Here is a 56724-nt window from a genome sequence, read left to right as displayed (position 1 = left end):
CTCCAGGCGCCTTTTACGGCCCCGCCGCCGAGCAGCACGTGCGGATCGCGCTCACCGCCACCGACGAAAGAGTGGCGGCGGCCGTAGCCCGTTTGATCTAGACCCTTAGTGATCATGCCGTCGCTCACGGCGTTGACAGGTCGACAGCGGTCAGTACCCTCGGTGCGTTGCGAGACGACGTAGCTACGGGGAGGCGGTCGTGAGTGACGGCATTCGCGTCGAGACCGACGGCTTGAACAAGTTCTCGACCCAGGTGCAGGACGATACGTCCCGCACCCTCGGACCGGGCTATTCGGACGCCCGGGTCACGCTCGGAACCGGCGTACGGTTCGGGCAGAACAACGCCAGCGGCAGCGTGCACGCGGCGAAGGATCGCTATGCGGCCAGTGTGGAGGCCTCGACGGCCAACGTCGAGGAATACATGGCCGCGGCCCGGGTCCTGGCCGACGCGGCGGCCAAGGTCGCCGCGGCCCTGGACGCATCCGACGACCGCTCGGCCCAGCGCACCGACTGGATCACCGGCGCGCTGGCCGCCGCCGCGAGCGAGGCCCAGGCCCGCCGCGTCGCCGCCGAGCAGCGCACCGCACCCGCAACGGCGCGTGCGATATGACCGAGCCGGTGCTCACCAGCAAATACTGCACGGCGTGGGACGCGTTCAACACGCCCCGCATCTGGTCGATGGTGATGAACGAGGACGACGCGCTCGCCCGCGAACAGGTGCTCGGCTGGCGGCGGCTGGCGTCGTCGATCCGCAGCCAGCATCAGGCCCTGTCGACCGCCAAGGCCGACCTCATGGCCGCGTGGCCGCCCGACCAGAACGCCTCGGCCGAGGCGTTCCTCAACGAGCTCGACCGGCTGATGGTGCGGCTCGAAGCGGCCTCGGCCGACGCCGACACCACGGCCACCGGGCTCGACCGAATCCTGAACGCGCTCGACGGGGCCAAGAAGGCGGTCGAGCCGCTCTGGGAGAAGTACAAGGACAAAAGTGACGACCTGGTGCCACGCTGGTTCGACAGCGCCGAGGACGAGATCGACGCCGAGGCCCGCAACCACATGATCGCGATGGAGCGGGCGGTCTCGGACGCGGTGGCCGACCTCCGGGTGCCCGACCCGTTCGAGTTCAGCGTCGGTGGAACCCACGAGTGGCCGCCGCCCCCGGGACCAGGGGAAGGCGGCAGGCCGGGCTCGGGGTCAGGGCGGCTGGGCTCCGGGGGGATCGGCACCAGCGTGCCGCACGACCCGGTGCCGCCGCTGCCCGGCCTCGACCCGATCGCCCCTGATCCGGCCGGTCCTTCCGGGGCCGATTCAGGGATCAGCGGGCCGGGTCCGGGCGGGATCGGTTCCGGGGTACGCCCGGGTGGTCCCGACCTGGCCGGAGTGATCAATCCGCCGGCGACACTGCCGGGTCTGGGTGAGCCCGTGGGCACCGGGCCGGTACCTGGTGGTGGCCCGGTGGCGCCTCCGCCGTTGACCGGAGTGCCTGGCGTTCTGCCCGGTGGCGGGCCGGTGGTTGGTGGTGGCGGCGCGGCGCGTCCGCCGATCGGCGGGCCCGGTCGTGGTCCGCTGCCCGGCCGGACGCTGCCCGCGGGCGCCGTGATCGGCGGCCCGGGCTCGCTCGGCGGCCCCGGCATCGGCGGCCGTGGTGTGGGTAGCCCGGGCGCGGCTGGCGGCCGTGGTGTGGTTGGACCCGGCGTTGGCGGTCTGGGCTCGGGCGGTGTCGGTAGCCCGGGTGCGGCGGGTGGTCGCGGCGGGGGCCGTGGCGGCATTCGTCCTGGCGCGGGCTCCCTCGAAGGTGAGCCGGGCCGTGGTGGCGTCGGACGAGGTGCCGGTGGGCCGCAGCTGAACGGGGTCGGCGGCCCCGGAGCGGGTCTCGTCCGAGGCGCTGGTGGTGGCCTGCGGGGACCGGGAGCAGCGCGGGGACGAGCCGGCGGGCGGCGCGGATCTGCCGACGACCGCGACGACATCCGGTCCGGCGGTGCGTCGGCCGAGGGCTTCTCGGGCGGAGCTGGGGCCGGCGGTTTCGGCGGGCCTGTGGGTGGCCCGGCCGGCGGCGGTCGACGCGGCGGTGAGTTTGCCGGCGGTCGAGGTGCCGGTGCGGCCGGCGGGGGCCGGGGTGCCGCGCGTGCGCCGCGTCCGGCTTGGCTGCCCGACGATCCGGTCGGTCCCGATCGGCATCTCGCCCCGTCGGGCGCGGGCGGTCGTGGTCAGACCCGATCGCGAAGCGGTGACGAGCCGACCGGCTTCGACCCGGACAACCTGTGGCAGGTCGCCGAGGGAGTCACCCCGGTGATCAGCCCCGGCGTCGACGACGACTGGCACGACCCCGGCCCGAATGTGATCGGCCGCCGCGGGTGATCCGCTCAACTCGGCGCGGCGGTTCGGCAGCGGCCGCCACGCAGCCTTCGTCCGCTGCTCCGAGTTGTGGGCAGGCTGAAGTAGTGGGTGCAAGCGCTGCGCGGGCGGCAACGCGTTCGGAGGGTGCTACCCAGCCGGCAACGCGTTTGGTGGGCGCTGCCCGGCCGTCCGCGCGGTGGGCGACTGCTCGGCGGGTGGTGGCTGGGCTGGGGGTCGCTGTGCTTGTTGTGCTGCTCACCGGCGTACCGGCTCAGGCTGACACGTGGCGGGACCGGCAGTGGTATTTCGGGCCGATGCGGCTGGCTGAGGCTCAGGAGTTGGGCCGGGGCGGCGCCGGCGTGACCGTTGCCGTGATCGACACCGGTGTGGATTCCGGGCATCGCGATCTGCGGGGGGCCACCGTGCCGGGCTGGGTCGTCACGCGGGAGGAGCCGACCGACAATGTGGACACCGGGCCACACGGCACCGGCATGGCCGCGCTGATCGCGGGCCGGGGCCACGGGGACGGGGCCGGGCTGGTCGGGGTCGCGCCGCGCAGCAAGGTGATGCCGATCCGGCCGGTCAACGACGACCTGCTGATCGCCAACGGCATCCGGTGGGCGGTCGAGCACGGCGCCAAAGTGATCAACATGTCCTTCGACGTGCCGTCCGACCAGGTGCTCGAGGACGCGATCGCCGAGGCCTACGCGAACGACGTCGTGCTGGTCGGCGCGGCCGGCAACGGGGGCGGCGGGGTGATCGAACCGGCGGTGTTCCCGCACGTCGTGGCGGTCGGCTCGGTCGGTCGCAACAACCGGGTGGCCTCGTTCTCGAACCGGGGCCCCGAAGTGGACCTGGTGACGTACGGCGTCGGCATCCCGGTGGCCCGGCCCGGCAACAAGTACGCCGTCACGAACGGCACGAGCGTCTCGTCGGCCCTGGTCGCGGGCGCGGTGGCGCTGATCCGGGCCCGCTACCCCGACATGCGCGCGCCCGAGGTCGTCGACCGGCTGATGGAGACGGCGATCGACCGGGGCGCCAAGGGCCGTGACAACCGGTACGGCGCCGGCCAGCTCGACCTGATGGCCGCCCTGACCGCGCCGCGGGCCGCACCGAAGACCAGTTCCGCTCCGGCCCGGATTCCGGTGCAGGCCCCGGCCGCGGCATCGTCCACACCCGACCCGGGGCCGTCGCCGATAGTGATCGTGGCGGTCGGCGTACTGCTGCTGATCGTCGGTCTTTCGGTCTTCATGGTGGTTCGGGCACGACGTAGTTCCTGATCAGCGCGGTTTCACCCGGTCTGTTATGGCACTCGCCCGGCCCGCCCGGTGCGCTACTCTCGGTCGTACCGGAGATCGGGGGAGCACCGGTGACTTCATATCGTCCAAATCGGATAACAGGATCGGATCGCACCGGCACGGCCTACGCCGTTGTCGATCCGGTCGGTCGTTTTGTCGACATAGGCCTGCGACCCGGCTGGTGGCGGGCGCTGGGTCCGGCCCGGGTCGCCGCGGGTCTGCTCGAGGCATTGGAATCGGCGCGGATGAGCGCGGCCCTGGCCCCGCTGGTCGAGCGGGGCGAGATCGTGGACGCGGCCCGTGGTCGCATCACCGAGGCCTACCGGCTGATCGACGAGGGCCGCGAGCAGCCGGCCCTGCGGGTGATCATCGGTCCGCGTGGCCTGTTCCGCCTGCACGTGCGGGGCGGTCGCATCGAGAGCGCCGAGACCGGGCCGCTGACCCCGGCCGACACCGACCGGCTGGGGGCCGACGCCCGCGACTGCCTGACCGAGCTGGCCCGTCCCGCGGCCGGCGCGGAATGTGCACCGGCCGGGTAGCGTCGGGGCATGGTGGATCAACCCACGATCGTGGTCCGCGGCGAGGCGTTCCGCGAGGTGCCGCCCGAGCAGGCCGTTCTCTCCGTCACGCTGTCCGCGCGCGACCGTGACCGCGAGACCGTGGTGTCGCGGCTGCTCGAGCGTTCGACCGAGTTGCACGCCCTGCTGGCCGAGGCGGGCGACGCGATCGAGCGGCGCGAGACCGGTGGCGTGCGCGTGTTTCCCGAGCTCAAGCGGGGGAGCGAGCGCGTCGTGGCGTACACGGGAAATGTCGCCACGACCGTGACCGTGACCGACTTCGAGCCGCTCGGTCAGCTCTTGCTGCGGCTGGCCGCGCTCGAGCACGCGGCGGTGGCCGGGCCCTGGTGGCAGCTGCGCACGGGCAGCCGGGCCGGGGCCGACGTGCGCCGCGAGGCGATCGCCGACGCATTGTCCCGCGCCCGTGAGTACGCGGCGGCCGTCGGCGCCCGGATCGACCAGCTGGTCGAGATCGCCGACGACGGCACGGGTGGCGGCGGCGGTCCGATGATGCGGGCGATGGCCTTCGACGCCGGCACGCCCGAGTCGGCCAGCTTCGAGATCGACCCCCAGCCCCAGACGGTCCAGGCCTCGGTGACCGTGCGCGTGACGATCACCCCGCCCGAACTCGCCCCCTGACGCCGACCGCCCTCGGACGATCGGCGGAGGCCGCTCTGTCCGGATAATGCCGTTTCGGGCGCGGCGGGCGGCATGATCAGCAAGACTCGGCTGCATGCCGAAGGGCCGCCGAGACGTGCTGCTGCGGGTGGCGAACGTCAACCCGGCCAGCGTGACCACCCACACCGACCGGGTGCTGTACTCCGCCATCGGCGTCTTCATCCTCTTGTACTTCGTCTACGCCACGCTCGGTGGCGCCGCGTTCATCGACGCCGGCGCCAACTACGAGCACCCCTGGTACCGCTGGCTGGTCGGTCCGCTGGTCGCGGCCGGGGTCGTCGCCTATGACCGGGCGGTGGTCGGGCGGGTCGCCATCAGCTACGAACAGGTCGACTCCACCGATCCGAAACACCTGCTGAAAAAACCGACCATCGGCCTGTACGCCGGCCGGCTCGGACTGGCCCTGCTGTTCGCCGTGCTCATCACCGAACCGCTGATGCTGGCCCGCTACCAGGGCGAGATCGACGCGCGCCTCAACGAGGTGCACAACCAGCAGCTCAGCCGCATCGACCGGGACGGCGTGGTCGGCACCTGGACCGCCCGGCTGGCCCAGCTCGACCGGGAGACGGCCGGGGACGACGCCGCCGTGCGCGCCCTCAACGACCGGGCCGCCCAGAAGCGCGAGGACGCCCGCACGCTCTATCAGCAGGCGGTCGACGACTCGGCCGGCGACGGGGTGACCCGGGCCGCCGGCTGCCCGGCCGGCGGCTCCTGCGACCAGCTCGTGAAACGGTCCCGGGGGCTGGACGACGAGGCGACCGCGCTCGACGTGCGGGCCGGCCGGTTGCTCGACACCCAGCGGGCCGCCCGCGAGGCCCGGGCCGACGAGAAGTCCGCCCTGACCCGGCAGATCGGCGAGCAGCGCGAGGCCAACGAGACGGCGGTCGAGGCCGACTCCGGCTTCGGGGCCCGCACGGCGGCCATGTGGCACCTGGTGACCAGCGACTTCTGGGGCGTCGGGGTCTTCTATCTGGGGATCACGCTGCTGCTCGTGGCGCTCGACTGCGCGGCCGTGGGGCTCAAGTTCGCCTCCCGCGGCAACGGCTACGAACGCAACGAGGCCCGATTGGCCCGCCGCCGCGAGCACGAGGCGACCCTGATCCACGAGCGCGAGATCCAGGACGCCCGGGTGTACGGGGCGGCGATGGCCCGGGTCGTCTCCGAAGGCATCGAGACGGCCAGCCACGACGAGGACGTGGTGCGGGACTCGGCCGAGCGGGCCAGCGCGGTGCTGCGGACCTCGGTGGTCGTGCCGCCGGAGATCCGCGAACTCACCGCCCACCCCGGCCGGCACCACCGCCCGTTCGCGGCTGACCTGCTCGGGCCTCGGGCGCGGCACCAGCGCCCGACCGCGGCCGAGACGGAGTAGCGCGGGTCAGAGTTCCCGGCGTACGCCGGAGACCCGCACCGGAACAGTGAAGGTGGCCCCCTGGCAGGCTTTGGGGGAGTCGGAGCGCATGGTGAGGGCGCCGGGCACGTTGAAGGCGCCGATCGAGTTGTTGCCGACCTCCCACAGCACCGAGTACTTGGACCGGCTCAGCTTGACACCAGTGGCCCGGCAGCCGGCCTTCTCATGCTCGGGGTCGGCCACGACTGTCCCGTTCGCGGTCACCGAGGTGATCTTGATCGGGAACGAGTTGTCGTTGGTGACCGTGACGACCAGGTTGCCGGTGGCGCCCGCCCGCAGTGCCACGTTCAGGTCGGAGCGTGCCCGCAACGACAGCTCGACCGGCGCGCCGTCGGTTGCCTGCGCGACCTCCGAGCCCGTGATCTGCCAGTACGACCAGGCCGCGCCCGCGTTGACGACGATCGCGAGCGCCGCGGCGATGCCGAGGATGATCCGCGTACGCCGGTCCAGGCCCCTCTTGCGAGCCGGCGCTGACGGGTGCCGGACCTCCCACGTCGGCTCCTCGTGGTCGGCCGGATCCAGTTCGATGTGCATGTCGGTGATCCTGTTGCCGTCGGGTCCGCGGTCGTTCAAGCCGCCACCCTCCCGAAGCCGGGTCAATAGATCACGCCGCATTACACGTGCCTCGGTCTTGCTCATGCGGCGCGTTCCTCCTTCAGCGACGGACGGGGACTTCATGTCTAATAACGGTCGCCGACGACGCGTGGTCGTGTGATCGGGATTCCGTCCCCGGTTCTGCGCGCATAAATCGCACAGTTGAGGCTGTCCGGCTTACCCCCAAAGGGGGATCGGTTCGGCAAATCGCCGTCAATGCATCGTCCATCGAACTCGCCCCTGACCAGGGGGTAGATTGCCGTCAGGGCGGCTCCGGCCCGGCCATATTCATCCCCGTGAGGGTCAAGGAAAGGCTTTCCCGGCGTACGGACGTCAGGCCGAGCCCGAAGCCGTTTCTCCCCGGTCCGGCCAGGCGGGCATCCGCCGAATGTCGGCCAGAATTCGAATATTCCGCCTAACCCGTCCGGGTACACAAAATCGATCGAGCCCGCGGCGTGGGACCCCGCCGCGGGCTCGATCATTACCCCACCTATTTCGGAATGCCTTCGCCGGCCGAACCGCTGGCGGACGGTTCCGGCGCCGCGCTCGCAGGCTCCCGCACCGCGGGCGAGGACGCGGCCGGGGGTGCAGTTTCGTCTTCGGTCTTCTCCGGCTCCGGCGCCGGCGCCGTAGTGACGGGCTCGGCGGCCGGTTTCTTGGTGGCTTCGGTCGTCGGCGCCACGGTCGTCGGTGGCGTGGTGGGCGCGACCACCTTGGCGGCCGGCGGCGGCTCCGCGACCTTGGCCGCGGCCGGGGCAGCCGGAGCGGCGGGGAAGGTGAGGGCCTTGCTCAGGCCGCCCTCGGCCCCGGACCACTTGGCGTAGTGCGGGATGACGGCCCACTTCCACTTGCTACCGGCAACTGCGGAAGCGGCGAAGGTGACCGACTCACTGGCACCGCCGGATGCCTCGACCTCGCGGACGAGCGCCTCTTTGGCCGGGTTGTCCTGGCTGTGCGCGGTGACGGTGTAGCGATCCATCTTGACGCCCGGCACGAGTTCCTGAGCGCTCCAGCTCACGACCGCCGCTTTGGACTGCTTCGCGACACTCGGCTTGGTGCCCTTGGGCATCTTCGCGGACCGAGTCGTGACCTTGGCGCTGCCGCCGATCACCCACGCGGCGTTGGCGGTCAAGGTTCCAGCCGCGACAACCGCAGCGGCAGTCGCACTGATCAGGACGTATGTCGTGCGCTTCCTCATCGGCCGGCCTTTCTGCCGGTTCCGGCGAGGGAGATCAGCAACTTGGTGTTCGCGCACTTCGGGGTGGCATTGCGGGGCATTGTCACCGGGATCGAGCCGGCCAGGGTGGTGCGGCCGTAGGGCTTGATCGTGACGGGAAGCCGGCCGCTGTAGGCGGCGACCCGCAAGGTCGCGCCGGTGGCGGGGCAGGCACGGCGGTCTGTGCCGACCAGACGGCCATCCAGTGTTTGCAGCGAGAGCGGGAAGTCGAACGGGTTGATCACGGTGATCTTGATCTGCCGGGTTGCCCCGGGGTAGAGGCCGGTCACCGGCCGCCCGCTGAGGGTGAACCGCACATTGCCGTAAGAGTCGCGGCCGCCGTGGGTCAGCACCATGTCCTGCCTGTCGGGCTCCCCCTGCTGGCTGCCGGCAACGATGAACGCCGTGGCCAGCGTCGCCGCTGCGGTGACGGCCGATCGCCATGCCTTCACAGGTGCCTCGTTCGCTGAGAAGTGATCAGGACCTGATGATGGGAAGTGGGCGCGTGACCGCCCACTTCCCTCAACGTCATGCCGCGACTTCGCCCTTGAGCGTGGCCTTGACGACGATGCCGGGCTTGTTCGCGCAGAGCTCGCTGGCGTTCTCCGACATCTTGAGGTCGCCCAGATCGACCGATGCCGTCGTGCCGGGGTCGAAGACAGTGGACGTGTTCAGCTCGGGGAAGCTGAATCCGGCCAGCGACTGGGTGCAGTCACCCCCACCCTCGACGGTGATCACGTCAACCGCGGTGATCTTGACCTTGTAGTCGTTCGGGTTGTTGAGGGAGACGCCCTGCAGTTGCACGATCTTGCCCGGGAAGAACTTGTTGGTGGCCCCACCGGCGCGGAGGTCGATGGTCGCGGTGACGTTTCCGATCGTGGAGGTCGCCACGGTGGTGTTGCTGCTGCCCTGGAACCAGCCGCTTGCGTAGGCGAACGCCGCGGTTCCGCCGGCGACGGCGAGAACGGAGCCGGTGAGGATGGCCGCGGAACGCTTGGTGAACTGACGCATGGGGAAGTTCCTCCTGGAACGTTTGGGTAATTCGTTAGGTGCTCGAAATTGGTGTGGCCGGGGCTCGAAGCGTTCCGGCGCTGCGACAAAGATGGCCGATGGAGACGGCCTAAGCGATAGTGCTTTTGCCCGTCCTATCCAGAACGCGGAGTCAGCCGACTATCGATGATCGGATTAACCCGTAGGGCTGACCGCAGCGCGAGACATCGAGCGCGCACCCCGCGCTGGCGATCACCAATAAGCGCTGGTGGCTGCATCAGGCAGCACAAACGGTGACGTATCAGCAGAGCGCCGGCTTCTCAAGCCTTCGAAAGATCCATTGTGGGCCGTAACCCCGAAAACGCGAGCGAAGACGAGCATTAATCGCGATGCTTGCCGTGCTGCAAGGGCAGCTTTCCTCTAATGGGGTAAGCGAATTTGGCGCCCCGCTCACCTGAAAGAGGCTTACCGGCGATGCTTCTGTCGGCCGCCGGGGCGAGCCGGGCTTAACCGGCCGGGAGGACCGCCGTCGCCTCGACCTCGACGCGGAAGTCCGGGTTGACCAGTCCGGCCACCTGCACCAGTGTGCTGGCCGGGGGCGCGGCCAGGTTGATGAACTCGTCGCGGGCCGTACGGAAATCGGCCAGATCCGCGAGGTTGGTCAGGAAGATCGTCAGTTTGACCACGTCGGACATTCCGGCGCCGGCCGCGGCCAGGGCCGTCTCGATGTTGCGGAACACCTGGCGGGTCTGTGCCAGCGCGTCGTCCTCGCCGACCAGCCGGCCCTCGGCGTCGAGCGGCACCTGTCCGGACACCACTACCGTCGGGCCCGTGTAGGAGACCGCGTGGCTGTAGTTGTTCGTGGGCGGCGACCCCGCCGGCCGGACATGGTGCTGCATGGATCGAGACTAACCGCTACGGTCGGGCCCATGGCGCAGGTCTTCGGCGAGGTGGCCGCCCTGTACGACGAGGTCCGGCCCGGTTATCCCGAGGGCGTGCGCGACGCGATCCTCGAATACGGCGGGCCGCCCGACGGCATCGTCGAGCTGGGGGCCGGCACCGGCAAGGGCACCGAGCTGCTGGTCGGGTTCGACACCTGGCTCACCGCCCTGGAACCCGACCCACGGATGGCGGCTGTCCTGCGTACCAAATTTCCGCAGGTCGCAGTGATCACGACGACGTTCGAGGAGTGGTCGCCGGGCGGGTCGCGGCCCGGGCTGGTGGCCTGCGCGATGGCCTGGCACTGGATGGCGGCCGCGACGCGCAACCGGCGGGCCTTCGACCTGCTCGCCCCGGGCGGCACCCTCGCGGTGTTCGGCCACAAGTACGCCTACGCCGACCCGGGGCAGGAACGGGCGATCGGCGACGTGCTGCGTTCGGTCGATCCGACGGTGGCCGACCGGGCCGACCACTGGGTGCGCGACGACGTGCTCGCCTCGGGAGTGTGGCCGACCGTGGTCGAGCGCCGCTTCACCACGTACCCGGTGCTGGCCAAGCCGCGGTATCTCGAGCTGATGCAGACGTTCTCGCCGTTCCGCCGGCACACGCCCGACCAGCAGCGACGGGCCCTGGACGGGCTGGACGCGGCGATCGACGGGCCGGTGCGCCTGGAACTGCGGACCAGTCTGGTGCTGGCCCGGAAGCCCTAGACGCGGGCCAGCTTCTCGGCGTAGAGGGTCGCTCGGGCGATCTCGCCCACCGTCCGGCTCGCGCGGGCGGCCACGGAACCGTCCGGCGCCCAGATGCCCGAGCGGCCCGCGGTCTCGGGGTACTCGGGACCGGACGCGCCCGCGCACGAGGCGACGGCCACCCAGACCCCGTACTCCTGGCTGATCTTGCGAGCCCGCTCGGCCAGCACCACGTCGTCGGCCGGGTGGTCGACCACCCCGGCGATGTAGGCGTCCATGCCCAGCGCCGCCGTGGTCGCCGCGTGCTGCTCGACGCCGGTGTCGCGGCAGATGCCCAGGCCCAGGCGCCAGCCGTCGACCTCGATGACCTCGGGACCGGGGCCGGCGGCGAAGCGCGACTCGGTGTGGTGCGGGTTGACCTTGCGGTAGACGACCCGGGCCCCCTCGCCGTCGATCATCAGCGTCGCGATGTGCGGGCCGGCGACGGGCGCGCCGGCCAGCGCGATCGTGTCGGTGGCGGCGCAAGCGTCGATCAGCGGGCGCAGCCGCGGGTCGTCCGCCGAGACGAGGGGCGCCGTCAGGTCGTACCCGGTGAGGGAAAGTTCGGGAAAGACGACCAGCCTTGCGGCGGACGCGCGGACCGCGGCCGCGTGCCGGGTCGCGTTGGCGGCGATGTCGAGCGCGTGGACGGGCGGTTGGGCGACGGCGATGACCAACGAGCGCATGGGCCGATCTTTCTGCGGGGGGATTGGGTCAGGGACGGACGGCTTCGACCAGGAAACGGTGGGCGGTGACGGTGAAACCGCCGTGCAGGCGGATGTAGGTGTCGAGGCGGTCCAGCGCCTGCTGGTAGTGCCTCGGGCTGAAGTCGCGGATCTGCCAGGGCAGGTCCCGCAGCTGGCGGACCACGGCGCCGACGTCGTGGAAGGTCATCGGCGGGCGTTCCTCGCGCACGTCGATGACCTCGAGACCGGCCGCGGTCAGCGCCGAGACCGCGACATCGGCGTTCCAGGGCTGGCGGTGAGCCGGTGGCGCCCCCAGCGCCACGTTCAGCTCGGCCAGGTCGTCGCTGCCGACCTGCTGGGTCAGCACGGTGCCGTCGCGGCGCAGCAGCCGCACGATGTCGGTCGCGGGCAGCCGGCCGTGACGGCTGAGCACGACGTCGAACTCGTCCTCGCCGCCGGGGAGCTCGGTCAGCACCTCGACGGCGAGCGGGGCCAGCCGGTCGCGAGCCACGGGGATGTTCCTCGTCCAGCTCTCGACGGCGACGGTGTGCGGTGGCAGCGGAGCCAGCTCGGCCAGCAACTCGCCACTGCCGGTGTCGAGGTCGAGGGCCGAACAGGCGCGGCGCAGCAGGGTGCGGGCCAGGGCCGGGTACGACCATGACGGCTCGGAGCCGACGTCGCGCCCGTCCAGCCAGGCGAACTCCCAGCCGGTGGCGCGCTCGCCGGCGGACTCCTCGAACTGCTGGCCGATGCGCACCCGACGACGGTAGCCACTGCCCCTGTGGGCGAAGCACCCGGTGTGACGTGACTCAAGCCCGAACCTGTCACGCGGAAGTAAATTGTTACGCCGCCGCGACCTCTACGGCCGGACCGGCATCAGGATCGAGAACCGGGAGTCGTCGCCCGGGACCCGGACGGCCAACGGCTTGATCGGCCCGTCGAGTTCCAGCACGAGCTGCCCGGTGCCACCCGCGTCCAGGGCCTGCAGCAGGAACTCGCGGTTGACGGCCAGGTGCACCTCACCTTCCGGGACGACATTCACATCGCCGTCCCGAAAACCCAGAAGCGCCATTTCGTACGTGGTCCCGTCGTGCTCCTTCATGACGACGGGCGCGGCGCTGACCTGATCACGTAGCGCCGCCGAGTCGACCGTGACCCGGGTCGTGGGTGCGCCGAGCGCGTCGAGCAGGCGGCGGTGATCCGGGTAGTCGATGTCGAGGGGCTCAACCTCGAGCGAGGCCGCTTCTTCCCGTACGCGATCCGCCCCCAGATCCAGCACGGCCGAGCCCTCGCCGAGCGTGGCCCGCAGACCGTCGACAAACTCGAGCGGCAGCACCGAGCGGATCGGTGGCCCCTCGACCTCGGCCGGCGCCGCCGCCACGGCCATCCGGAAACGGTCGGTCGCGACGAGCGTGAGCACGCCACCGGTCACATCGAGCAGCACGCACTGCAACATCGGCAATGCCGGATCGGCCCCCGCGGCAAAGCGGACGGCATCGATCGTGGCGGCCAGAGCGGCGGCGGGCAGGCTGACGCGGGTCATGAGTTTCTCCTCCAGGTCGAGCAGGGCGTGGATGCGGAGGAGTTCACGCTGAGCATCGGCCAGCCCGTCCTCGAGGCGCCGCCGGTGCGCCTCGAGCCGCCGGCGCACGGCAGCCGGGTCGTTCAGGTCCCGGACGCACTCGGCGATCTCGGCCACCGGCAGCCCGACGCGGCGCAACCCCGCGATCAGCCGGGCCGCCCGCATCTGCTCGTCGGTATAGCGCCGATAGCCGTTCGCTGTGTCCACCTCGGCGGGAACCAGCACGCCCGCGCTGTCGTAGAACCGCAGCGCGCTGACGCTGAGCCCACTGGCCCGAGCCACCTCACCGATGCCGCGCATGTCTCCTCGCACCTCACCGACCCTGTCGCCTCGACCAGGTCGAGGGTCAAGCCGCGATGATCTTTCGAATCCGCAGAGGCTGCCATCCCTAACCCCCACCCGCCTCGGGGCGTTGTGGGGTGAACTTACGCGGGTGTCAAGCGAGAGGCAGCCAGTTGTCCACAGGCCCGCCCATCGCCTTGTCCACAGACCGAGCCCGTCTAGCTGAGCAGCAACATCACGGCCACAGCCAACATGACCACCGCGATCAGGCCGTCCAGCACACGCCAAGCCGACGGGCGGGCCAGCAATGGCGCCAGACGGTGTGCGCCCGCGCCCAGGGCGGTGAACCAGACCAGGCTGGCCGCTGCCGCGCCCGCGCCGAAGAGCCAGCGGTGTGGGTGCTGTTGCGCGACCGAGCCCAGCAGCAGCACCGTGTCGAGGTAGACGTGCGGGTTCAGGTAGGTCAGGGCCAGGCAGGTCAGCACCGTCGCGCCCAGGGTGGCCGGGGCCTTCTCGGCGGCCCGCAGGGCGGTGGGCCGCAGGGCGCGGCGCGCGGCCAGCACCGCGTACGCGATGAGGAAGGCCGCCCCGAACCACTTGATCACTGTGACCGCGTCGGGGCGGGCCGTGATCACCGCGCCCAGGCCGCCGATGCCCGCGAGGATCAGGAACAGGTCGGACAGCGCGCAGACCAGCACGACCGCCACCACGTGTTCGCGGCGCAGGCCCTGGCGCAGGACGAACGCGTTCTGGGCGCCGATGGCGATGATCAGGACGGCGGAGGCGAGGAAGCCGGCGGCGATGGAGGTGAGCACGGCTTTGACCGTATTTTTAAAACTAGGCGTACTCAAACTAAAGATTTTGACGTTGCATTAGCATCGCTTATGTGGACTTCGCGCAACTGGCCACCTTCCAGGCCGTGATCGAGTCGGGCAGCTTCGACGCGGCGGCGCGCGAACTGCACGTCACACCGTCGGCGGTGAGCCAGCGCATCAAGGCCCTCGAGCGCTCGGTCGGGCAGGTTCTGGTCCGGCGTACGAAACCCTGCGTGCCCACCCCGGCCGGTGAGGCCCTGGTCCGCTTCGCGGGGCAGGTCGCGCTGCTCGAACGGGAGGCCATCGGTCAGGCCCGCGGCGGCACCCGGGTGTCGATCGTGGTGAACGCCGACTCGCTGCACACGTGGTTCCTGCCGGCGCTGGCCGCCGTGCCCGGCCCGCAGTACGAGTTGCACACCAATGACGAGTACTACACCGCCGACCTGTTGCGATCAGGGACGGCCATGGCGGCCGTCACTGCCGATGACACCGCTGTGCAGGGCTGCCGGATCGAACGGCTCGGCGCGCTGCGCTACCTGGCGGTCGGGCGCCCGGACGACACCGCGATGATCCTTTACGACCGCCGGGACCGGCTCCAGCATCGCTTCATGGAAACCGACGAATCCGATTTGCCCATCCACTACGTGCCGTCGGCCTCGGGTTTCATCGAAGCCATCCGCATGGGCCTGGGCTGGGGCATGGTCCCCGATTGGATCGCCCGGGCCGACATCGCCGCCGGACGCTATGTCGACCTGCACCCCGGCCGCCATCTCGACGTGCCTCTGTACTGGCAGTACTGGCGGATCGGCTCCGAGGTGCTGGACGAGCTGACGGCCGCCGTCAAAGCGGCGGCCGCCCCTTACCTGCGTTAGGAGTTGGCGTGCAGGGCCGCGTTGAGCTCGATGCCCGTGCCCTTGCGCGGCTTGGCCTCGAGCGCCCCGGTCACCGAGTTGCGCCAGAACAGCAGGCCGTTGACCCCGGACAGCTCGCGCGCCTTGACCACCCGGCCGTCGGGGAGGGTGATCTTCGACCCGGCCGTGATGTAGCAGCCCGCCTCGACCACGCAGTCGTCGCCGAGCGAGATGCCGATGCCCGCGTTCGCGCCCAGCAGGCTGCGCTCGCCGATGCTCACCTTGTCCTTGCCGCCGCCCGAGAGCGTGCCCATGATGGACGACCCGGCGCCGACGTCGGAGCTGTCGCCCACGACCACGCCCTGCACGATGCGGCCCTCGACCATCGACGTGCCCAGCGTGCCCGCGTTGAAGTTGGCGAAGCCCTCGTGCATGACTGTCGTGCCCGAGGCCAGGTGGGCGCCGAGGCGGACCCGGTCGGCGTCGGCGATGCGGACGCCCGACGGCACCACGTAGTCGGTCATGCGGGGGAACTTGTCGACCCCGAAGACGGCCAGGTGGCGACCGGCCGCTCGCTCGAGGAAGCGCAGCTCGTCGACCCGGTCGGCCGGGCACGGGCCGGCCGACGTCCAGGCCACGTTGGCCAGCGCGCCGAAGATGCCGTCGAGGTTGAGCGAGTTGGGCACCACGAACCGGTGCGACAGCAGGTGCAGCCGCAGGTAGGCGTCGGACGCGTCCTTGATCGGGTCGGCCAGTGAGGCGATCGTCACGCGGACCTCGACCGTCGACAGGCCGGGCAGCGCCTTGGGCCCGGTCAGCCCGGCCGGCAGCGCCGGCGCCCCGGCGGGCAGGTCACCCAGGCCGAGGAAGCCCTCGGGGTACCAGGTGTCGAGCACCTGCCCCTCGGCGGTGACGGTGGCGAGGCCGATGCCCCAGGCAGGCGAGGTCGAGATCGCGGTTTCCACGCCCGAACCCTACTAAAACCCTGAGCCGAGTCGTGATTCACCTATGGCCGGTATCGTGCGGCCTATGGCCAACCCGCTTACCCCGGACGTGTTGGTCGACCCGGTGGAGCTCACCCGCACCCTGGTCGACATCGAGTCCGTCTCCCGCCACGAGCAGGCGATCGCCGACAACGTGGAGGAAGTGCTCCGCCAGGCGTCCCACCTCAGCGTCGACCGGCTCGGCAACACCGTCATGGCCCGTACGGACCTGGGGCGCGACCAGCGGGTCGTGCTCGCCGGGCACCTCGACACGGTGCCGATCAACGACAACTTCCCGTCGACCGTCGTCGACGACCTGATCTACGGCTGCGGCACCTCGGACATGAAGAGCGGCGTCGCCCTGGCCCTGCACCTCGCGGCCGGCCTGCCCGATCCGCGGTACGACCTCACGTTCCTGTTCTACGAGGCCGAAGAGATCGACTCGAAGTACAACGGGCTGCGCCTGGTCGCCGAGTCCCGCCCCGAGTGGCTGCTGGCCGACTTCGCGGTGCTGCTCGAACCGACGTACGGCGTGGTCGAGGCGGGCTGCCAGGGCACTCTGCGCGCGCTGGTGCGCACCACCGGCCGGCGGGCCCACACCGCCCGGGCCTGGCGCGGCGTCAACGCGATCCACGCCGCCGGTGACGTGCTGCGGCGGCTTTCGGACTATCGGGCGCGGACGGTCACCATCGACGGCTGCACGTACCGTGAGGGCCTCAACGCGGTCAAGATCCACGGCGGGGTGGCCGGAAACGTCGTGCCCGACGAATGTGTGGTCGAAGTCAACATGCGCTTCGCCCCGGACCGTACGGAGAAGCAGGCGCTCGAACACGTCCACGAGGTCTTCGAGGGCTACGAGGTCGAGCTGACCGATTCCGCACCGGGCGCCCTGCCCGGGCTGTCCGCGGCGCCCGCCCGCGAGTTCCTGGCCGCGGTCGGGGCCGAGCCGGCGGCCAAACTGGGCTGGACCGACGTGGCCCGGTTCGCGGCCCTGGGTATTCCGGCGCTCAATTACGGCCCGGGGGATCCGCTGCTGGCCCACGCCCCCGACGAGCACGTCGAGATCGGCAAGATCAGGGACGGGGCGGCGACGCTGTACCGCTGGCTGGCCTCGTGAGCTAGAGGGCCGGGCGTACGGCGACGCGGCCGATGGCCCGGACGGTCATCGGCTCGATCTCCATCGTGGCCTCGGGGTCGACCGGGACCTCCCGGCCGTCCTCGGGCCGGGCGCCGAACGCCATGCGGCGCTCCTCGACCACCAGACGGATCCGTCGCTGCATGCGACGCTGCATCTTCAAGCGCTCGTATCGGGTCGTCACGGTGGCTCCCTCGCCCGTCGTGCGTTTCCGCGAGTTGTAGTTACTGATCAGACGCTGTGGGGCTACCGTCCGTTGCTTCAATCTGGCAAAAAGGTCGCGGACCCGCAATCCTCTTACCGAAACCCACCCGGTTGTTCACCGGGTGACTGACCGTCCGCACTACCTTTTAGGCATGACGGACAGCACCAACGGACGACGCGACGGTGCGCCGGAGCGTCATCGCGGCGCGGTCACCCTTCGCCGCGAGTCGATCCCGCCGAGCACGGCCGACGAGAAACTGCTCGACTCGCACCACCGGCGGGAGTGGAAGACCAAGGACGCCTGGCGGGCCCTGCGCATCCTCTCGGAATTTGTCGAGGGCTTCGACACCCTGGCCGACCTGCCACCCGCGGTCAGTGTGTTCGGCTCGGCCCGCAGCCACCCCGACAGCCCGGAGTGCGAGATGGCCGCGGCCCTGGGGGCGGCGCTGGCCGAGGCCGGCTACGCGGTGATCACCGGCGGCGGGCCGGGCGTGATGGAGGCGGCCAACCGGGGCGCGACCGAGGCCGGCGGCATGTCGGTCGGGCTCGGCATCGAACTCCCCTTCGAGCAGGGCCTCAACGACTGGGTCGACATCGGGATCGACTTCCGCTACTTCTTCGTCCGCAAGACCATGTTCGTCAAGTACGCCCAGGCGTTCGTGGTGCTGCCCGGCGGCTTCGGCACGCTCGACGAGCTGTTCGAGGCCATCACGCTGGTGCAGACCAAGAAGGTCACCCGGTTCCCGGTCATCCTGATGGGCACGGCGTACTGGTCGGGCCTGCTCGACTGGGTCAAGGGCACGTTGCTGGCCGACGGCAAGATCAGCGAGAGCGACCTGGAGCTGATCCAGCTCACCGACGACGTGGACGAGGCCGTGCAGATCATCGTGGACGCCGACGCCGCGCTCGCCGACAACCAGGGCCAGGGGTGACGTGGCCGCCATCTGCGTCTTCTGCGCCTCGTCGAGCACCCTCGAACAGAAGTGGCTCGACCTCGCCACCCGCACCGGGGAAGAGATCGGCGCCCGCGGGCACACCCTGGTCTCGGGCGGCGGCTGCGTCGGCATGATGGGCGCGGTGGCCGACGGGGCCCGGGCCGGCGGCGCGCACACGCTCGGCGTGATCCCGCAGTCGCTGGTCGACCTCGAGGTGGCCGACATGGCTTCCGACGAGCTGATCGTGACCGGCGACATGGGCTCGCGGAAGAACATCATGATCGACCGGTCGGACGCGTTCATCACGCTGCCGGGTGGGCTGGGCACCCTCGACGAGCTGTTCGAGGTGTGGACCACGGGGATCCTCGATCTGCACGACAAGCCGATCGTGCTGCTCGACCCCGACGGTTTCTACGACGGTCTGCTGGCCTGGCTGAGCCAGCTGGCCGACACCGCCTTCGTCCGCTCGTCGGCCCTCGATCGGGTGATCGTGGCCAAGTCGATCGGGTCGGCGTTGGACGCGATCGAGGAACGGGTAACCGGAGTCTGAGATGTCACGCCGGGTGGGTGTCACCACACCCACCCGGCGTGACCAGGGGCCCCGGCGGGCCCGCCGGCCGGAGGGGGCGCGCCAACGCGCTCTCACCGGGACACGCCGGTGCGCACCTTCCGCCCGTCCGGCGGCGTCGCGCCCGCCGGGGCACGCGCTGGATCGGTTGAGCCGACAGTGCGCCGAGAAATCGCCGGACGTCAACGTGGCATCTGCGAACATTCGCATGGTGCCCGTTTGGGGGACCGTGGAAGACTGCGTTGCATGCCCCCGCAACGGGCGACTCTGCTGCAGGTCGCACAGCGGGCCGGCGTGTCCCGCAGCACGGCCTCCTTCGTCCTGGCCGGCCGTCACCTGGACATGAGAATCTCGGAAGACGCCCGGCAGCGGGTGCTCCGGGCGGCTCAGGAGCTGGACTACCGGCCCAACCTCATGGCGCGGAGCCTGCGGACCAAGGTGACCCGCACCATCGCCCTCGTCTCCGACACCCTGGCCTCCGACCCCTACGCCGGCAAGGCGATCAACGGCGCCCTGGCCGCCGCGGTCGCCCACGGCCACCTGCTCTTCATCGGCGAGACCGAGGGCGATCCGGTGGTCGAGGAAAAGCTGATCGCCGACTTCCTCGACCGGCAGGTCGACGCGTTCGTCTACGCCAGCATGTTCACCCGCTACGTGCGGATCCCCAAGCAGCTCAAGGGGCATCCGGTGGTGCTGCTCAACTGCCTCACCAAGGGGGCCGAGCCGGTGCAGCACCAGATCATCCCGGACGAGCTGGCCGCCGGCTACAGCGCGGCCGTCACCGTGCTCGAGGCCGGCCACCGCGGCGACATCCACCTGGTCGGAAGCCCTGACGAGCACGTCTTCGCCGGTCGGGAACGGCTGGCCGGCATCCGCGAGGGGCTCCGAGCCGCCGGGGCCCGCCTGGCCGGGACGGTCGCCTGCGACTGGTGGCCCGATTCGGCGTACGAGGCCGTGCGCGCGAGCCTCGAGGCCGGGCTCAGTCCGCGGGCGCTGATCTGTCTCAACGACCGCATCGCCCTCGGCGCCTACCAGGCCCTGCGCGAGGCCGGCCGCCGCATCCCGGAGGACGTGTCGGTGGTCTCGTTCGACGACTCCGACCTCGCGGCCTGGCTGCGGCCCCAGCTCACCAGCATCTCGCTGCCCCACTACCAGCTCGGGTGGCAGGCGGTCGAGAAGCTGCTCGGCCCGCCGTCCGACCCGGCGGTGCTGCGGCTGCCGATGCCGGTCCGTCATCGGGCCTCGATGGCCAAACCGCCTGTTAGATAACGTCGGACCCTCGTGGTTTCCTTGTTGCCGTGAGCACGCCGGCCTCTTCCCCCGCCGCGGTGCGCCGCCCGGCATACCGTCTGGTCCGGCGTCCCGCCACCGTGCTGCCCGCGCTGCTCGACGACCCGCTCCAGAGCTACGCGGCCGGCCACGTCGACGGCCCGCTACTGGTGGTCGGCGGTCCCGGCACGGGCAAGACGACGACGCTGGTCGAGTCGGTGGCCGCGCGCATCGCCGCCGGCGTCGACCCCGAGCGCATCCTGATCCTCACTTTCGGCCGGCGCGGCGCCACTGCCCTGCGCGACCGCATCGAGGCCCGCATCGCCGCCGACCCCGGCCGCATCGTGCACGAGCCGCTGGTCCGCACCTTCCACGCGTACGCCTTCGGCCTGCTCCGCCGAGCCGCGGCCGACCGCGGCGAACCGTCCCCGCGCCTGCTCACCGGCCCCGAACAAGACCTGATCATCCGTGAGCTGCTCGAGGCCTCGGGCGAGGTCGACGCGCCCGACCCGATCGGCTGGCCCGCCGCCCTACGCCCCGCGCTGCCCACCCGCGCCTTCGCCCAGCAGCTGCGCGACCTCATGCAGCGCGCCGCCGAGCGCGGCGTCGGTCCGGTCGAACTGGCCCGCCTCGGTGAGCGCCTGGGCCGCGACGACTGGCCCGCCGCCGCCCGCTTCCTGCGCGAATACGTCGCCGTCCTGGCCCTGCGCGACGTGACCACCCGCGGCTCGTCGGCCTACGACCCGGCCGAGCTGGTGCGGGCCGCCTCGGGCCTGCTGGCCGACCAGCCCGACCTGCTCGAGGCCGAGCGCCGCCGCCTGGCTTTTGTCTACGTCGACGAACTGGCCGACACCGACCCGGCCCAGATCGAGCTGCTGTCGCTGGTCGCGGGCGGCGGCAAGCCGCTGGTGGCGTTCGGCGACCCCGACTCGTCCATCTACGGCTTCCGCGGCGCCGACCCGGGCGCGGTGGCCGGCTTCCCGGCCAAGTTCAGGACGGCGTCGGGCGCCCTGGCCGAAACACTGACCCTGCACACCAACTACCGCGCCGAGCTGCCACTGCTCTCAGCGACGTCCCGCGTCGCCCGCCGCATGCGCGGCCCGATCCGGCACCGCCCCATGCACCCCCCACCCCCGCTGCTCGGCCCCGAACCCCCACCCGCTCCCACCTCACCCGAGGCTGCCGGGGCGCACCCGCCCGCTCCCGCCGGGGCGCACCCACACTTTTCTGGCTCGCGCGACCCGGACACAGTCGGCGAGCACCCGCCCGTTCCCGGCGGCGAGCACCCGCCCGTTCCCGGCGGCGCGCATCTGTCCGCTCCTGCCGGGCCGCGCCCACACGGTCCTGGCTCGTCCGACGCGGACTCCGCCGAGGCGCACCTGGTCGAGGGTCCTGGCCAGCACGTCCCTGCCCCCGAGCCGGCCCGATCCGATGGGCCGCGTGGCGCTTTCAGCGGCGTGACTCACGGAGAGCCCAGCCCGCACCCCGCTCCGGCGGCCGAGCGCAGCGTCGAAGAAGCGTCCAGCCGGAAGGCCCTACCCGCCGAAACCGATGTGCGGATATTTCGGGCGGCCACCGCCGAGGCGGCTTATGTGGCGCACGCATTGCGTGAAGCGCATTTGCTGCACGGGGTGCCGTGGTCGCGGATGGCGGTAATGCTGCGCAGCACGTCGTTGCAGTTGCCGTCGTTGCAGCGGGCACTGGCCGCGGCCGGTGTGCCGACCGTGACCCATGCCGAAGACCTGCCGCTGCACCTGCAGCCGGCGGTCGCGCCCTTCCTGTTGCTGCTGCGCTGTGCGCTCGATCCCGAGGCGCTCAACGAAGAGACGGCCGTGTCCCTGCTGCACTCGTCGCTGGGCGGGGCCGATCCGCTGGCCGAGCGGCGGCTCCGGCAGGGGCTGCGGGCGTTGGCGCTGGCCGCGGGGGACAGGCGTCCGTCGGGTGAGCTGCTGGTCGACTCGGTTCGTGACCCGGCCGGGCTCGACATGGTGGAACGGCGCTGGGCCCTGCCCGCCCAGAACGTCGCCCGCCTGCTGGCCACCGCGCGCGAGGCCGCCGCCGCGCCCGGCGCCACCGCCGAGCAGGTGTTGTGGACGGTGTGGAAGGCCAGCGGGCTGGCCGACCGCTGGTACGCGATGAGCACCCGCTCCGGCCCCGCCCCCGAGAACACCGACGTCGGCCGGGCCCGGCAGTGGCGGGCCGAGGCAGCCGACCGTGACCTCGACTCGATGGTCGTGCTGTTCGACGCCGCGGCCCGGTTCGTCGACCGGCTGCCCGGCGCGCGGGTCGAGGTGTTCCTCGACCATGTGCTGGCCCAAGACCTGCCGGCCGACTCGATCGCCCCCAGCGCCGATCGGGGCGAGTCCGTCCGCCTGCTCACCGCCCACGCCGCCAAGGGCCTGGAGTGGGACGTGGTCGTGCTGGCCGGCGTGCAAGAGGGCATCTGGCCCGACCTGCGCCTGCGCGGCAGCCTGCTCGGCTCGGAACGCCTGGTCGACGTGCTCGCCGGCCGCGCCGCCTCGGGCCCGGCGGCCGTCGTGGGCGAGACGTCCGCCCTGCTCGACGAGGAGCGGCGGCTGTTCTATGTGGCCACCACCCGCGCCCGCCACAAACTGATCGTCACCGCGATCGCCACCGCGGGCGTCGGCGGCTCCGAAGGCGAAGAACAGCCGAGCCGCTTCCTCACTGAACTAGGCATGAACGACGACGACCCCGGCCCACCCCCACCACCCGATCCCAGCCCACCGCCCGGCCCCGATCCGCGGGACATCGACCCTGACGGCCCCCGCTCGGACGCCCTGCAAAGCCCTGGCGCCCCGCTGACTTCCGCTTCCGCGCAAAACGCCGCTTCCGCGCAAAACTCGGGCGCCGCGGAAAGCCTCGCCATGCTCCAGGGCGACGTCGCCACGGGCCGGATCTCCGAGCCTGTGCGCCGCGCCGACGTGGGCGAGCAGGGCGCCCTCATCAGCGATGATCCGGGGGAGTGGCCGAGCGAGGAGCCGTCCGACGAGGAGCCGGGTGAGGCCGAGCCGGTGGATGACCCGGAAGAGATCCCGGTGGGGCGGCCGCCGCGAGCTCTGACGCTGTCGGCGCTCGTGGCTGAACTCCGTACGGTCGTGGTGGGAACCGACCAGACGCCGGAACGACGGCATGCGGCGGCCGCCGAACTGGCCAAGCTGGCCGCGGCCGGCGTGCCCGGCGCGCACCCGGACGAGTGGTGGGGGCTGCGGCCGCTCTCCGACGACCGGCCGCTGGTCGACGACGGCGAGGCGGTCAAGGTCACGCCGTCCTCGATGGAGAGCGCCATGCGCTGCAGCCTGCGCTGGCTGCTCGAACGGCACGGCGGCGCGGCCCCGGCCGGCCCGGCTCAGGGGGTCGGCAACCTGGTGCACGCGGCGGCCATGCTGGCCGAGGACGCCAACGCCGACCGCGAGAAGCTGGTCGAGTACGTCAGCGCGCGGTTCGACGCGATCGAGCTGGCCGCCCGCTGGCTGGCCGGCCCGGAGCAGGACAGGGCGCAGGCCATGGTCGACAAGCTGCTGCGCTGGCTCGCCGTCAACCCGCGGCGGCTGCTGGCCATCGAGCACGAGTTCAGCGTCCGGCTCGAGGATCCGACCCGCCCGATCCAGCTCACCGGCCGGGTCGACCGGCTCGAGATCGACGAGGACGGCCGCCTCGTGGTCATCGACCTCAAGACCGGCAAGTCCACCGCCGTCGCCGCGGCCGAGGTCGAGGAGCACGCCCAGCTCGCCGGTTACCAGACCGCAGTGCAGGCCGGGGCCTTCGCCGACTACGGCGCCGAGAGTGGTGGGGCCGCGCTCGTGCAGCTCGGCCCGGGCAAGGACGCCCGCGAGCAGATGCAGCTGCCCCTGGCCGACGCGACCGACCCGCAATGGGCGTACGACATGGTTCGTCGCACGGCCGACACGATGGCCGCGGCCACCTTCTCGGCCGTCGCCAACAGCCGTTGCCGGGTGTGCCCGGTGCGCACCAGCTGCCCGGTCTCGGGCAAGGGACGCCAAGTCGTAGAGCAGGGCCAGTGACCCAACCGAGCCTCTTCGCCGACGAGCCGGCGACGCCCCGCCGCCGGGCCGATTCGGGACCCCGTTACACCCCGGAGGAGCTGGCCCGGCTGCTGCGGCTGCCCCGGCCCACGACCGAGCAGTCCGAGATCATCTCGGCGCCGGTCGAGCCGCTGCTGGTCGTGGCCGGGGCCGGGTCGGGCAAGACCGAGACGATGGCCTCGCGCGTGGTGTGGCTGGTCGCCAACAGCTACGCCCACCCCGACGAGATCCTCGGTCTGACGTTCACCCGGAAGGCGGCCGGGGAGCTGGCTCATCGCGTACGCACCCGGTTGGGGCAGTTGGTGCGCCGGCTCGGCCGGGACGACGCGTTCGCGGGCGAGGCCACCATTTCGACCTATCACTCGTACGCGGCCCGGGTCGTCACCGAGCACGGCCTGCGGGCCGGCTACGAGCCGTCGGCCCGCCTGCTCACCGAGGCCGCCCGCTGGCAGATCGTCGACTCGCTGGTGCGCTCGTACACCGGCGAGATGACCGGCGTGAACCGGGCCCCGTCCACCGTCACCGACGACGTGCTGGCCCTGGCCGGCGAGCTGGCCGAGCACCTGATCACCCCGGACGAGCTGGCCGCGTGGACCGGCCGCTTCTTCGCCGACGTCCAGGAGCTGCCGGGCAAGGTCTACAAGGACGTCAACGACGTGCTCACCCGGCAGCGTCAGCGGCTCACCCTGCTGCCCCTGGTCCGCCTGTACGAGCAGCGCAAGCTCGACCTGGAGGCGATGGACTTCGGCGACCAGATGGCCCGTGCGGCCCTGGTCGCCCGCGATCACCCCGAGGTCGGCGAGATCGAGCGCGGCCGCTTCCGGATCGTGCTGCTGGACGAGTACCAGGACACCAGCCACGCCCAGGTGACCATGCTGAACGCGCTGTTCGGGGGCGGCCATCCGGTGACCGCGGTCGGCGACCCGTGCCAGTCGATCTACGGCTGGCGCGGCGCCTCGGCCGGCACCCTCGACCGCTTCCCCGAGGAATTCACGTTGCCCGGCGGCGAGCCGGCCCGCACCGCCCGCCTGACCCGCAGCTGGCGCAACCGGCCCGAGATCCTGCGGGTCGCCAACACACTCTCGGCCCCGCTGCGCGCGTTCGGGGCCCGGGTCACCGAGCTGCGGGCGGCGGAACGGGTCTCCGGCTCGGTCGGCGGCCGCACGGTGGCCTGCGCGCTGCTGCCCACGTTCGCCGACGAGGCGGCCTGGATCGGCGACTCGATGCTCACCGCGTGGCGGATCATCGCCGGGATGCCCGAGGCCGCCCCGGGCGAGATCCCGGTCGAGAAGCGGCCGACCAGTGCCGTTCTGGTTCGCGTACGCAGTCAGATCCCGGCCATCGAGGAGGCGTTGCGCGCCCGTGGCCTGCCGGTCGAGGTGGTCGGCCTGGGCGGTCTGCTCGACACTCCGGAAGTACGCGACGTGGTCTGCACGCTGCGGGTGCTGGCCGACCCGACCGACGGGGCGTCGCTGTTGCGCCTGCTCACCGGGGCCCGCTGGCGGATCGGCCCGCGCGACCTGGTGGCCCTGCACCGCCGCGCCCGCGGGCTGGCCGCGGCCCGGGCCGCCGTGGTGGCCGGGGCCGAGCCCGACGACATCGTGGCCGACCGGCTCGACGACGCCACATTGGTCGAGGCGATGGCCGATCTGGGCGCCCCGCAGCAGTACTCGGCCGAGGGCTACGGCCGTCTCCATGCGTACAGCCGGGAACTGAGCGCCCTGCGGCAGCGCCTCGACCAACCGCTGCCCGACCTGGTGGCCGACATCGAGCGCACGATCGGGCTGGACGTCGAGGTGGCCGTGCGCGGCTGGGCGGCCGGGGACGCCGGTCTGGCCCGGGGTCACCTGGACGCGCTGGCCGACACCGCCGCCCGCTACGGCGCCGAGACCGACGGGGGCACGCTGGCCGGCTTCCTGGCCTTCCTGACCGCGGCCGAGGAGGAGGAACGCGGCCTCGAACCGGGTCAGGTCGACGTGGTCGAGGGCGCGGTCCAGATCCTCACCGCGCACGCCGCCAAGGGTCTGGAGTGGGACGTCGTCTCGGTCGCGGGTCTCAGCAAGGGCGTGTGGCCGAGCATGTCGCGCAGCTCCGACCACTACCTGATGGGCATCGGCGTGCTGCCGTTCCCGCTGCGCGGCGACTCGGACGGCCTGCCGCGGCTCGACCTGTCCGAGGCGGCCGACCAGAAGGGCGTGCTCACCGCGGTCACCGAGTTCGGCACGGCCTGGAAAGACCATGACGTCCGCGAGGAGCGCCGGCTGGCCTACGTCGCGGTGACCCGTCCGCGGCGCCTGCTGCTCGCCTCCGGCTACTGGTGGGGCGACGGCGTGAAGCGTCCCCGGGGCCCGTCGGTCTTCCTGTCGGAGATCCGCGCGGCCTGCGACGGGGGCGCGGGCGTGGTCGACGCGTGGACGCCCGAGCCGGACCCGGGCGCGACCAACCCGGCGGCCGAAGTGGTGCCGTCCGCGCAGTGGCCGTTCGACCCGCTGGGCCTGCGCCGCCCGGCCATGGCTGCCGCGGCCGACCTGATCCGCCGCATGATCTCAGCCCCCGGCGCCGAGGCGGCCGAGGCCTTTGCCGAGCTGGCCGAGGCCGAGCCCGAGGTGGCCGAGCGGTCCGGCCTGGCCGCCGAGCTGGTCGGCCTGCCGGCCGCGAAGGATCGGGACATCGAGCGCTGGCGGCGTGAGGCGGCCCTGCTGCTGGCCGAGCGCGACGAGCGGGCCCGCCGCGACGGCCCGCTCGAGGTGGCGCTGCCCGCCCACCTGTCGGTGTCGCAGCTGGTGGTGCTGCGCCGCGACCCGCAGGCCCTGGCCCGCTCGCTGCGCCGCCCGTTGCCTCATCGCCCGCTGCCGCATGCCCGAAGGGGCACGGCCTTCCACGCCTGGCTCGAGCAGCGGTTCGGCGCGGTCCGGCTGATCGACATCGACGAGCTGCCCGGTGCGGCCGACGACGACGCGGCCGACGACGCCGAGCTGATCGCCCTGCAGGAGGCGTTCCTGGCCGGTGAGTGGGCCGAGCGCACGCCGATCGAGGTCGAGGTGCCGTTCGCGACCACGATCGCCGGGGTGGTCGTGCGCGGGCGGATGGACGCGGTCTACGCCGACACAGCCAACCGGTTCGACGTCATCGACTGGAAGACCGGTCGCCGGCCCGAGGGCGCGGACGCCGAGGCCGCCGCCGTGCAGCTGGCCGCGTACCGGCTGGCCTGGGCGTCGCTGGCCGGGGTGCCGCTCAACCGGGTCCGGGCCGGCTTCCACTACGTCCGTGAGCAGGTCACCGTCCGGCCGGTCGACCTGCTCGACGCAGCCCAGCTGGCCGCCCTGATCGAGCGCCTCCCCGAACGGGTGAACTAAGCCCCGTCGGCCCCCGCAGCCGCCAAAAGATGCAACAAGCCGGACGCGTACGCCTCCTCGGCCGACCCGGCCGTGAACGTGCGCTCCTCACCCAGCAGATCGATGTCCACCTCGTAGCCGGCCGGGCCCCGCCGCAGGGCCCGGAAGGTGCCGCCCAGCAACTCGCGCAACTGGTCCTCCCGGGGCAGCCAGACCGTCTCGTCGAGCTCCACGTCGTCCATCGCCCACTCGGTCGTGCCGTTGAATCCGATCACCCGGCCCTCGGGCATCGCATGCACCTCGATCGTCATGTTGCTCAGGACGAAGACCTCGTCGTCGAGGTCCCGATCGGGGATCGCGAAACGGTCCCCGAGGGCCGGTTTCCAGCCCAGTCCGGCCTCCCTGAGCTGCTGTGCCAGTTGAACGCCGATCACCGGCGAACCTCCTCAGACGTGTTAAGCTCTGCGCGTTGTCAGTTTGGTTCCCAAGTACTCAGGAGCGCCTGTGGGGAAGTCTGCCCCAGGCGCTCTTTGTCGTAACCCGGGTTTCTCCGGTACGGGCGATCAGTACGGCGACACGAGACTCATGAAGTGTGGGTCTTATTACCTCGTTCCGCCCATGTTGGGTCGGAGCGATCGACCGTCGAGGAGACGATCATGGTTACCGGCGTTGTGAAGTGGTTTAACGCGGACAAGGGCTTCGGGTTCATCACCCCGGACGACGGCGGCGCCGACGTCTTCGCCCACTTCTCCGCTATCCAGACCTCGGGCTACCGCAGCCTGGACGAGAACCAGCGGGTCGAGTTCGAGGTGACCCAGGGCCAGAAGGGCCCGCAGGCCGCGAACATCCGTCCGCTCTGAAGTAGCTAGTCGAAAGCGCCGCACCCCGGTCGGGGGTGCGGCGCTTTTGCTGTGTCTCAGACGGCGGCCGCGGCCGGCAGCGGGGCTGTGCCGCCCATGTGGGCCGGCAGCCACCAGCGGTCGTCGGGGCCCGAGGGCTTCTCGGGGTACGCGCGCTGGGCCGCGTCGAGCAGGCCGCTCAGCCGTTCTTTCAGGATCGCCGTGAGCGCGTCGGGCGAGGTGCCCTTGGGCATCTCGATGGCCTGGCCGATCTTGATGATCACCGGCACGTGACGCTTGGTCAGATCTTTCTTGTGGTTCTTGGTCCACAGCCGGTGGGGACCCCAGACGGCCATCGGGATCAGCGGCACCTTGGCCGTGCGGGCCAGCCGGACCGCGCCCGACTTGAGCTCTTTGACGGTGAACGACTCGCTGATCGTCGCCTCGGGGAAGACACCGACCACCTCACCGTCCTTGAGCGCCTGGGTGGCCGCCCGGAAGGAAGCGGCGCCGGCGTCGCGGTCGACCGGGATGTGCCGCATGCCGCGCATCAGCGGACCGCTCACCTTGTGACGGAAAACGGCATCCTTGGCCATGAAGCGCACCAGGCGCTTGGCCGGCTGAGCGCCCAGACCGCAGAAGATGAAGTCGAGGTAGCTCACGTGGTTGCTGGCGAGCACCGCCCCGCCGGTGGCCGGGATGTGCTCGGCGCCGTCGATCTCGATCTTCATGTCGAGCACCCGGAACATCGTCTTGGCAAGGGCGACGACCGGCGGATACACGAGTTCCATGGCAAGACGGTAGCGGAAGTCGCTGAACTTCTCCTGGGACGGTGCAACGTACGGGCCCGTTTGCGCGTCTAAGAATTATCGGCCCTTTTCTCTCGGACGTATTTTGGAGGTACCGGCATGCGCGGACCATCCGCCCGCCGGGAGTTCGGATTCGTTCTCGCGGTCGCCGTCTCCGGCGTCGCGCTGGTGCTCGTGGTGGCCTTCGCGCCCTGGTATCCCGCCGTCGGCACCGCTCCGGCCGAGGTCAGCCCCTCGCTCTGGCAGCAGGTGAGCGCCCTGCTGGGCCAGGCTGTGGAGAACGCCGCACCCCTGCCGTGACGTGATCGCCACCATCGTGGTGTTCACTGGGTTTCATGTCCGAGCCTCACTCCTGGCAGCAACCGGGCGGCGGGTTCGGGTCCGGGCTGGTCACGGCTCCGGGCGGCCCTCCGGTCAAGCCGCCGCCCCCACCTGGGCCCGAGGCGCCGTCGCCCGACGGGCCGCAGCGGCGCAAGCGGCAGATGCGGATCTTCGGGGGAATCGCCGGCGCGATCCTGGCCATCGGTCTGACCGTCGTGCTCGTCCTCGTGTTCTCGTCCGAGGGTGACCCGTTCGGTTCGAAAGAGTCGGCCCCCACCGATGTACGCCCACCGCTGGCCCAGGCCTGTCCGGCGCCCAGCGGATCACCGAGCGCGGGTCCGACCCGGTCGCCCAGCGCACCGCCGCCGGCGACGGGGGCGCGGACGACCGACGACGAGGCCGGCATCTCGTACAAGGCCTATGGCGAGCCCTGGGAGCCGTGGACCGACGTGTGGCGGGCCGGGACGCTCGAGGTGCCCTATCGCAAGGGTCAGCACTTCGTCACCGAGCAGTACAGCGGCGGCAGTTACCACGCCTCGATCCTGTCGGCCGCGGTGCCGGCGGCCGACAACGACGCGGTGACGCTCAACCTCGAATGCGTGGGGCGGCAGGTGGCCGCGGACGTGCGGGCCGAGTACTACCCGCAACCGAACACGATGGACCCGATCCGTGACGAGCTGACCAAACTGGGCGGGCGGCCGGCCTGGGTCAGCGAGTTCCGGCTGCACTTCCAGGCGCCCGGGCTGACCGCCACCGAGGAACTCTCCGCGGTGGCGGTCATCGACGTCGGCAAGACGACCGCGGCCGTCCTCTACATCTCGGTCCCGGGCACCCACAAACAGTGGGACTACATCATCGACGACGTCCTTGCGTCTGTTCGGCCCGTGTAACGCCAGCTAAAGGGGCGCTTGCCGCGGAGCGACGTGGAGCCAGCTAGCTCAGCAGGCCCCAACGTTTGCGCAGGGAGTTGTCGGCGGCGTTGAACAAGACGTCGATCAGGATGCCGATGATCAGGACGACGATGATGTAGCTGATCACCAGGCTCGAGTCGCTCAGGTCGCGGGCCTGCTGCATGCGCACGCCGATCGACAGCGCGCCCGGCACGATGACCAGCAGCTCGCCGGCCATCAGGCTGCGCCACGAGAACGCCCAGCCCTGCTTGAGGCCCGAGATGAACGACGGTAGCGAGGCCGGCAGGATCAGGTGCCGGTATTTGGCGAAGCCCCGCATGCCCAGCACCTGCCCGACCCGCAGCCAGGTGCGCGGCACGTAGTCGATGCCGCTGATCAGCCCGTTGGCCACCGAGGGGGCGGCGCCGAGCACGACCACGAACAGGATGGCGCTCTCGCTGAGCTGGAAGAGCAGGATGGCCAGCGGGAACCACATGATCGAGGGCATCGTCTGCAGACCGGTGATCAGCGAGCCGATGGCCGCCCGCAACGGCGCGAACTGCGAGACGAGGGCCCCGACGACCGTGCCGATGACCACGGCCAGCAGGAAGCCGGTGAAGGCGCGGGTCATCGTCACCCGTACGCCGTCCCAGAAGTCGCCCGTGGTGATCACGTTGCCCAGGTCGGTGAAGACCGTGAGCGGCGAGGGCAGCACGTAGATCGGCTTCCACTCCGACCAGACCGCGGCCTGCCACACCAGCAGCACGATCGCGATGGCCAGAAACTTGGGCCAGGCGCTCTTCCAGATCCGCGGGCCGAGGTTGCCCTTGTCGCGCTTGGGCTGCAGCTCGAGCGCGTCGAGACCGGCGACCTCGGCCGCCTCGGAGGCATTCGGCGTCCGCTGGGCCGGGGTCTCCACCGTCGTCGGCGGCAGGTTAGTGGGCATGGCGGGCGACCTCCGCGCGGAGCCGGTCGGTGATCTCGGCGGCCTGACCGGCCACCTCGGGGGAGTCGATGCGCCGGGGCCGCTCGTGGGTGATCGCGTAGTCCTCGATCACCCGGCCCGGCCGGCTGCTGAGCAGGATGACGCGGTCGCCCAGGCGCACCGCCTCGCGCACGTTGTGCGTGACGAACAGGACGGTGAGCGACTGCTCGCGCCAGATCCGCTCGAGCTCGTCGTGCAGGATGTCGCGGGTCATCGCGTCGAGCGCGCCGAACGGCTCGTCCATGAGCAGGATGTCGGCGTCCTGGGCCAGCGCGCGGGCCAGGGCCACGCGCTGGCGCATGCCGCCCGAGAGCTCGTGCGGCCGCTTGTCGGCGAAGCCGCTGAGCCGCACGATGGCGAGCAACTCCTCGGCCCGCTTCCGGCGCTCGGGCCGGGACACGCCCTGCAGTCGTAGCGGCAGCTCGACGTTGCCCCGGACCGAGAGCCAGGGGAAGAGCGCAGCCTCCTGGAACATCAGCGAGACCTTGCGGCCGCCCGTGTCGAGCGTGCCGCCGGTGATCCCGTCGAGCCCGGCCACCAGCGAGAGCAGCGTGCTCTTGCCACAGCCGGACGCGCCCAGCAGGCAGACGAACTCACCCGGATCGACTTTGAGCGACACCCGGTCCAGCGCCAGCAGATCGTCGTACTTCTTGGAGACGTTCTCCAAGGTCACCAGACTCATGACACGGCCTCAGGCGGCCGAGTCGCTGACCTCGGGCTTGCCCGCGGCCTTGAGCAGCTCGTTGAGCGGCCCGAGGTCGTAGATGCCCTCGAGGTCGACCGGCTTGAGCAGACCGACCTCTTCGGCGTGCTTGGCGCTGGTGAACAGCGACGACGCGACCGGGTCGGCGGTGTAGGTGAGGTTCTTGAACGACGCCTGGAGCACGTCGTCCTTCAGCGGCTTGCCGCTGAGCGCCTCGATCTGGGCGTTGGCCGCGGTCTGGGCCTCGGCGTTGTTCTTCTCGATGTAGTCGAGCGACTGGAGGTGGCCCTGCAGCAGCTTCTTGACCGTGCCCGGGTACTTCTTGAGGAAGTCCTGGGTGACGATCAGGTGCGTGGTCACGAACAGCTCGTTGGGCCACAGGGTCTTCTCGTCGACCAGCACCTTGCCCTTGGACTCGAGCAGCAGCCGGCTGTAGTTGGGCTCGGGCACCCAGGCGCCGTCGATCGCGCCCTGGGCGAAGGCCTGCAGCGCGGTCGCGTTGTCCTGCGGGAGCACCGACACGTCGCCGCCGCCCTGCTGGTCGGCGTTGAGGCCGTTCTCCTTGAGCCAGGCCCGCAGCGCCACGTCCTGCGTGTTGCCGAGCTGCGGGGTGGCGATCTTCTTGCCCTTGAGGTCGGCCGGGCTGTTGATGCCCTCTTTGACCACCAGACCGGCGCCGCCCGAGGTGCTGCCCGCGATGATCTTCAGGCCGGTGCCCTTGGACTGGGCCCAGCCGTTGATGGCCGGGTTGGGGCCGATGTACGTGGCGTCGATCGCGCCCGAGAACAGCGCCTCGATCGCGGCCGGGCCGGCGTTGAAGGTCTTCGTGTCGAGCTTGGTGCCGGTGCCCAGCGCGGTCTCGAAGAACTTCTTGTTGACGCCGATCAGGGCCGGGGCGTGGGTGATGTTGGGGAAGTAGCCGAGGCGCAGCGTCCCGGCCTCGGCCGTGCCGCCGGTCGACCCGCCGGCGGCCTCGTCGTCGCCGCCGCACGCGGTCAGCAGGGAGACGGACAGCAGGGCAGCGGCGGCAGCAGCAAGCGCACGTGTGGTGCGGGAGCTCATGCGGACTCCTTGAGAATGGAGAGTTCAGCCAGGGTCTTGTGGTCGACGACGCCCTCGATGGCTTCCTCGACCGCGACCCACACGTCGTGCAGCCCGGTGGCCGCGCCGTGATAGGTCGCATGGGTGGTGGGCAGCCCGCGGACGGTGGCGAGCGCACCCCCGACGGCGCGGACGACATCGCCGACGGTGATGTCCTCGGCCGAGCGGGCCAGGGCGTACCCGCCGTCGACGCCGCGGTGGCTGTGGAGCAGACCGGCGCGGCGCAGGTCGAGCAGGATGCCTTGCAAAAAACTGAGCGGGATGTCCTGGGCGGCGGCCAGGGTCGCCGCCTTCACGAGCCGGGGGTGTTCCGCCGTCACCGAGAGCATGGCCCTCACGGCGTAGTCAGTGCGCGCCGAGACGTACACATTGCCCCCTGTCCCGCCAATCTCTGTTTCACCTATCTAGTGGATAGGAATGATGGTCTAAGTAGAGAATGGCGTCAAGCCCGGGTCCCCCTGCCGGAACATCAGCCGGTGGTCAAGTGGTCACCTGCGGTCGCGACGGAGGTCGTCGAAGGCGCTAATGTCATTTCGTGGCGCGCAGAATCAAGATCCCCGCGACGAAGTACCCGGTGGAGCGTTTCACCCTGGCCAACGGATTGCGGGTGGTGCTCACCCCCGACCGCAGCGCCCCGGTCGTCGGGGTCGCGGTGGTCTACGACGTGGGCATCCGCTCCGAGCCCGAGGGCCGCACCGGCTTCGCTCACCTCTTCGAGCATCTGATGTTCCAGGGCTCCGAGAACCTCGAGAAGCTGGCCCACTTCCGGCACGTGCAGGGGGCCGGGGGCACCTTCAACGGGTCGACCCACCTCGACTACACCGACTACTTCGAGGTGCTGCCCTCGGGCGCGCTCGAGCGGGCTCTCTTCCTCGAGGCCGACCGCATGCGCGGGCCCCGGCTGACCGAGGAGAACCTGCTCAACCAGATCGACGTGGTCAAGGAAGAGATCCGGGTCAACGTGCTGAACCGGCCCTACGGCGGGTTCCCCTGGCTGCGGCTCCCGCCGGTGATGTTCTCGACCTTCCCCAACGCCCACGACGGCTACGGCTCTTTCGGCGACCTCGACAGCGCCACCGTGGCCGACGCCCAGGCGTTCTTCGACCGCTACTACGCCTGCGGCAACGCGACCCTGGCCGTGGCCGGCGACTTCGACGTGGCCAAGGCGACCGAGATGATCCACCGCCACTTCGGCGACGTCCCGGCCCGCCCGGCCCCGGCCCGCCCCGACTTCGACGAGCCCGACCTCACCGGCGAGAAGCGCGACGTCTACACCGACAAGCTCGCCCCGCTGCCCGGGGTGGCCAGCGCGTGGCGGGTGCCCGACCCGATCGGCGACTTCGCGGCCTACCTGCCCTTCGTGGTGCTGGCCGAGGTGCTCACCGACGGCGACGCGTCCCGCCTGGTCGAGCGGCTGGTGCAGCGCGACCGCACGGTCACCAGCATCGGCGGCTACATCGGCTTCATGGGCGACGAGTTCCAGGTCCGCAACCCCACGGCGATGCTGATCCAGGCCCACATGCCGCCCGGTGGCGACGCCGAAAAGGTGCTGCGCACCGTCGACGAAGAGATGGACCGTCTCGCCGTCGACGGCCTCAAGCCGGGCGAGCTCGAGCGGGTGCAGGCCCGCATCGCGACCCACCTGCTGCGCGACACCGACGCGGTGCTGGGCCGGGCCCTGCCCATGGCGGTGCTCGAACTGCAGCGCGGTCGCCCCGAGATGCTCAACGAACTGCCCAAGTTGATCGGCGAGGTCACCGAGGCGCAGATCGCCGCCGCGGCCGCCACCCTGCGCCCCGAGCGGCGCGCCACCGTCGAGGTCGTCCCCGGAGCTGCCGCATGACAAGCAAGTCCCTGCCTGACCTGATTCCGGACGCGAAGCTCAAGCTGCCCAAAGAGGCCGAGCGCACGCTGGCCGGCGGCCTGACCGTCATCGCCATCCGGCGGACGTCGGTGCCGCTGGTCGAGCTGCGCTTGCGGGTGCCTTTCGGCAAGACCTCGCTGCCCCGGGCCACTGTGCTGTCCCAGGCGCTGTTCACCGGCACCAGCAAAATGACCAGCGTCGACATCGCGGCCGAGCTGCAGGCCGTCGGTGGTGGGCTCTCGGCCGGGCTCGACCCCGACCGGCTGCTGGTCACCGGCAACTCGCTGGCCTCGGGCCTCGACCGCATGCTCGAGATCCTGGCCGACGTGCTCACCGACCCGGCGTACCCGAACGACGAGGTGGCGACCGAGCGCGACCGCCTCGTCGATCACATCCAGGTGGCGCTGACCCAGCCGTCCCACCTGGCCCGCACCGCGCTGCTGAAGCGGATGTTCGGCAATCACCCGTACGCGATCCAGACGCCCGAGCCCGAGCAGGTGCGCGCCGTGCGCCCGGCCCAGCTGCGCACGCTGCACGCCGAGCGGGTCCGCCCCGAGGGCGCGGTGCTGGTGCTGGTCGGCGATCTCAACCCGGAAAAGGCGATTGACGCCGCCGAAAAGGCGCTGGGCAGCTGGACCGGCCCGGCCAAGGCCGTCGTCGTGCCGCCCACCCCGGCCCTCCAGCCCGGCCCGCTGCTGCTGGTCGACCGGCCCGGCGCGGTGCAGTCGTCGCTGCGCATGGCCCTGCCCGCGCTCGAGCGAACCGACCCCGACTACGCCGCGCTGCAACTGGCCAACCTGGTCTTCGGCGGCTACTTCTCGTCCCGTTGGGTCGAGAACATGCGTGAGGACAAGGGCTACACCTACGGCCCGCACACCGGCATCGAGCACTACCTGGCCGGTTCGGCGCTGGTCGTCTCGGCCGAGGTGGCGACCGAGGTGACCGGCCCGTCCCTGCTCGAGACCCTGTACGAGCTGGGCCGGATCGCCAGCCTGCCCCCCGGCGAGGACGAGTTGGAGCAGGCCCGCCGCTATGCCCTGGGCACCCTGCGCCTGGGCATGTCGACCCAGGCCGGCCTGGCCGGGCTGGCCAGCATGTACGCGAGCTTCGGCCTGCGCCTCGAACACCTGCGGCAATACTCAGCCGCGCTGGCCACCGCCTCCCGCGAGCAGGTGGCCGAGGTGGCCGCCCGCTTCCTGGCCCCGACCCAGGCCGTCGCGGTCGTGCTGGGTGACGCCGAAAAGGTCCAGGGCCCGCTGTCCGCGCTCACCACGGTGGAACGAAGCGCCGCGTGAGTGCCCCCGAAGAGCCCGATGTCCGGGAGCAGCCCAGCGGTCTGGTCGACGCGCCGCCGCTGGCCCGCAGCACTCTCGACCGGGCCGCGGAGCACCGCACCGACGACGAGTGGTTGGCCGCGGCCTGGACCCGTGGCCTGGTTCTCGTGGTCGACCTGAGCAAGGGCGGCCGCGCCCGGGCCACCGACGACAGGCTGGTGCTGGTGCCGTCGGCCGAGGCGCCCGAGGGCGAGCACTGGTTCCTCGGGCTCGACACCGACGGCACCCCGCTGTGGACGATCGATGCCCCGCTGTCCGAGGGTTCGGGCGTCACCCTGCGCGACGTCGGCCACCTGCTCGACGCCCGTGACGCCGGCATCTTCACCACCGCCGTGGCCCTGGGCAACTGGCATCGCAGCCACAAGTTCTCCCCGCGTACGGGTCTGCCCACCACCGCGGTCGAGGCCGGCTGGGCCCGCAAGGACGCCGAGGGCAACACGATGTGGCCGCGCACCGACCCGGCCATGATCGTGCTGGTGCACGACGGTGTGGCCGGGCCCGAGGGGCGTTGCATTCTCGGCCATAACGCCGCCTGGGGCCGGGCGGCCGACGGCGGGCTGCGGTTCTCGTGCCTGGCCGGCTACGTCGAGCCCGGCGAGTCGGCCGAGGCCAGCGTCGCCCGCGAGGTCGGCGAAGAGGTCGGCCTCGACCTGACGTCGCTGCGCTACGAGGGCAGCCAGTCGTGGCCGTTCCCGGGTTCGTTGATGCTCGGCTTCCACGCCACGGCCGACCCGGACCAGCCGATCACGCTCGACCCGGCTGAGATCGACGAGGCGCACTGGTTCACCCGCGACGACATCGCCAAGATGATCGCGGGCACCTATCACCATCCCGATACGGGCGTCCCGATGAGCCTGCCGATGCCCTCTTCCATCGCTTTTTATCTTATTGAGCGGTGGTTGGGGGGTTTGGCCCGCTAACGGATTTAAGTTCGTCTAATCAGAGAAGTTTTCTTCTTAGCCAGTAACCAAAAGAGGGGTCGGCCGCGTCTGGGTTTACAGAGACCGAGAGGCGGAAGATCAATGACGCAGGTGGAAGCGCCCGCATGGGCCCCGATGACCGCGGAAGAGCGGGCCCAGTTCGACCGGGACGGCTTTCTCGTGGTGCGCGGAGTGCTGTCCGAGAGCGAGATCGCGCTCGCGCGTAACGCTGTCCTCGGCGCCTTCGAGCGGGCCGGGCAGCCCGGCGGGCACGGCTTGGGCGCGACGGGGGCCCTGCACCAGCTGTCGGCGGTGACCTCCCTGCCCGAGCTGGCGTTCCTGCTCGACCACCCGGTGGCGTTCCGCTACATCTGGTCGCTGCTCGGCTGGAACGTGCACGTCTATCACTCCCACATCGACGTGCACCCCCAGATCCACGAGAAGCAGAAGGAATGGTGGCACTGGCACCAGGACGGTGGCCGCCAGAACCGCGAGATCGAGACCGACCCGCGTCCGACGCTGTCGGTCAAGCTGGCCTACTGGCTGTCCGACGTGAGCGAGACCGGCCGGGGCAACTTCACCGTGCTGCCCGGCAGCCACAAGACCAACTGGCTGCCCGGCCCGCCCAACCGGGGCACCCCGTGGCCGCAGCCCGAGGGCGCGCTGCAGATCACCGCGAACCCCGGCGACCTGGTCGTCTTCGACCGCCGCCTGTGGCACGCGCGGTCCGACAACTACTCGGACGTCACCCGCGTCGGCGCGTTCTTCGGCTACACCTACCGGTGGATCGCCGGCCGTGACGAGGTGGCTGACCTGCCGAACACCCCGGAGTGGGCCGGCTTCAACGACGTGCAGAAGCAATTGCTCGGGCACTGCCCGCAGGGCGACGGCAGCGGCGACCACGCCTGGGGCCACTACCCCGAGACGACGCCGCTGTACGGCGCGCTCAAGGAGAAGGGCCTGCTCGACTCCAGCATCCCGGCTCTCATCCCGTAACACGGCTTCCCCAGATACCCTACGCATGTGGGGCAAAGCGGGACATTAAGCAATACGGCGACCGCGGCGGGCCGACTCCTTCTCGAAGCATTCGAGAAGGAGAGCCCGGCGCGGTCGCTGTCGCGTCTGGGTGGTTCGCCGCGGGCTGTCCGGCTGCTGCACGAGCTGTTCACGGTGGCGGTGCGCCGCAGCTTCGTCGGGCGTGATCCGCGTGACGTCACCGGGTATGTCCGCGACCTGCTCGAATATCAGGAACTGCCGGTCGGCGGGCAGCTGGCCCGGCAGGCCGAAGCGGTTGTCCGCTCGGCTCTGGGCGAGCCGGAACTGGCGTACGCGATCCCCGCCCTGCGCCGAGCCGAGATCATCTGTCTGGTCGTCGGTGACCTGGCGCGGCCGCCGGGCGTGCCCGCCGGCGAGCTGCTCGCGCTGGTCCGTCAGGCCGAGGCCCGGGTGGCCCGGTCGTGAGCCCGATCTTCTCGCCGGCCTCCGGCGTCCGCACCGCGGCCGGTCACTATCTGCAGCTCGTGGCCCGCGAGGAAGCGCCCCAGGACTGCGACGCGCCGGACGAGGACGCGCGCCGGCTGTGGGAGATCGCTTTCGGACTCGCGGCCCGTCGCCGTTTCACCCCGGACAGCTCGCTGGCCGAGATCCGGCGCACCGTGGCCGGCGGACTGCCGACGCTGGAGGCCGAGATGCTGCTGCGCGCCGCCCTGGGCGAGAAGGTGCCCGTCGACGAGATCGACCTGAGTGTGCGGACCGGGGCCCACCTGCTGCTCTTCGCCCGCCTGGCCGACGAGATGGCCCTCACCGACGGCGAGCTCGAGGGCCTGGTCGCCCGGGCCGAGGAACTCGCCGCCGAACCGGAGGTCAGCCCGCGGCCAGAGCTGACAGATGCTCCTTGACCTGGACGATCGACGGGTTGGTGAGCGCCGAGCCGTCGTCGAACTTCAGCGTCGGCACGGTCTGGTTGCCGCCGTTGACGCTCATCACGAAGTCGGCCGCCTCGGGCTGCTGCTCGATGTCCACCACCTCGTAGGCGATGCCCTCACGGTCGAGCTGCGACTTGAGGCGGTGGCAATAACCGCACCAGGACGTCGAGTACATGGTCAACATCGGTCGGGAACTCCTTCGGCTGGGTCACATGGCACAGCGCCTTCCGGCACAACGTCGGACCCGGGTGCCATGATTCCCTGTTGTGCGGACTGATGCGGTGCTGGCCGGGCTCGACCCCGAGCAGCGGACGGCGGTGACCGCCCCCGCCGGTCCGGTCTGCATCCTGGCCGGCGCGGGCACCGGCAAGACACGAGCGATCACCCACCGGATCGCCTATCGAACGCTGACCGGCGAAGTCAGTCCCCGGCACATCCTCGCGGTCACCTTCACGGCGCGGGCCGCGGCCGAGATGCGGTCCCGGCTCACCGAGCTCGGGGCAGCCGGTGTGCAGGCCCGGACGTTCCACGCGGCGGCCCTGCGCCAGGTGCGCTACTTCGCGCCGCGGCTGCTCGAGGGCCGGGCCATGCCCGAACTGCTCGAGAGCAAGGCGCGCATGGTCGGCCTGGCCGCGGCCCGGGCCGGGGTGCGGGCCGATCGCACGGGCGCCCGCGACCTGGCCAGTGAGATCGAGTGGGCGAAGTCGTCGCTGGTCGAGCCGAGCGAGTACGCGGTGGCGGCCAGGAAGGCGTTGCGTGAGCCGCCGTTCGAGCCGGCCAAGGTGGCTGAGGTCTTCACCGCGTACGAGTCGCTGAAGCGCCGCCAAGGCGTGATCGACTTCGAGGACATGCTGCGCGCCGCGGTCTGGGGGATCGAGGAGCACCCCGACGTGGCCGAGCAGATCCGGGCGCAATACCGCCACTTCGTCGTCGACGAGTACCAGGACGTCAACCCGCTGCAGCAGCGGCTGCTCGACGCCTGGCTGGGCGGGCGCGACGACCTCACCGTGGTCGGCGACGCCAGCCAGACCATCTACTCGTTCACCGGCGCCACCTCGTCCTACCTGATCGACTTCCCCCGGCAGCGGCGCGAGGCCGTGGTCGTGCGGCTCGTGCGCGACTACCGGTCCACCCCGCAGGTGGTCGGGCTGGCCAACGCGGTGATCCGGCAGGCCCGCGGCAACGAGGCCCGGCTGCGGCTCGAGCTGGTCGGTCAGCGGCCACCCGGCGCCGAACCCGAACTCAAGATCTTCCCGGACGAGGCGGGCGAGGCGGCCGCGGTGGCCCGCCGGTGCCGTGACCTGATCGCGTCGGGCACGCCGGCCAGCGAGATCGCGGTCCTCTTCCGGACGAACGCGCAGTCCGAGGCGTACGAGAAGGCACTGGCCGAGGCCGAGGTGCCCTACGTCGTACGCGGGGCCGAGCGCTTCTTCGAACGGCCGGAGATCCGCCAGGCGATGATCGCGATGCGCGCCGCCGTCCGCTCGATCCCCGGCGAGACCCCGCTCGTCCAGGCCGTGACCGAGGCCCTCGCGGCCACCGGTTGGCAGCGCGAGCAACCCCCGCCCGGCGGCGCCGCCCGTGAGCAGTGGGAGGCGCTGGCCGCGCTGGTCGCCCTGGCCGAGGACTACGCGCGCACCCCGGTCGTCGAGCCGATCGGGCAGGCCGGGGCCGTGCAGCGCGACATCACCCTGACCGCGTTCAACGACGAGCTCGGCCGGCGGGCCGAGCAGCAGCACGCACCCACGATGGCCGGTGTGACGCTCGCCTCGCTGCACTCGGCCAAGGGCCTCGAGTGGGACGCCGTCTTCCTGACCGGCCTGGCCGACGGCACGCTCCCCACCACGTACGCCAAGACGCCTGAGCAGCTCGAAGAGGAGCGCCGCCTGCTTTATGTGGGGGTGACCCGGGCCCGGCAGTGGCTCTGGCTCTCGTACGGGCAAGCGCGCTCGCCGGGTGGCCGGGCCCGCCGCCCGTGCCGGTTCCTGCCCCAGCTCGAACGCACCTCGGCCACCGAACGCGCCGGGGACCACAGTCGGAAACCCGACCGAAGGCGGCCCCAGGTGTCCTCGTGCCGCATCTGCGGGGCCACCCTGCTGGCCGGGGCCGACCGCAAGCTCGGCCGCTGCCCGACGTGCCCGTCCGACCTCGACGAGGAGCTGTTCGAACGGCTGCAGAAGTGGCGGGCGGCGACCGCAACCGACCTCAAAGTTCCTGCGTACGTCGTGTTCACCGACGCCACGCTGGTGGCCATGGCTGAGCGCCGCCCGTCGTCGCCGGCCGAGCTTCTGGCCATCGCCGGGATCGGGCCGCGCAAGCTCGGTCAGTACGGCGAGTCGGTGTTCGCTCTCGTGGGCGGAGCGACCCCGGACGAGGTCGCTCAAAAAAACTTTGAAAGTTAGTGCGTTAATTCGTTTGCCTCGGCTGCTACGCCAGGCATAGCCTCAGTTCACACCTCGCCGAGCAGGGATGTTCGGCGGGATCACATCATCGAGTGCAGTGCAAATGGAGGAGGTGGCAACGATGGAGATCTACACGATGACGATGCAGCCCTCGCTGCCGCTGACCCGTGCCTGCGCTCCGTCCACTTCGATGCCCGTTCTGGCTGCTTCGCTGCCAGTTCTGGCCGCAGAGCGGGCTCCGGTTTCGCAGGTGCACCAGGTCTCCGCTCAGGCCGAGCTGGGCGTGGCGTGGAAGCTCGCGGCAATCGAAGGCACCACCAGCACCACTGGGTTCAAGGGCAGCAATGTCTCCATCTCCAAGCGCTACACGGATGGTGGCAGCGGTGTCCCGCCTCGAGGAAGGCCGGTCTGATCAACAGACCTCCGGCTCACCTCGAGGCCGCGGAACCCGTAACTGGGATCCGCGGCCTTACTTTTTTGCCGGCTCACCGGCCGGATGCACGACCTGTACGGCGATCCAGAAGATCGAGAAAAAGAGAGAGGTGACCGGGCTTTATGAGTCTGGCGCTGGCCCCACTCGACGTGAGCGTCGAGATCGAGGCAAACCTGCCCTGTCGGAAGTTCGACCCGGACCTGTGGTTCTCCGACTCCCCGGCCCAGCTGGAACTGGCCAAGTCGCTCTGCGGGGACTGCCCGCTGCGCGTCGAGTGCCTGGCCGGCGCGGTCGAGCGGAACGAGCCCTGGGGTGTCTGGGGCGGCGAGATCTTCGAGCGCGGTGCCGTGGTTCCGCGCAAGCGGCCGCGTGGCCGTCCCCGTAAGGCCGACGTGGCGCGCGACGCCGAGCTGGCCCACGAGGTCGAGGAGCGGCTCGCCGCGAACGGACTGGAGTCCCGCAAGACCGTTGGTCTGGCGGCCTGAAATGACCATCGTCCCCGTCCCCTCCTACCGAAACGAGACAACTGACATGTTCGCGAGTGGAGCAACCAAGATGAGACTTCTCCAAGAGGCGTTGAGCAGGGCCCGAATGCGTCGGCCTCAGAGTGACTACACACCTGAGGCACACCGTCCCGCTCGCCAGGTAGCCATGGAGGCGCGTCACGCCGCCTCCCGCGAACTCGGCGGACGGCGATTCTGACAATCGCTGCTCACTGACTTACTGAATGAGGTGCCGAGAGGCCCGTCCGCTTCCCGCGGGCGGGCCTTTTGCTCATGCCTGCCCTGCCGCTTCCTGCGGGTGGGACTTTTGCTCAGGCCGGCCAGCCCGTCGGGACCCAGATGTCCGCCGGAGCCGGCGCCCGGGTCGCGGTCAGGTAGCGCCGAAGAGCGGCCAGGCTCGGATGCCGGTTGTCCGAGCGGAACAGCATGGCGTGCGGATAGGCCGGCGTGGGCCCGGCCAGCGGTAAGCGCCGCAGGTCGTGCCCGACCGGCCAGACGTACCGGTCGCCGGCGCCGACCAGGGTGGCCAGCTGCGCGGACTCGGCAATGGCATCCATCAGCGCCTCGGTACCGAAATTCGGGCCGATCCGGTCGATGCTCAGACCGAAGGCGGCCGCCAGCTCGCGATAGAACAGAGCCCACTCGCTGCCCGGTTTGATGCCGGGGATCCAGATGCGGTGCCCGGCCAGGTCGGCCGGCCGAATCGTGCCGGCGGCGGCCAGCGGATGAGCCGGCCCGGTCAGCAGCTGCAGCGACTCGGTCAGAACGGGCAACGCCGTGACACCCTCGGGCAAGGTTCCCGGCACCGCGCGGAAAGTCACGTCGATCTCGCCGGCCAGCAGGGCGTCGACAGCAGTGGTGACAGTCGCGCCGGGAAGCGTTACCACGTCGAGCTCAACATCCGGGTTCTCCCGATAGAAGGCTCGCACCGCCTGGGCCGGAGAGATGCGCAGGTGTACGACATCGACGCGCAGGGCCCGTTCGCCCGGCCGGACCGAGGCCGCGGCGCGGTTGACGGCCTGGAGAACTTCGCGCGCGTGCGGCAGAAAGGCGCGGCCGTCCAAAGTGAGGCGGGCGCCCCGGTGTGTACGGGTGAACAGCGTCGTGCCGAGACTCAGCTCGAGCCGCGCGATCCGCTTGGAGACCGCCTGCTGGGTGAGATGCGATTCGGCGGCCGCCTCTTGAAACTGCCCGGTGTCGGCAACGGCGAGAAACGTGCGGAGCGAATCCAGATCCACAACCAAAGGTTGTAGCACGCCGAACTCATCGTTGTTGGACCGTGGGCCCGGCTCGATGATCGAATCTCTCGCCATGAGCAGACCTTTTTGGTGGTTGTACATCGCCTTTGTCGCGTCCACGGCGGGGACGTGGCTCGGCTTCGGCGCGTTCCCGCTCATCGCGATCGAGGAGCTCAGCTCCGGGCCCGCGGCAGTTTCCGCGCTGGCAGCGGCGGGATTGGCCGTCGGTGCTCTGCTCGCCCTGCCGCTCGGGCCGTGGGTGGAGGGCCACCGCAAGCGGCCAGTCATGATCGCGGCGGACGTGGTTCGGTGCGTGGCACTGCTCAGTGTCCCGGCCGCCTACGGCCTCGGCCACCTGGGTTACCCACAACTGGTGGTTGTCTCGGTGATCGCGGCGGCGGCGAACATCGCGTTCACGGCGGCGAGCGGCGCCTATGTGAAACAGGTGGTGGAACCCGGGAATTTGTTGCGGGCCAACGCGCGCTTCGAGTCGGCGGCCTGGACAGCCATCGCGCTCGGGCCGGTGCTGGGCGGCGCGGCCGTCAGCCTGCTCGGGCCGATCGTCACCGTCGAGGCCAACGCCGCCGGATTCCTGCTGTCGGCGCTGGCGCTCCTCGCGATCCGGGTACGGCCGCCGAAGACTCGAGCGGACGGTCCGCCGATGCGAGCATCAGGCCTGATCGACGGTTGGCGGCTCATCAACGCCGACCGATCGTTGCGGCGGCTGTTCCACAACACCATCGTCGTGAGCGCGCTGATCATGGCGACCGAGCCACTGCTGGCCGTCCTGTTGCTCGGCGACCTCGGATGGCCGGCCTGGCAGTACGGCCTCGCCTTCGGGCTGCCCTGCGTCGGCGGCTTCGTGGGGGCACAGCTGGCCGGGCGGCTCGAGGCCAGGTACGGCCGGGAGCGCGTCCTGTTGGTGGCGGAGTGTTGCGGGTCGTCAGCCCGGTCGGTCTGGTTCTCGCTGCGCCCGGGGCCGCGGGCCTGCTCCTCGTTGTGCTCGTGGAACTCGTGGTGATCACCTGTATGGGCGTGTTCAACCCGCTGCTGGCCACCGAACGGCTTCAGCGCACGCCCGACGAGCGGATCGGGCGAGTGCTGACCGCGTGGACCGTGACCACGACCGGAGCCATCGCCGCCGTCACCGCGATGTGGGGAGTGGTGGCCGGCGTCACCGGCGCCCGGGCGGCGATCGGCCTGGCCGGGGTGCTGTTGCTCCTCACGCCGCTCGTGCTGCCGCTCCGCGAGGCCAGGCCCGCTCTGCCCCAACCCTGACGGTAGCGCCGAGGATCTCGGTGCCGCGCTCGCCGGGTCAGGCCCGCGCTGACAAGAACCTGAGGGCCGCGTTCAGGGTTTTGGTGCCGCGCTCGCCGGTCAGCCCGCGTTGACACAACCCCACGGCGGCGTTCAGGGTCTGGGCGCCGCGCTCGCCGGGTTTCAGGCTTGGGCGGACAGGAAGACCCTGATGGCGGCGCTCAGATAGGCCGGGTCGTCGACGTGGCAGAGCTCGCGGGCCGAGTGCATCGAGAGCAGGGGAACGCCGACGTCGAGGGTGGGGATGCCGATGCGGGCGGCGGTGATCGGGCCGATCGTCGAGCCGCAGGGCACCGTGTTGTTGGAGACGAACTCCTGGTAGGGCACGTCGGCGGCCGCGCACGTGCGGCTCCACAGGGCGGCGCCCAGGGCGTCGGTCATGTAGCGCTGGTTGGCGTTGATCTTCAGCAGGGGACCGGCGCCGGGCTGAGGGCGGTTGACCGGGTCGTGGCGCTCGGAGCGGTTGGGGTGCACCGCGTGACCGGCGTCGGACGACAGGCACCACGAGCCGGCGATCGCGCGGGCCAGGTCGGAGCGGTCCCCGCCCAGCGCGGCCGAGATCCGCTCCAGCACGTCGGCCAGGAACGGACCGGCCGCGCCGGAACGGCTTTCCGAGCCGACCTCCTCGTGGTCGAAGGCGGCCAGCACGGCGATCGCGTCGACCGGCTCGGCGGCCAGCAACGCGGCCACGCCGGCATGCACTGACGAGAGGTTGTCGAGGCGGCCGGAGGCGAACAGTTTCCGGTCGGCGCCGAACCGGGCCGGGGCGTTGGCATCGACGGTGATCACGTCGTAGCCGGCCACGTCGGCGCCGCTGATGCCGGCCAGGTCGCCCAGGTGAGCGACGATGTCGGCGTTCTCGGGACCGCCGACGCCCCACACCGGCTGCAGTTCGCGCTGCTTGTCGGGGGCGAACGACTCGTTCACGGCCCGGTCGAGGTGGATGGCCAGGTGCGGGATGCGCGCGAACGGGCCGGTCCGCACCAGATGGGCCGAGCCGTCGCGGTGCACGACGCGGCCCGCGAACTCGAGCTCGCGGTCGAACCAGGACGAGACGATCGGGCCGCCGTACACCTCGACGCCGGCCTGCCACCAGCCGGCGGTGACCGTGGACGGCTTGGGCTTGAGCTTGAAGCCGGGCGAGTCGGTGTGCGCGCCGAGGACGCGGAACGGTGTGCCCCGGCCGGCCGCCGCGGGCAGGGCCAGAGCAATGACCGAACCGTCCCGTACGATCGTCAGCCGCGCTCCCGGACGCACGACCTCGGACCAGTCGGCCGTCTCCTCGAGCGTCTTGTAACCGGCCGCGCTCAGCCGACGGGCCACCTCGGCCGCCGCGTGATACGAGCTGGGGGACGCCGTGACGAAGGCGGCCAGGTCATCGATGTGGGCAGACGCGTCCATGCCGCCCATCAGATCATGAGACGGGCCAACCAGGTCAGCCGACCGCGCACTCACCCCGGCCAACCAGGTCAGCCGACCGCGCGCACTCACCCCGGTCAAGCCGGTCAGCCGGACGCCCTCGATAAGCCCGGCTATCCGGTCAGTTGGCCGTGCTTGCTCATCGGGGCCCTCAGGTCAGCTGACGGGGGCGAAGCCGGGGAGCCACTTCTCGAGGATCGCGCGGTAGGGGGCCTCGGCCTCGAGCTGGCTCAGGACGCCGATCGAGCCCAGCGTCACCCGGTGGATCAGCAGGTAGGACGGCGGCAGGTTGAGCTTGCGGCTGAGCTGGTAGGCCGGGGAGCGCGGACTGCTCAGCCGGGTCGCCTCGCCGCGCAGCCAGCTGCGGGTGAAGCGGAATTTGTCGACGGCGACCGGTTCGATCATCGGGCGCAGGAAGTCGAGCAGGCCCTGGGCGTCGATCTCGTCGTCCTGCTTGACGAAGCCCTCTTCGCGCAGGCCGTCGGCCACCCCCTGGGCATCGCCGTCGAGGGCCAGCCGGACCAGCCGGCCGATCGGCTCGGGGTGGCCGCCGGGGAGCCGGGCCACCGCGCCGAAGTCGATCACGCCGAGGCGGCCGTCGGGCAGCATGCGGAAGTTGCCCGGGTGCGGATCGGCGTGCAGCAGACCGGCCCGGGCCGGCGCCGAGAAGTGCAAGGTGGCCATCAGACGGCCGGCCTCGTCGCGCTCCTTGACCGTACCGTCGGAAATGATCTTGGATAGTGGGGTGCCCTCGACCCACTCGGTGACCAGCACCTTGGGGGCGGCGGCGATCACCCGTGGCACGTAGATCTCGTCGTCGCCGGCGAACGCCTCGGCGAAGGCCGTCTGGGTCTCGGCCTCCATGGCGTAGTCGAGCTCTTCGGTGATGCGCTCGCGCAGCTCGGCCAGCAGGGGCTTGATGTCCATGCCGGGCTGAATGATCTTGAACATGCCGGCCAGGCGGGACAGCTGCTTTAGGTCGGCGATCAGCGCGTCGCCCGCGCCCGGGTATTGCACCTTGACCGCGACCGCGACGGTCTTGGGCTTGGCGTTCTTGCGGGCCGGCGGCAGCTTCCAGACCGCGCGGTGGACCTGGCCGATGCTGGCCGCGGCGGCCGGGCTGTCGTCGAACTCGGCGAACTTGTCGCGCCAGTCGGGGCCCAGCTGCTCGGCCAGGGCCTTGTGCAGGCTGGCCACCGGCATCGGTGGCGCGGCCTCTTGCAGCTTGGTCAGCGCCTGGCGGTAGGGGCCGGCCATCTCTTCCGGCAGGGCGGCCTCGAAGACCGAGAGCGCCTGCCCGAACTTCATGGCCCCGCCCTTGAGCTGGCCCAGAACGCTGAAGAGCTGCTCGGCCGTGCGGCGCTGAATGTCTTCGGAGATCACGTCGGTGGCCATTCCGACGGCGCGCTTGCCCAGCCCCAGCGCGGTGCGCCCGGCGAAGCCCAGGGGAAGCGCGGCCAGCTTGGCGGTGCGGGAAACTGCACGCCGCGGAATGTCGCTCACCAGATCATTGTGACCGAAGTCGGGAGCTTCGACCGCCCGCCTCAATGCCATTTGTCCGATAGAACCATGAAAGTCCATCACGATTGACCGCTTCCCGGTGGCGCGGGCCGGCCGCGGCGGCGTGGTGGGCGGGAGCAGTCGCAGGCCGGGTGGACCGGCCACGTCCGCCGACGCAGGCGGGACGGCGAGGTCAGCTCGGTCGTGACGCCGAGAGTTTCCGGCGTGCCACCGTCGATGAAGGTCAGGATCTCTTCGATCGCGTACGCGGTGGCGGTGAGCAGGGTCGACACGGTGCACGGCTCGGGCCCGGTGCGGGACGGGGGGCCCGGCCACGCCGCGTCCCGATCGCGGCGATGCAGGTCGAGGCAGGCCAGACAAGGGCCGCCGGTGGCCGGGACCAGAGGGCCGATCACCGCGGCGCCGTCGCGGATCGTCACCGCCAGGTGGGGCTGACGGCGCTGGGCGTGGGCGGCCGCGAGCAGGGTGACAGGCATGTCGGAGTCGAGCTGCACGACCAGGGTGGCCGGCCCGCCGCGGATGGCGCTGGTCTCCATGCCGGGAAGTACCCGTTCCAGGGCTGCGATGACCGCCTTGGCCCGGGGCCGGCTGACATCGGACCCGCGGAGCGGACCACCGGCCAGCTCGCCCGGGTGGACCGACCCCGGCAGGTCGGGGTGAACGTGACCGACACCCGCCTCGGCCAGCGCCACCGCGATCGATGCGCCCAACCGGCCCTGACCGCTGAGCACCACCCGGGCGGCGTGCCGGCGGCGCAGGCGGGACGCGGGAGAGCGCGTGGTGCCGCCGCGCAGGGCCAGGACGGCGGCTTCGCCGGTGAGCCGGTGCACGGACGGGATGGAGTGCGGCAGCAGCGAGGCGGCGGGAACGGCCAGCCCGGCGGCGCGGAGGGAGTCGACCACGGCCTGGGCGTCCTCGACCGGGATGCCCTGGGCGGCCGCGTGGATCAGGACCAGTCGCTCGGGCCGGGTGCCGTCGAGCAGGTCGAGCACCTGGGCCGTTCGAGGGTGGGGAAGGCGCAGCACGAACGCCCGGGCCGGGTCGGAGCCGAGTTGCAACTCGCCGCCCTCGCGCCAGACGCGGGGGAGGCCGGGGATGAGCGTGGGACGGTTCACGCATCACAGGATGTCACTGCAAGGATGCGGAGCGAATAAGTTGTCCACAGGGCCGGACGGCCCCGGACACGCTTTGTCCACAGGTTTCAGGAAGTTATCCACAGGCCTGGGGGTTTATCCACAACCTCACTCAACGTGCTTCGGAGGGTGTGGATATGGCTCTGCGGCGAGAAGTACCGGGGAGGGCGACCCGCCCTCCCCGGGTGGGTGAACAGCCTTGTCGCGGGCTCGATGTTGGCCTAGTGGGACCAAGCTCGCGGAGCCGTTCTAACTTCTCAGGCCTTGGCCTTGCCCAGGATGCGGTTCACGGTCGTGCCGCAGACCGGGCACTTGCCCTTGGCCATGTTCATGCCCGTCTTCGAGACCTCTACGGTGCCCTGGAAGTCGCGCTTCTCCTTGCACTTCACGCAGTAGCCGTTGTACGTGTTGTCGGCCACGGTTCCTCCTCGTCATGTTGTCGGCCGGGTCGGCCCATGCCTGCTCGCGGTGGCAGGCCGCGACCTGTGTTCGGCGCTGGACCGCTCCGAGACCACACGGATGTGGCCACCCATCGGGGCGGTCACTACCCAGGTCAGGCCAGTTCCATGTCAGCGCGGCGTCGGCGGTGTCACCGACGACGTGAGTCTGCCCGCCCGAAACGCCCTTTTTGGGATGTTGTGGTGCAACACGCCGTACGGTGCCATCAAACGGGCAGAAATGGGACGTTGATCGCGTTGGCCGTCGGATCACTCGGTGAGCTAGGTTCGCCAACTGGCGCCGATGTTGCGGCCGTGGAAAATTTTTTCGGTGATACGCGGACGAAGTACACAAATCTCACGGGTGTCGTCCGCCGTACTCTTGCGGTGACATGGGTCTCACGGATTAGCGTCTCAACGTGAACCCGAATCTGGGCCGCGCGAGCCGGTAATGGCCCGGACGCGGAAGCCTGTTGTCGAAGTGCGGCGCAGTCAGCGCCGTCGGCGCACAGTGTCCGCCTACCGCGACGGCGAACGCGTGGTCGTGCTCATCCCCGACCGGTTCTCCCGCGCCGAAGAGACCGAATGGGTCGAGCGGATGCTGGCCCGGCTGGCCGCCCGCGAGGAACGCATCCAGCGCACCGACGGCGAGCTGCTGATCCGGGCCCGCCGGCTGACCAGCCGCTACCTCGCCGACCACACGGCCCGGGTGCGGCCGGCCAGTGTGCGCTGGGTCACCAACCAGAACGGCCGCTGGGGCTCCTGCACCCCTGACGACGGCACGATCCGCATCTCCCACCGCATCCAGGAGATGCCGGACTGGGTGATCGACTACGTGCTGCTGCACGAGCTGGCCCACCTGGTCGTGCCCAGCCACAGCGCCGACTTCTGGGACCTGGTCAACCGCTTCCCCAAGGCCGAACGGGCCCGGGGCTACCTCGAGGGCATCTCCGCCGCGACCGGCCTGGTCCTCGCCGACGACTAGTCTGGGCCCGTGGTCAGACGGGTGGTTGCAGCGCTGTTGGTGCCGGTGACGTGGAGCCCGCCCGGGGTTGATCTCACCGCCTGGCGGGCGGCGCTGGCCGAGGACGTCGTCGACCTGCTGGCCCGGCTGGCCCAGGCCGAGGGGGCCATCGCGGCCACGGCCGACGATCTGAAGCTGGCCGAAGAGATCGCCTGGCCCGGGATGCCCGTCTACGAGGTGCCGACCCCGACCTACCTGCCCGTGCTGGCCGCGGCGGCCGCGGACGGGTTCGACCAGGCCGCCGTGATCGCAGCCGACGCGCCCGATGTGCCGGGGATGATCCTGGGGAAGCTGCTGCGACCGCTCGAGAACAAGGCCGTCGCGGTGGCCCCGGGCGGCCCCGGGAACGGGCTGTTCGGCCTGGCCACGAGCTTGCCGGCGCCGGACTGGCTGGCCGACCACACGCTCGACGACGCCACGGCCCAGGTGCTGCGGCGCAACGCGCCCCGGCCCGGTGACGTCTCGTCGACCCCCGAGTGGCGGCGGCTGCGCGGGGCCGCCGAGCTGGCGAGCCTGGACCCCGCCCTGGAGGGCTGGGAGAACACGCGCGCGCTGCTCGGCGGCTGACCGGACCTACTCCTTGGTCTCGCCCTTGCTCTCGCCCTCTTCGGGGCCTTTGCCCAGGTTGTCGAGCTCGCTGATGTCCCAGTCGGCGCTGCCCTGGGCGAAGGCCTGTGGGTCGGCGAAGTCCTCGTCGGTGGGCAGCAGATCGGGGTGACCCCAGAGCGCGTCACGGCCCTGCACCCCGCGGTGGTCGGTGACGGCGGCCCACAGCGCGCCCGCCTCGCGCAGGCGGCGGGGACGCAGCTCGAGGCCGACCAGCGCGGCGAACGTCTGCTCGGCCGGGCCACCGGCGGCCCGGCGGCGGCGGAACGCCTCACCGAGCTGGACCACGGACGGCAGCCGGTCACCGGCAGCGCGGTCGACCACGTGGCCGACCCAGCCCTCGATCAGCGCGAGCGCCGTCTCGAGGCGGGCCAGGCTGGCCTTCTGCTGCGGCGTGTCCTCGGGGGTGAAGATGCCCTCGAGGGCCATGGCCTGCATCGACTCGGGGTCGGCCGGGTCGACCCGGCTCATCGCGTCCTCGATGGCCTCGCGGTTGACCGTGATGCCGTTCGCGTACGTCTCGACCGCGTTCAGCACGTGGGCCCGCAGCCACGGCACGTGGCCGAAGAGGCGCTGGTGGGCGGCCTCACGCAGGGCCACGTACAGGCGTACCTGGTCTTCGGGGATCTCGAGGCCATCGCCGTAGGCCTTGATGTTGGCCGGGACGAGCGCGGCGGTGCCGGTCGGGCCGAGCGGCAGGCCGATGTCGCCGGCCGAGAGCACCTCGGCCGCGAGCTGGCCCAGCGCCTGACCGAGCTGGCCGCCGAACAGCGCGCCACCCAGCGTCGCCACCATCGACTGCATGGGACCGAGCTGGGCCTTCGCCTCATCGGGAACCAGGTCGCCCATGGCGCCGACCATGCGACCGGCGATCGGGTCGCACAGCTTCTTCCACACCTCGAGCGTGTTGTAGATCCACTCGTTGCGGTTCCAGGCGGTCGCCGTACGAATACCGCTGGGCAGCGCGGAGGCCGGGTCGAGCCACAGGTCGGCCAGGCGCAGCGCCTCTTCCACCTGATGGCGCTCAAACATGTTCACCGCGGGGTCGCCGGCGGCGGACAGCTGGCTGGCGGCGACCTGCCGGGCCAGGTCCCAGTTCACGGGGCCGCTGCCGGGCCCGGCGAACATCTGCTGCAGCTGCGCCATGAACTGCTGCATCTGCTGCGGGTCGGAGGGGTCGGGTGGCTGGGCACCCGGCAGGGAGAAGCCGAACGGGATATCAGGCACGTAGCCAACCGTACGCGCGAAATGCCCGCTCGGGACCCGCGGCGGTGTCAGCTCAGAGAGAACTCAGGCAGGGGCGATAGTCTCTCGCGCATGAGACGTCGTGGTGTCACCGTAATCCTCGGCGCCCTGATCACCGCCCTGCTGGCCGTCGGTGTGATGGCCGCACCCCTGCCGTACGTCGTGCTGAAACCCGGCCCGACGGTGAACACACTCGGTTCGGACAACGGCGCCGAGGTTATCCAGGTGACGGAGGCGAAGACCACGACGTCGTCCGGCCAGTTGCGGCTGACCACGGTGAACGTGCAGTCGCAGGTCGAACTGGTGTGGGCGATCAGCAGCTGGCTCAACTCGTCCGACGCGGTCGTGCCGCGTGAGTTGATCTACCCGCCCGACCGTACGGAGAAGCAGGTCGAGCAGCAGAACGCCGAGGAGTGGACGGCCTCGCAGGACAGCGCCATCACGGTCGCCCTGACCAAGCTCGGCTACCCGGTGCAGACCGTGGTCGAGAAGGTCAGCGACGGCAGCGCCGCGACCGGCATCCTCGAGGCCGGCGACGTGATCACCGCGGTCGACGGGGCCAAGGTCACCGATCCCGGCAAGCTGACCGAGCTGGTCCGGGCCAAACCGGCCGGCACCACGCTGACCGTCGCCTACACCCGGGCCGGGAAGGCCGCCACGGCCAAGGTCACGACCAAGGCGGCCGAGGACAACGTGCCCCGGCTCGGCATCGAGATCGACACGAAGCAGAACGCGCCGTTCAAGGTGTCGATCGACCTCGACAAGATCGGCGGACCGAGCGCGGGGCTGATGTTCACGCTCGGCATCATGGACAAGCTCGAGCCGGCCGACCTGACCGGCGGAAAGATCATTGCGGGTACGGGCACGATCGACAACGACGGCAACGTCGGCCCGATCGGCGGCATCCCGCAGAAACTGGTCGGCGCCAAGAAAGCCGGCGCTCAGATCTTCCTGGTGCCCAAGGGCAACTGCGCCGAGGCACTGCGCAACGCTGTGGACGGTCTGCCGATGGCCGAGGTGGCCACGGTGGACGACGCACTCACCGCGCTCAAGACCTTCACCGGGGGCGGCACTGCGAAGCCGTGCTCGGCTGAGTGACAGATGACGTACTGTGAGACACCGGCCCGACTGATATGTGGAGCCTCCGTTGGTTATGCGTAACAGCCCTCTACCAAGGATGAGCCGGCGCGGTCGCGTCACCGTCGGCGTCCTGGTCGGGGTCTTCCTTCTTTTCACGCTGCTCGGGTGGGGCATCGACGCGTACACCGATTACCTCTGGTTCAACGAGGTCGACTTCGTCAACGTCTTCTCCGGTGTCCTCCTCACCCGCCTCCTCCTGTTCCTGGCCGTCGGCGCCGTGGTGGCGCTGATCATCGCCGGGAACCTCTACCTCGCGTACCGGTTGCGCCCGATGTTGCGGCCGCACTCGGCCGAACAAGCGACCCTCGAGCGCTACCGCATGATCCTGGCGCCGCGCCTGGGCACCTGGATCACCGTGCTCACGGTGATCATCGGCTTCTTCGCGGGCCTGTCCGCGCAGGGCCGGTGGAAGGACTGGATGCTCTTCCGCAACGGCGGGAGCTTCGGCGTTCAGGACCCGGAACACAAGGTCGACATCGGGTGGTACGTCTTCGACTACCCGATGCTGCGCTACGTGCTCGGGGTGGCCTTCACCGCCGTCGTGCTCTCGGTGCTCGGCGCGCTCGCGGTCCACTACATCTTCGGCGGCGTACGCCTGCAGGGTGTGGGCGACCGGATGACCACCGCCGCGCGGGCCCACCTGACCTCCCTGGTCGCGCTGTTCGTGCTGCTCAAGGCGGTGGCGTACGTGCTCGACCGGCGGGCCCTGCTGCTCGAGCAGCACGTCTCGCCCGGGCTCTACGGCGCCGGCTACACCGACGTCAACGCGTTGTTACCGGCGAAAGAGATCCTCGCCTACATCTCCATCGTGGTGGCGATCGCGATCATCGTGTTCTCCAACGCGTGGATGCGGAACCTGGTATGGCCCGGCGTCTCGCTGGCCCTGCTGGCCATCTCGGCCGTCGCCATCGGCGGCATCTACCCGCTGGCCGTGCAGAACTTCTCGGTCAAGCCCAGCCTGAGCGAGAAGGAAGCGCCGTACATCCAGCGCTCCATCGACGCCACGAGGCAGGCCTTCGGGCTCGAGAACACCAAGGCCGAGCCCTATCGGGCCAACACCGTGGTGCCACCGGCCAACCTGGCCTCGAACGCAAGCGCCCAGAACGCCCGGCTGATCGACCCGCAGATCGTCTCGCAGGCGTTCACCCAGTCGCAGCAGTCGCGCGGCTTCTACGACTTCGGGGCCAAGCTCGACGTCGACCGCTACACGATCGACGGCAAGGCCGGCGACTACGTGGTCGGTGTGCGTGAGATCAACGACGAAAAGCTGACCACGCAGCAGCGCAACTGGCTCAACCGGCACACCGTCTACACCCACGGCTACGGCCTGGTGGCGGCGCCGGCCAACCAGTTCTGCGGCGGTCTGCCGGTGTTCGTCTCCGGCTTCCTCGGCGACGACCGCCCGCCGGGCTGCTCCTCGGCGACCGAAGAGATCAAGGTCGCGCAGCCGCGGGTCTACTTCGGCGAGCAGTCCTCCGAGTACGCGATCGTCGGCCAGGAGGACGCGAACCGCAAGGTCGAGTTCGACCGGCCGCAGGAGGACAACAACGCCGGTGAGGAGCTCTACACCTACACCGGTGAGGGCGGCGTCTCGATCGGCTCGTTCTTCCGCCGGCTCGTCTTCGCGATCAAGAACACCGAGAGCAACTTCGTGCTCTCCGACGCGGTCAACGCCGACTCCAAGCTCATGTACATCCGTGAGCCCCGCGAGCGGGTCGAAAAGGTCGCACCGTTCCTGACGATCGACGGCGACCCGTACCCGGCTGCCGTCGACGGCCGGATCGTGTGGATCCTCGACGGTTACACCACGTCGAACTCCTACCCGTACTCGCAAAAGATCAACTTGGCCGCCGAGACGCAGGACGAACTCACCGGCCAGGGGCAGTTCGCCCTGGCCCGCGACGACGTCAACTACATGCGCAACTCGGTCAAGGCGACCGTCGACGCGTACGACGGCACGGTCAAGCTGTACGAGTTCGACGGCAATGACCCGGTGCTCAAGGCCTGGAACAAGGCGTTCGGCGGCGACCTGATCGTCCCCAAGGCCGAGACGCCGGCCGCGCTCGAGGAGCACTTCCGCTACCCGCAAGACCTGTTCAAGGTGCAGCGGAACCTGCTCACCCGGTTCCACGTGACCAACCCGCAGGCGTTCTTCTCCGGTCAGGATTTCTGGCAGGTGCCGAACGTGCCCGACGCGCCGACGAGCAACCAGAAGCAGCCGCCGTTCTATCTCAACGTGCAGCTGCCCGAACAGAACGAGACGCGGTTCCAGCTGACCGCCGGCGTGACCCCGGCCAACCGGGAAAACCTGGCCGCGCTGATATCCGGGTCGTACGTCGACAACGAGCCCCGGCTGGAAGTGCTCGAGCTACCGGATCAGGCGGTGACACCAGGCCCGGTCCAGGTCCATCAAAAGATGACCAGTAACTCGACCGCCCGGCAAGAGCTCACCCTGTTGTCGAACAACTCGCAGTCCCAGGTGCTCTACGGAAACCTGATCACCCTACCGGTCGACGGTGGTGTGCTCTACGTGGAGCCGGTCTACGTACGACCAGGTAATCAGGAAGACGCGGCCCCGCAGCTGCAGAAGATCCTGATGTCGTACGGCGACGGTGGCACCTACGTCGTGCTGGCCGACAACCTGAAACAGGGCCTGGACGAACTGGTCGCCCAAGGCAAACGCGCCCAGAGCGGCAACAGCAACACCGGAAACAACAACACCGGTGGTAATAACAACAACAGCGGTGGCACCAACGCGCCCCCGCCGGCCCTGACCGGCGAACTGTCCACGGCGGCGGCGGCCGTCGACAAGGCCATCGCCGACGTCCGCAGCGCCCAGCAGTCCGGCGACTTCGCCCGGTACGGCCAGGCCCTGCAGGCGCTCGAAACCGCCATGGCCAACTTCGAGGCCGCCCGCACCGCGGCCGGCGGCGGCACCCCGGCGCCCAACCCGTCCGCCCCGGCCAACCCATCCGGAAACCCATCACCAACCCCAAGCGGCTGACCGAGGGGGGGGGGGGGGGGGGGGGGGGGGGGGGGGGGGGGCCCCCGGGGGGGGGGGGGGGGGGGGGGGGGGGGGGGGGGGCGGGGCAGCCGGTCGAGCACCTGCCGGGTGATCTTCGGGGACAGGTACGCGTTGCCGGCCGCGGCGGCGCGGATCGCGT

General features: G+C 70.8%; 57 protein-coding genes (1 of these 57 only partly in view). 33 read left to right on the top strand and 24 right to left on the bottom strand.

Annotated elements, in window-relative coordinates:
* The 7 genes from dapC to M1L60_RS17110 all read left to right on the top strand — a co-directional run.
* On the top strand, positions 1 to 101 hold the end of the coding sequence (dapC, locus tag M1L60_RS17140; protein ID WP_308208500.1) for a succinyldiaminopimelate transaminase. It extends 985 nt beyond the left edge of the window; the window shows 101 of its 1086 coding nt (coding positions 986-1086); the start codon falls outside the window, past its left edge; its stop codon occupies positions 99 to 101.
* Between the two features lie 98 nt (positions 102 to 199).
* Positions 200 to 610: a hypothetical protein gene (locus M1L60_RS17135; protein ID WP_253238427.1), complete on the top strand. Its 411-nt coding sequence runs from the start codon at positions 200 to 202 to the stop codon at positions 608 to 610.
* 8 nt (positions 611 to 618) lie between these two features.
* Positions 619 to 2355: a hypothetical protein gene (locus M1L60_RS17130; protein ID WP_253238426.1), complete on the top strand. Its 1737-nt coding sequence runs from the start codon at positions 619 to 621 to the stop codon at positions 2353 to 2355.
* Between the two features lie 218 nt (positions 2356 to 2573).
* Positions 2574 to 3614, top strand: a complete 1041-nt coding sequence (locus M1L60_RS17125) for a S8 family serine peptidase (RefSeq protein WP_253238425.1) — start codon at positions 2574 to 2576, stop codon at positions 3612 to 3614.
* Positions 3615 to 3703: 89 nt separating this feature from the next.
* A complete protein-coding gene (locus tag M1L60_RS17120) occupies positions 3704 to 4171 on the top strand; it encodes a hypothetical protein (RefSeq protein WP_253238424.1) in 468 nt (155 codons plus the stop codon).
* Positions 4172 to 4180: 9 nt separating this feature from the next.
* On the top strand, positions 4181 to 4828 hold the full coding sequence (locus tag M1L60_RS17115; protein ID WP_253238423.1) for an SIMPL domain-containing protein: 648 nt from the start codon (positions 4181 to 4183) through the stop codon (positions 4826 to 4828).
* 94 nt (positions 4829 to 4922) lie between these two features.
* Positions 4923 to 6236, top strand: coding sequence for a DUF4407 domain-containing protein (locus M1L60_RS17110; protein ID WP_253238422.1), 1314 nt, complete (start codon positions 4923 to 4925; stop codon positions 6234 to 6236).
* A gap of 6 nt (positions 6237 to 6242) precedes the next feature.
* Here M1L60_RS17110 and M1L60_RS17105 read toward each other — a convergent pair whose 3' ends face one another.
* The 5 genes from M1L60_RS17105 to M1L60_RS17085 all read right to left on the bottom strand — a co-directional run bounded on the left by M1L60_RS17105 (position 6243) and on the right by M1L60_RS17085 (position 9974).
* Entirely contained in the window at positions 6243 to 6848 is a 606-nt protein-coding gene (locus M1L60_RS17105; RefSeq protein WP_253238421.1) for a hypothetical protein, read from the bottom strand.
* Positions 6849 to 7359: 511 nt separating this feature from the next.
* A complete protein-coding gene (locus M1L60_RS17100) occupies positions 7360 to 8001 on the bottom strand; it encodes a hypothetical protein (RefSeq protein WP_253238420.1) in 642 nt (213 codons plus the stop codon).
* Positions 8002 to 8063: 62 nt separating this feature from the next.
* The gene (locus M1L60_RS17095; RefSeq protein ID WP_253238419.1) at positions 8064 to 8537 is read right to left on the bottom strand and encodes a hypothetical protein; all 474 of its coding nucleotides are present in this window, start codon (positions 8535 to 8537) and stop codon (positions 8064 to 8066) included.
* Between the two features lie 76 nt (positions 8538 to 8613).
* On the bottom strand, positions 8614 to 9096 hold the full coding sequence (locus M1L60_RS17090; protein WP_253238418.1) for a hypothetical protein: 483 nt from the start codon (positions 9094 to 9096) through the stop codon (positions 8614 to 8616).
* 485 nt (positions 9097 to 9581) lie between these two features.
* Positions 9582 to 9974, bottom strand: coding sequence for a RidA family protein (locus M1L60_RS17085; RefSeq protein WP_253238417.1), 393 nt, complete (start codon positions 9972 to 9974; stop codon positions 9582 to 9584).
* Positions 9975 to 10004: 30 nt separating this feature from the next.
* On the opposite strand from M1L60_RS17085, the gene M1L60_RS17080 reads away from it, so the two are divergent.
* Complete coding sequence (locus M1L60_RS17080; RefSeq protein WP_253238416.1) at positions 10005 to 10724, top strand: class I SAM-dependent methyltransferase; 720 nt, start codon at positions 10005 to 10007, stop codon at positions 10722 to 10724.
* On the opposite strand, the gene M1L60_RS17075 is transcribed toward M1L60_RS17080, so the two are convergent.
* The 4 genes from M1L60_RS17075 to M1L60_RS17060 form a co-directional block, all read right to left on the bottom strand.
* Complete coding sequence (locus tag M1L60_RS17075; RefSeq protein WP_253238415.1) at positions 10721 to 11428, bottom strand: carbon-nitrogen hydrolase family protein; 708 nt, start codon at positions 11426 to 11428, stop codon at positions 10721 to 10723. The genes M1L60_RS17080 and M1L60_RS17075 overlap by 4 nt on opposite strands.
* A 28-nt stretch (positions 11429 to 11456) precedes the next feature.
* Positions 11457 to 12185, bottom strand: a complete 729-nt coding sequence (locus tag M1L60_RS17070; protein WP_253238414.1) for a class I SAM-dependent methyltransferase — start codon at positions 12183 to 12185, stop codon at positions 11457 to 11459.
* Positions 12186 to 12287: 102 nt separating this feature from the next.
* Complete coding sequence (locus tag M1L60_RS17065; protein WP_253238413.1) at positions 12288 to 13310, bottom strand: DNA polymerase III subunit beta family protein; 1023 nt, start codon at positions 13308 to 13310, stop codon at positions 12288 to 12290.
* Between the two features lie 200 nt (positions 13311 to 13510).
* Positions 13511 to 14107 carry a LysE/ArgO family amino acid transporter gene (locus tag M1L60_RS17060; RefSeq protein ID WP_253238412.1) on the bottom strand — a complete coding sequence of 199 codons (597 nt, stop codon included), beginning with the start codon at positions 14105 to 14107 and terminating at the stop codon, positions 13511 to 13513.
* Positions 14108 to 14178: 71 nt separating this feature from the next.
* Between M1L60_RS17060 and M1L60_RS17055 the strand changes: the two genes are divergently transcribed.
* A complete protein-coding gene (locus M1L60_RS17055; protein ID WP_253238411.1) occupies positions 14179 to 14979 on the top strand; it encodes a LysR family transcriptional regulator ArgP in 801 nt (266 codons plus the stop codon).
* Here the strand turns inward: M1L60_RS17055 and dapD are convergent.
* Entirely contained in the window at positions 14976 to 15923 is a 948-nt protein-coding gene (dapD, locus tag M1L60_RS17050; protein ID WP_253238410.1) for a 2,3,4,5-tetrahydropyridine-2,6-dicarboxylate N-succinyltransferase, read from the bottom strand. The genes M1L60_RS17055 and dapD overlap by 4 nt on opposite strands.
* 64 nt (positions 15924 to 15987) lie before the next feature.
* Here dapD and dapE point away from each other — a divergent pair, with 64 nt between their 5' ends.
* The gene (gene dapE, locus M1L60_RS17045) at positions 15988 to 17058 is read left to right on the top strand and encodes a succinyl-diaminopimelate desuccinylase (RefSeq protein WP_253238409.1); all 1071 of its coding nucleotides are present in this window, start codon (positions 15988 to 15990) and stop codon (positions 17056 to 17058) included.
* A 1-nt stretch (position 17059) separates the two neighbouring features.
* On the opposite strand, the gene M1L60_RS17040 is transcribed toward dapE, so the two are convergent.
* A complete protein-coding gene (locus M1L60_RS17040; RefSeq protein ID WP_253238408.1) occupies positions 17060 to 17260 on the bottom strand; it encodes a hypothetical protein in 201 nt (66 codons plus the stop codon).
* A 172-nt stretch (positions 17261 to 17432) separates the two neighbouring features.
* Between M1L60_RS17040 and M1L60_RS17035 the strand changes: the two genes are divergently transcribed.
* The 5 genes from M1L60_RS17035 (at position 17433) to M1L60_RS17015 (ending at position 27472) form a co-directional block, all read left to right on the top strand.
* Entirely contained in the window at positions 17433 to 18212 is a 780-nt protein-coding gene (locus M1L60_RS17035) for an LOG family protein (RefSeq protein WP_253238407.1), read from the top strand.
* A 1-nt stretch (position 18213) separates the two neighbouring features.
* Positions 18214 to 18765 (top strand): LOG family protein, encoded by a 552-nt coding sequence (locus tag M1L60_RS17030; RefSeq protein ID WP_253238406.1) that lies wholly within the window; start codon positions 18214 to 18216, stop codon positions 18763 to 18765.
* A gap of 264 nt (positions 18766 to 19029) precedes the next feature.
* Positions 19030 to 20052, top strand: a complete 1023-nt coding sequence (locus M1L60_RS17025; RefSeq protein WP_253238405.1) for a LacI family DNA-binding transcriptional regulator — start codon at positions 19030 to 19032, stop codon at positions 20050 to 20052.
* A 29-nt stretch (positions 20053 to 20081) separates the two neighbouring features.
* Positions 20082 to 24095, top strand: coding sequence for an ATP-dependent helicase (locus M1L60_RS17020; protein ID WP_253238404.1), 4014 nt, complete (start codon positions 20082 to 20084; stop codon positions 24093 to 24095).
* The gene (locus M1L60_RS17015) at positions 24092 to 27472 is read left to right on the top strand and encodes an ATP-dependent helicase (RefSeq protein ID WP_253238403.1); all 3381 of its coding nucleotides are present in this window, start codon (positions 24092 to 24094) and stop codon (positions 27470 to 27472) included. The genes M1L60_RS17020 and M1L60_RS17015 overlap by 4 nt, the downstream gene beginning before the upstream one ends.
* Here M1L60_RS17015 and M1L60_RS17010 read toward each other — a convergent pair.
* The gene (locus tag M1L60_RS17010) at positions 27469 to 27885 is read right to left on the bottom strand and encodes a pilus assembly protein CpaE (protein WP_253238402.1); all 417 of its coding nucleotides are present in this window, start codon (positions 27883 to 27885) and stop codon (positions 27469 to 27471) included. The two genes, M1L60_RS17015 and M1L60_RS17010, sit on opposite strands and share 4 nt — an antisense overlap.
* Positions 27886 to 28107: 222 nt before the next feature.
* Between M1L60_RS17010 and cspE the strand changes: the two genes are divergently transcribed.
* The gene (cspE, locus tag M1L60_RS17005) at positions 28108 to 28311 is read left to right on the top strand and encodes a transcription antiterminator/RNA stability regulator CspE (RefSeq protein WP_015625344.1); all 204 of its coding nucleotides are present in this window, start codon (positions 28108 to 28110) and stop codon (positions 28309 to 28311) included.
* A gap of 56 nt (positions 28312 to 28367) precedes the next feature.
* Here the strand turns inward: cspE and M1L60_RS17000 are convergent, their stop codons facing one another.
* Positions 28368 to 29081: a lysophospholipid acyltransferase family protein gene (locus M1L60_RS17000; RefSeq protein WP_253238401.1), complete on the bottom strand. Its 714-nt coding sequence runs from the start codon at positions 29079 to 29081 to the stop codon at positions 28368 to 28370.
* A 117-nt stretch (positions 29082 to 29198) separates the two neighbouring features.
* On the opposite strand from M1L60_RS17000, the gene M1L60_RS16995 reads away from it, so the two are divergent.
* Positions 29199 to 29399 carry a hypothetical protein gene (locus M1L60_RS16995; protein ID WP_253238400.1) on the top strand — a complete coding sequence of 67 codons (201 nt, stop codon included), beginning with the start codon at positions 29199 to 29201 and terminating at the stop codon, positions 29397 to 29399.
* Positions 29400 to 29434: 35 nt separating this feature from the next.
* The gene (locus M1L60_RS16990) at positions 29435 to 30310 is read left to right on the top strand and encodes a hypothetical protein (RefSeq protein ID WP_253238399.1); all 876 of its coding nucleotides are present in this window, start codon (positions 29435 to 29437) and stop codon (positions 30308 to 30310) included.
* A 43-nt stretch (positions 30311 to 30353) separates the two neighbouring features.
* On the opposite strand, the gene M1L60_RS16985 is transcribed toward M1L60_RS16990, so the two are convergent.
* The 4 genes from M1L60_RS16985 to M1L60_RS16970 are packed head-to-tail and all read right to left on the bottom strand — an operon-like array spanning position 30354 to position 33467.
* Entirely contained in the window at positions 30354 to 31256 is a 903-nt protein-coding gene (locus M1L60_RS16985) for an ABC transporter permease (protein WP_253238398.1), read from the bottom strand.
* The gene (locus M1L60_RS16980) at positions 31246 to 31977 is read right to left on the bottom strand and encodes an ABC transporter ATP-binding protein (protein WP_253238397.1); all 732 of its coding nucleotides are present in this window, start codon (positions 31975 to 31977) and stop codon (positions 31246 to 31248) included. The genes M1L60_RS16985 and M1L60_RS16980 overlap by 11 nt, the downstream gene beginning before the upstream one ends.
* A gap of 9 nt (positions 31978 to 31986) precedes the next feature.
* Complete coding sequence (locus tag M1L60_RS16975) at positions 31987 to 33060, bottom strand: ABC transporter substrate-binding protein (protein WP_253238396.1); 1074 nt, start codon at positions 33058 to 33060, stop codon at positions 31987 to 31989.
* Complete coding sequence (locus M1L60_RS16970; protein ID WP_253238395.1) at positions 33057 to 33467, bottom strand: RrF2 family transcriptional regulator; 411 nt, start codon at positions 33465 to 33467, stop codon at positions 33057 to 33059. Before M1L60_RS16970 ends, M1L60_RS16975 begins: the two co-directional genes overlap by 4 nt.
* A gap of 167 nt (positions 33468 to 33634) precedes the next feature.
* On the opposite strand from M1L60_RS16970, the gene M1L60_RS16965 reads away from it, so the two are divergent.
* The 6 genes from M1L60_RS16965 to M1L60_RS16940 all read left to right on the top strand — a co-directional run bounded on the left by M1L60_RS16965 (position 33635) and on the right by M1L60_RS16940 (position 39115).
* On the top strand, positions 33635 to 34942 hold the full coding sequence (locus tag M1L60_RS16965; RefSeq protein ID WP_253238394.1) for a M16 family metallopeptidase: 1308 nt from the start codon (positions 33635 to 33637) through the stop codon (positions 34940 to 34942).
* A complete protein-coding gene (locus M1L60_RS16960; RefSeq protein ID WP_253238393.1) occupies positions 34939 to 36258 on the top strand; it encodes a M16 family metallopeptidase in 1320 nt (439 codons plus the stop codon). Before M1L60_RS16965 ends, M1L60_RS16960 begins: the two co-directional genes overlap by 4 nt.
* Entirely contained in the window at positions 36255 to 37217 is a 963-nt protein-coding gene (nudC, locus tag M1L60_RS16955; protein ID WP_253238392.1) for an NAD(+) diphosphatase, read from the top strand. Before M1L60_RS16960 ends, nudC begins: the two co-directional genes overlap by 4 nt.
* 102 nt (positions 37218 to 37319) lie before the next feature.
* Positions 37320 to 38213 carry a phytanoyl-CoA dioxygenase family protein gene (locus M1L60_RS16950; protein WP_253238391.1) on the top strand — a complete coding sequence of 298 codons (894 nt, stop codon included), beginning with the start codon at positions 37320 to 37322 and terminating at the stop codon, positions 38211 to 38213.
* 27 nt (positions 38214 to 38240) lie between these two features.
* The gene (locus M1L60_RS16945) at positions 38241 to 38678 is read left to right on the top strand and encodes a hypothetical protein (protein ID WP_253238390.1); all 438 of its coding nucleotides are present in this window, start codon (positions 38241 to 38243) and stop codon (positions 38676 to 38678) included.
* The gene (locus tag M1L60_RS16940; protein ID WP_253238389.1) at positions 38675 to 39115 is read left to right on the top strand and encodes a hypothetical protein; all 441 of its coding nucleotides are present in this window, start codon (positions 38675 to 38677) and stop codon (positions 39113 to 39115) included. Before M1L60_RS16945 ends, M1L60_RS16940 begins: the two co-directional genes overlap by 4 nt.
* Here the strand turns inward: M1L60_RS16940 and M1L60_RS16935 are convergent.
* Entirely contained in the window at positions 39081 to 39326 is a 246-nt protein-coding gene (locus M1L60_RS16935; RefSeq protein WP_250027583.1) for a mycoredoxin, read from the bottom strand. The genes M1L60_RS16940 and M1L60_RS16935 overlap by 35 nt on opposite strands.
* 82 nt (positions 39327 to 39408) lie before the next feature.
* Here M1L60_RS16935 and M1L60_RS16930 point away from each other — a divergent pair, with 82 nt between their 5' ends.
* The 3 genes from M1L60_RS16930 to M1L60_RS16920 all read left to right on the top strand — a co-directional run bounded on the left by M1L60_RS16930 (position 39409) and on the right by M1L60_RS16920 (position 42462).
* Positions 39409 to 41544, top strand: a complete 2136-nt coding sequence (locus M1L60_RS16930; RefSeq protein WP_253238388.1) for an ATP-dependent DNA helicase UvrD2 — start codon at positions 39409 to 39411, stop codon at positions 41542 to 41544.
* Between the two features lie 121 nt (positions 41545 to 41665).
* Positions 41666 to 41956 (top strand): hypothetical protein, encoded by a 291-nt coding sequence (locus M1L60_RS16925; RefSeq protein WP_253238387.1) that lies wholly within the window; start codon positions 41666 to 41668, stop codon positions 41954 to 41956.
* Positions 41957 to 42099: 143 nt separating this feature from the next.
* Positions 42100 to 42462 (top strand): WhiB family transcriptional regulator, encoded by a 363-nt coding sequence (locus M1L60_RS16920; RefSeq protein WP_221375701.1) that lies wholly within the window; start codon positions 42100 to 42102, stop codon positions 42460 to 42462.
* A gap of 329 nt (positions 42463 to 42791) precedes the next feature.
* Here the strand turns inward: M1L60_RS16920 and M1L60_RS16915 are convergent, their stop codons facing one another.
* A complete protein-coding gene (locus tag M1L60_RS16915; protein ID WP_253238386.1) occupies positions 42792 to 43793 on the bottom strand; it encodes a LysR family transcriptional regulator in 1002 nt (333 codons plus the stop codon).
* On the opposite strand from M1L60_RS16915, the gene M1L60_RS16910 reads away from it, so the two are divergent.
* Both M1L60_RS16910 and M1L60_RS16905 read left to right on the top strand, forming a co-directional pair.
* On the top strand, positions 43792 to 44739 hold the full coding sequence (locus M1L60_RS16910; protein WP_253238385.1) for an MFS transporter: 948 nt from the start codon (positions 43792 to 43794) through the stop codon (positions 44737 to 44739). The two genes, M1L60_RS16915 and M1L60_RS16910, sit on opposite strands and share 2 nt — an antisense overlap.
* Positions 44724 to 44996 carry a hypothetical protein gene (locus M1L60_RS16905; RefSeq protein WP_253238384.1) on the top strand — a complete coding sequence of 91 codons (273 nt, stop codon included), beginning with the start codon at positions 44724 to 44726 and terminating at the stop codon, positions 44994 to 44996. Before M1L60_RS16910 ends, M1L60_RS16905 begins: the two co-directional genes overlap by 16 nt.
* Before the next feature lie 162 nt (positions 44997 to 45158).
* Here the strand turns inward: M1L60_RS16905 and M1L60_RS16900 are convergent, their stop codons facing one another.
* The 4 genes from M1L60_RS16900 to M1L60_RS16885 all read right to left on the bottom strand — a co-directional run bounded on the left by M1L60_RS16900 (position 45159) and on the right by M1L60_RS16885 (position 49527).
* Positions 45159 to 46436 (bottom strand): M18 family aminopeptidase, encoded by a 1278-nt coding sequence (locus M1L60_RS16900; RefSeq protein WP_253238383.1) that lies wholly within the window; start codon positions 46434 to 46436, stop codon positions 45159 to 45161.
* 174 nt (positions 46437 to 46610) lie between these two features.
* Complete coding sequence (locus M1L60_RS16895; RefSeq protein ID WP_253238382.1) at positions 46611 to 47957, bottom strand: ABC1 kinase family protein; 1347 nt, start codon at positions 47955 to 47957, stop codon at positions 46611 to 46613.
* Between the two features lie 77 nt (positions 47958 to 48034).
* Entirely contained in the window at positions 48035 to 49090 is a 1056-nt protein-coding gene (locus M1L60_RS16890; protein WP_253238381.1) for a ThiF family adenylyltransferase, read from the bottom strand.
* Between the two features lie 275 nt (positions 49091 to 49365).
* On the bottom strand, positions 49366 to 49527 hold the full coding sequence (locus M1L60_RS16885) for a DUF5679 domain-containing protein (RefSeq protein ID WP_015625326.1): 162 nt from the start codon (positions 49525 to 49527) through the stop codon (positions 49366 to 49368).
* 469 nt (positions 49528 to 49996) lie between these two features.
* Between M1L60_RS16885 and M1L60_RS16880 the strand changes: the two genes are divergently transcribed.
* The gene (locus tag M1L60_RS16880; protein ID WP_253238380.1) at positions 49997 to 50530 is read left to right on the top strand and encodes a M48 metallopeptidase family protein; all 534 of its coding nucleotides are present in this window, start codon (positions 49997 to 49999) and stop codon (positions 50528 to 50530) included.
* 9 nt (positions 50531 to 50539) lie between these two features.
* Positions 50540 to 51136 (top strand): hypothetical protein, encoded by a 597-nt coding sequence (locus tag M1L60_RS16875; RefSeq protein ID WP_253238379.1) that lies wholly within the window; start codon positions 50540 to 50542, stop codon positions 51134 to 51136.
* Between the two features lie 6 nt (positions 51137 to 51142).
* Here M1L60_RS16875 and M1L60_RS16870 read toward each other — a convergent pair whose 3' ends face one another.
* Positions 51143 to 52402, bottom strand: a complete 1260-nt coding sequence (locus M1L60_RS16870; RefSeq protein ID WP_253238378.1) for a zinc-dependent metalloprotease — start codon at positions 52400 to 52402, stop codon at positions 51143 to 51145.
* 90 nt (positions 52403 to 52492) lie between these two features.
* Between M1L60_RS16870 and M1L60_RS16865 the strand changes: the two genes are divergently transcribed.
* Together M1L60_RS16865 and M1L60_RS16860 are read left to right on the top strand one after the other, a co-directional pair.
* On the top strand, positions 52493 to 53518 hold the full coding sequence (locus M1L60_RS16865) for a YlbL family protein (protein WP_253238377.1): 1026 nt from the start codon (positions 52493 to 52495) through the stop codon (positions 53516 to 53518).
* 79 nt (positions 53519 to 53597) lie between these two features.
* The gene (locus M1L60_RS16860; protein ID WP_253238376.1) at positions 53598 to 56564 is read left to right on the top strand and encodes a UPF0182 family membrane protein; all 2967 of its coding nucleotides are present in this window, start codon (positions 53598 to 53600) and stop codon (positions 56562 to 56564) included.
* Positions 56565 to 56724 lie beyond the last annotated feature (160 nt).

The sequence above is a fragment of the Paractinoplanes aksuensis genome (assembly GCF_024137025.1).
Taxonomy (GTDB): Bacteria; Actinomycetota; Actinomycetes; order Mycobacteriales; family Micromonosporaceae; genus Actinoplanes; species Actinoplanes aksuensis.
Note: the sequence above shows the minus strand (reverse complement) of the source record. Positions and strands in the feature narration are given on the sequence as shown.

Coding starts and splice junctions, on each gene's coding strand:
- M1L60_RS17115 (WP_253238423.1), top strand. CDS start 4,181: ATGGTGGATCAACCCACGATCGTGGTCCGCGGCGAGGCGTTCCGCGAG.
- M1L60_RS17110 (WP_253238422.1), top strand. CDS start 4,923: ATGCCGAAGGGCCGCCGAGACGTGCTGCTGCGGGTGGCGAACGTCAAC.
- M1L60_RS17090 (WP_253238418.1), bottom strand. CDS start 9,096: ATGCGTCAGTTCACCAAGCGTTCCGCGGCCATCCTCACCGGCTCCGTT.
- M1L60_RS17085 (WP_253238417.1), bottom strand. CDS start 9,974: ATGCAGCACCATGTCCGGCCGGCGGGGTCGCCGCCCACGAACAACTAC.
- M1L60_RS17080 (WP_253238416.1), top strand. CDS start 10,005: ATGGCGCAGGTCTTCGGCGAGGTGGCCGCCCTGTACGACGAGGTCCGG.
- M1L60_RS17075 (WP_253238415.1), bottom strand. CDS start 11,428: ATGCGCTCGTTGGTCATCGCCGTCGCCCAACCGCCCGTCCACGCGCTC.
- M1L60_RS17065 (WP_253238413.1), bottom strand. CDS start 13,310: ATGCGCGGCATCGGTGAGGTGGCTCGGGCCAGTGGGCTCAGCGTCAGC.
- dapE (WP_253238409.1), top strand. CDS start 15,988: ATGGCCAACCCGCTTACCCCGGACGTGTTGGTCGACCCGGTGGAGCTC.
- M1L60_RS17035 (WP_253238407.1), top strand. CDS start 17,433: ATGACGGACAGCACCAACGGACGACGCGACGGTGCGCCGGAGCGTCAT.
- M1L60_RS17025 (WP_253238405.1), top strand. CDS start 19,030: ATGCCCCCGCAACGGGCGACTCTGCTGCAGGTCGCACAGCGGGCCGGC.
- cspE (WP_015625344.1), top strand. CDS start 28,108: ATGGTTACCGGCGTTGTGAAGTGGTTTAACGCGGACAAGGGCTTCGGG.
- M1L60_RS17000 (WP_253238401.1), bottom strand. CDS start 29,081: ATGGAACTCGTGTATCCGCCGGTCGTCGCCCTTGCCAAGACGATGTTC.
- M1L60_RS16995 (WP_253238400.1), top strand. CDS start 29,199: ATGCGCGGACCATCCGCCCGCCGGGAGTTCGGATTCGTTCTCGCGGTC.
- M1L60_RS16990 (WP_253238399.1), top strand. CDS start 29,435: ATGTCCGAGCCTCACTCCTGGCAGCAACCGGGCGGCGGGTTCGGGTCC.
- M1L60_RS16985 (WP_253238398.1), bottom strand. CDS start 31,256: ATGCCCACTAACCTGCCGCCGACGACGGTGGAGACCCCGGCCCAGCGG.
- M1L60_RS16980 (WP_253238397.1), bottom strand. CDS start 31,977: ATGAGTCTGGTGACCTTGGAGAACGTCTCCAAGAAGTACGACGATCTG.
- M1L60_RS16975 (WP_253238396.1), bottom strand. CDS start 33,060: ATGAGCTCCCGCACCACACGTGCGCTTGCTGCTGCCGCCGCTGCCCTG.
- M1L60_RS16960 (WP_253238393.1), top strand. CDS start 34,939: ATGACAAGCAAGTCCCTGCCTGACCTGATTCCGGACGCGAAGCTCAAG.
- M1L60_RS16950 (WP_253238391.1), top strand. CDS start 37,320: ATGACGCAGGTGGAAGCGCCCGCATGGGCCCCGATGACCGCGGAAGAG.
- M1L60_RS16935 (WP_250027583.1), bottom strand. CDS start 39,326: ATGTTGACCATGTACTCGACGTCCTGGTGCGGTTATTGCCACCGCCTC.
- M1L60_RS16925 (WP_253238387.1), top strand. CDS start 41,666: ATGGAGATCTACACGATGACGATGCAGCCCTCGCTGCCGCTGACCCGT.
- M1L60_RS16920 (WP_221375701.1), top strand. CDS start 42,100: ATGAGTCTGGCGCTGGCCCCACTCGACGTGAGCGTCGAGATCGAGGCA.
- M1L60_RS16910 (WP_253238385.1), top strand. CDS start 43,792: ATGAGCAGACCTTTTTGGTGGTTGTACATCGCCTTTGTCGCGTCCACG.
- M1L60_RS16915 (WP_253238386.1), bottom strand. CDS start 43,793: ATGGCGAGAGATTCGATCATCGAGCCGGGCCCACGGTCCAACAACGAT.
- M1L60_RS16900 (WP_253238383.1), bottom strand. CDS start 46,436: ATGGACGCGTCTGCCCACATCGATGACCTGGCCGCCTTCGTCACGGCG.
- M1L60_RS16880 (WP_253238380.1), top strand. CDS start 49,997: ATGGCCCGGACGCGGAAGCCTGTTGTCGAAGTGCGGCGCAGTCAGCGC.
- M1L60_RS16865 (WP_253238377.1), top strand. CDS start 52,493: ATGAGACGTCGTGGTGTCACCGTAATCCTCGGCGCCCTGATCACCGCC.
- M1L60_RS16860 (WP_253238376.1), top strand. CDS start 53,598: ATGAGCCGGCGCGGTCGCGTCACCGTCGGCGTCCTGGTCGGGGTCTTC.